This window comes from Bacteroides sp. 214 (genome assembly GCF_010501015.1).
Lineage (GTDB): Bacteria > Bacteroidota > Bacteroidia > Bacteroidales > Bacteroidaceae > Bacteroides.
Genome location: NZ_QVML01000002.1, coordinates 115,343 through 173,013, shown reverse-complemented (window position 1 = coordinate 173,013; position 57,671 = coordinate 115,343). Strand labels below are relative to the sequence as shown.

Genomic DNA, 57,671 nt, shown 5'->3' with positions numbered 1-57,671 from the left:
AGTATCCTCTTCGTCATTCAAATCGGAATCGAGATCATTGGGGTCGGCATTCGAGTCTTTTCCACCTTTCTTATTATCTTTCTCATCCTTGTCTTTATCTTTGCCAAACAGTTTCTTGAACGTATCGTTGTTCAGCGTATAGCTAAAAGAGTTGCTCCACCCTTGAAATCTACCGAATCGTCCATACGACCACTCCGTTTTCTTACCCACATACACTTCGCCTTTATTATTAAACTCATAAGCGTAGGTAGCAAAAACCGCATTCATACTGAATGTTTTTTTACCATATTTCAAGCGTAAGCGTAAATTCAGGTTACTCCAGTTCATGGAGTCGGCAGCTGCATTGTAAGAGATATTACCACCCAACTCATCAATAATACTTACCTTGCGGTAGGTAGAGTCCTTAAGGGACTTATATTTCATCTCTATATTATTGGCGACGTCAAAAGAGATGGATTGCCTTTTACCCTGACCGGGAGGAGAATATATCTGTCCGGCATAAGGAGAATATGTTTGTGTGCGAGGCATACCGTTGGCATCTATATATTCCACTGTTTCCCAATAGCCGTAATGAGAGGCACCAAAATCGGGTGCATTGCTAAGACTTATCTGTGGGGTAAAGACGTGGCGTATCATTACTTCGCGCTCTTTTGCCGCCTTGAATAATGGCTGATACATACCATACAATTTCGTATTTAAGCTAAGACTCATGTCATAATCATAAAGACGATAAAAGCCGTAGATAGTATCGGTAGGCATTAGTCTATTATCGGTCGCGCTCCACTCTTGCTCCACCTTATGCGTGAGCCATTTCTCGCGATAATTAAAAGAAGGGGTGATATTGAAATATTTAAATGCTGTAAAGGTAGCGCTGACGGGAATGCTATGGCTCATACCATTCTTCCAGTCTTTTACCAAGTTAGACTTAAACAGTTGATCATCCTTGGTCGTAATGCTGTTTCTCAACTGTCCGGTGTAACTAAGCGATATTTTCTCGTACCAACGCTCCTGCCCTACCGCTCGTTTTCGCTTAAAGGGGTAAAGGCGACTCAGTGAGATGTTCATATCAGGTAAAGTTACCGCAATGGAAGAGTCTCTCATAGATTGAGCAATGTTAAAAGTACTCGAAATAGTTAGTTTCTGTTCCGGAAAAGTTCGCGAATAGCTCACACTTGATGTCTTGGTATTTTGCGCCATCAAGTTAGGGTTATAAAGGTTGTTCACATTCTGCCGTTCGTAGCTACTGGTAGAGAAGTTTACTTGTGCCGAGAAGCTACTATTAGGGCTTGCTTTAGCATCTTGCCTATGCGACCACACCACCTTAAAGTCTTTAGAGACCAAATAATCATCCGCATTTTTATCACCGGTTTTCGTTACCTGGTAATTCATCTGAAACGCACCCGAGTATTTATATCTTTTTATATAGTTTGATTCTACCGCCAATGCCCACGAACCACGCGTATAGATATCGGCAAGTAGCTTCATATCTTTTTTATCATCTATGGCAAAATAGTACCCACCACCCGTCAAACCAAAACCGCGAGAGGAGTCATCCATATAGGTAGGCATAATAAATCCGGAAGAGTAACTACTATTAAACGGAAAGAAAAAGAATGGCACGGCAAAGGGAAGCGGTACATCTTCTACCACTAAATAAGCCGGACCAGTAACCACATTTTTCTTCGGGCGTACCTTAGCCCGTGTCATTTGCAGGTAAAAGTGTGGATGGTCGTGATGGTCGCACGTGGTGTAGCGTCCGTGCTGCATAAAAAGTTCGTCGTTTGTTCCTTTTTTAGCATTGTTACCCGTTACATAGCCTTCGCCTTGCTGGGTCACCACATTACTAATATATCCTCGTTTACTTTTGAAATTGTAACGCATGGTTTTGGTTTCGTAACCCGTATCACCATCTTTGAAGACAGGAGTACCCGTAACGTTTCCGATAGAATCTTGTACACCTCGCGCAAAAACCGTACTGCTATCCATATTCATAGAGATGATTTCAGAAGTCAGTTCTATCTTTTCGTAGTTCACCTTACCGCTACCATACAAATGCACATAACCACCAGCCGTAAAGACAATAGAGTCATTGGCCTCGTATTCTACAGGTGCATTCAAACCATCTTTCTTTTTGGAATCCGACACAGCTAATGAGTCTGGAATAGCAGGAAGAGGGATAGAATCATTGCTTAGCGAATCTGCAGGAGCCGTTGGGTTTAGCAATTCCCTTGGCGAATCAGAGAAAGATTCTCCTCTTCTTCGCCGCTGAGCCATAGCATCATCGGGAAAGATTAAAAAGAGTAACAGGAGTACGAGTGATATTATTGTTCTTGCTTTCAAGGACGAAAAATACTAATTATTACGCTACAAGTGGCAAAAGTACACATTATCCATTAAATACAGTTTCTATTCCGTGTTTTTAATTATTTTTTAGTGCCTTTACAGGAATAGTTCACACCACGAATCGAAGCGTAAAAGTCCTTCTTCGCCATGTTTAGCGATACTTTTTCGTGCCTTTTTCAGGCTTTTCTCCTTCTCGATATGTGTCTTAGAAAAGAACTTATCCGCAAAACAAATTACTTTTTCCTCCAAACTCACCGGGGTCATTTCTCTATGCGGAAGAGGTAATTCACGACTGATAATCTCTTGTAAAGACAAACCCGCTCCGGTATGTCGTTCGCAAACCAATGCATGTGCAGGATATCCTTCTTCGCGAACCAAATCGGCCCCAAGATAGCCATGTGCAATGTAAGGAGCTGTCCCGGTACAAAAGATATCGGGAGCATTCGTCAAAAACACGCCTATGTCATGAAGCATGGCTGCCTCATAAATAAATGTTTTGTCCATTTGCAGTTCGGGGTGAGCATCGGCTATAGCAAGAGCTTTCTCGGCTACAAGGCGACTATGTGTGATGAGAATATCGCGTACGGGACTACCTTCGGGATAGTATTTATTGATAAGAGCAAGCGGGTTCATTTGGTTTCTTCTTTCTTTCGTTTCTTCCATAACTGCCACGAATTTACCACATTTTGCCACAACACATAAAAGCCAGGTCCTATTGCCGAAAGCGGATTTAGATATGTTTGTGCCATCCATATTGCTAAAATCGTATTCTTCTGCCCCAGCGCTTGTCCGCCACTGACTCTGTCATTGTATACCGAGCCTATTGTTTTACCCAAAAAGAACTGCAAGCAACACAACACCAATGTACTTCCTGCCATAAGCAGTGCTGTGAGCATATCGGCATCATAATGAAGAAGTGTAGATAATATTTGTGACGAAATAATGGTTAACGCAAAAGCCCACAAATAAAACGCAAGATCGGGGTAGTAAGCCAACGCGCGTTGTGCTTTGAGCAGGTAGCGTTGTATAATCCAAGCGGTAATAATAGGACAAATCAACAACAAAAACACACGACTAAGAATGGCAAGAGATGCCTGCCAGAAGGTTATATCGGGTTTAGACTCTATCAATGGAAAGAATAACGGAACAGCAATTGCCACGCCTATATTAATCAATAAGGTGTAACAACTCACACTTGCTGCGCTACCACCAAGCTTAGCGGTAATTACCGCAGCCGAGGTTGCTGTGGGGCAAATAAAACAGATAACCAACCCTTGCGCCAATATTTTATTAACAGGAGCAAGCAACAGGTAGGCAGCCAGTGCGCCAACCATCTGTATCAATAACAACCAGAAATGTAGCGGACGAGGTTTCAGTTCCGACAAAGATAATTTGCAGAAAGTGAGCAACAACATCGCGAAAATGAGATAAGGCGTAAGAAATCCTAATCTCCCAAATAGCGGATAACCCAAAACGCCCATCAGCATAGCAACGGGAAGTGTCCAATTCTTCAAAAATGTAATCATGCCGGCAAAGATAAAAAGTTTCTGCTTGAGAGTTATGGATAAGTAGGTTTTTTGCACCTTTGCAGCGAATTTAGTATTAACCAATTTTATTAACAATGAACAAGAACAAGTTTACCGAACGTGGTGTGTACCGCTGGAAACAGTTCTCTCACAAACCCTATGCTGTGTTTTGCAGTCTGAAGAGGGAGTTCAATATCGGCGTATTGGCAGTAGCCACCGTATACTCAGCCGGTGTTGGAACAGCAACGGCGCAAGTCGATGCTCCCGCTCTGCAACAAAGCTATGAGTTGGAAGAGATTGAAGTTACCGGCACACGCGTTCCGCTGACCGAAAGCGAGTCGGCAAAAATGGTAACTGTACTTTCGCGCGCAGATATTCAGGCGGCGGCAGTGCAAAGTATTAACGACCTCCTGAAGTATGCTGTAGGAGTGGATGTGCGCCAGCGAGGCGAAATGGGCATCCAAACAGACATATCAGTACGCGGAGGAACATTCGATCAGCTCACCATTCTTCTCAACGGGGTAAACCTCACCAATCCCCAAACCGGTCATCACACCGCCGACTTTCCTGTTTCCATGGACGATATTGAACGTATCGAAGTGCTCGAAGGACCCGCAGCACGCGTATTCGGCACGTCAGCTTTTACGGGAGCCATCAATATTGTTACGCGCAATGACCGCCAAAGTCATGTGTCGGCACACGCTGCAGGAGGTAGTTACGGGTATTTTAACGGAGGAGCCAGAGTTAATTACACGCGAGGTGCGCTCAGCAACCAAGTTTCCGGGCAATTCGGGCGAAGCGATGGAGCTACCGAGAACAGCGATTTCCGTGTGGCGAGGAGCTACTATCAAGGTACATACACCTCGCAAGAGGTAGATGTAAGGTGGCAACTCGGCATTAGCAACCAAGCATTTGGAGCCAACACATTCTATTCGGCGGCTTTCCCCGATCAATACGAAGAACTTCGACGGTACTTTGTTTCGATACAGGCAGAGACTAAAGGGAAATTACACTTCACCCCCACTCTCTACTGGAACCGCACACACGATCATTACAAATTGCAACGTACTACCAACTACGGTGAAAATTATCACATGACCGATGTATATGGCGCTAACTTAAACGCCTACTTCAACACTTCATTGGGCAAAACCGCTTTTGGTGTTGAACTGCGCAACGAAGGTATTCTCAGTACGAATGTAGGCAAAATACTTTCCGAAGAAGAGTATGTAAAAGTGTCTGGTGAGGACGGCATCTACTTCAACAAGAAAGATAATCGCACCAACATCAGCTATTACGCGGAGCATAATATCTTGCTGTCTAAGGTTACTATCTCCATGGGGGTAATGGCAAATATGAATACCGCGCTGGATCACAAGTATCGGCTCTACCCCGGCATAGATATTTCTTACCGTCCTACTACCGGGTGGAAACTCTTTGCCTCGTGGAATAAAGCCTTGCGTATGCCAACATTCACCGATCTATATTATAAAAGCGACAACCTGTTAGGAAATATCGGGTTGAAGCCCGAAGAAACCGAAGCCATAAATCTTGGAGTACGCTTTCGAAAACCTTATATCGATGTCTATTTGGGTGGTTTTTATAATAAAGGAAAGAACATGATAGACTGGGTTAAGTATCATGCTGATGACGCATATCACACCGCCAACTTTGAATTAGACAACATGGGGCTCGAGTTTGCCACTACCCTTTATTTCAAACAGTTGTTTGGCGAGAACTGCTTCCTCGATAAACTGAATATTGGCTATGCCTATATACACCAAAAGCGGCACGACGACGTGGTAATCTATAAATCGAGCTACGCTTCGGAGTATCTCCGACACAAATTTGTGGCACGCTTGGAACATCGTGTATGGAAGAGACTACATGCCAGTTGGGCTTTTCGCTTTCAAGACCGCGTGGGTAGCTACGAGGAATACAAAGAGGCTGAAAAAACAGGCACACTGGTTGCCTATTCACCTTTTTGCCTGCTCGACGCCAAATTATTTTGGAATACCGAGAAATACAACCTCTTTGTGGAAGCAACCAACCTTTTTGATCGTACGTACCACGATCATGGCAACATTCCACAACCCGGTTTGTGGCTAAAGGCGGGTGTTAAGTATAGAATCAATTTATAAAAGATTAAGAAGAAAGGAAGTATGGCTGCCGGTTAGATATGTATAATAATATAACTAATCGACAGCCTATTTCGTTCTTACATTTTTATAGACTATTAACTCTTTGTTTTTCCCGAAAAGAAGAGATTCCTTTTTGTAATATCACACAAACCGCGATGCGAGAAATCGGGTCCTTTTTTCACACTATTTTTGCATCGGTGGTAACCATTTTTGACTTCGTGGTAACCACAAAGGATAAAAACGGTAACCACTCCAAGCATTAGTGGTTACCACGGGAGTAAGTCGTGTTTAACACGTTTAGAGAAAAAACTAAAAAAACGGAGGCGAAAAACACCTGGTTTCCCGCCTCCGTTTACATATACTATCCGTATATCTTTGCTATACTAAAGATAAGGTTTTTAGGCGAGATTTCCAAATCGGCATTAACTCTCTATAACGTAGATATTTGGGGAATTGTCAAAATAACCGCTGTTTTAGAGTATGGGATTTCCTTTCTTTAAAGACAAGATGAATAAAAACAGCTCAATCTATTTCTTGGTGATTCTAACACAAAAACCCTCAACTAATCTTACTCTTTCTCATAAAATTATGAAAACTTAAATGCAAATATTGAGTTTTCTGCAAAAAACGAATACCTTTGCGGAGTCAAAATATGAAGTTCCGCAAAAAACAAATATGGCCCTGTGTGTTTTTTCTCACATTGTTTCTGTCGACAGCTTTTATAGAAACGGCGTGGAGCAAGGATTTTGTTGTGGTTATCGACGCCGGACATGGTGGCAAAGACCCCGGAGCCGTGGGAAAATCTTCTAAGGAAAAAGATATTAACCTAAAGGTTGCCCTGAAGCTTGGAAATCTCATCAAGAAGAATTGCAAAGATGTAAAAGTGGTTTACACGCGCGAAAAAGACGTTTTCATAGCACTAAATCGTCGTGCCGAGATAGCAAATAACGCCAAAGCAGACCTTTTCATCTCAATACACACTAATGCCGTGCCCAAACCCAGACAGCCCAAAGGAGCCTCGACATGGACATTGGGGCTGGCACGATCAGAAGCAAATCTGGATGTGGCAAAACGCGAGAATGCGGTTATTTTATACGAAAGTGATTATAAAACACGTTATGCCGGCTTCGACCCAAAATCTTCCGAGTCGTATATTATATTTGAATTTATGCAAGACAAATATATGTCGCAAAGCGTACATCTGGCATCATTAATACAGAAACATTTCAAGAGTACCAGCAAACGTGTAGACCAAGGAGTGCACCAAGCAGAATTCCTTGTATTACGTGCTACTGCTATGCCAAGTGTATTGGTAGAGTTGGGATTTATTTCTACTATTGAGGAAGAGCGCTACCTAAGCACAGAGCAAGGCACTTCGAGCCTGGCAAGCAGTATATACCAGGCGTTCATGCAATATAAAAAGGAACACGACGCCCGGTTTGAAGAGACCAAAGAAGGTGTAAAAAATACGCCTCCGACAAAAACCGAGCAACAGCAAATTGAGAAGCCAAAGGAGGGTGGCACTATCTTTAAGATACAAATACTTACCTCGTCAACCGCGCTTAACGCTAATGACAAACGGTTTAAAGGATTAAAAGGAGTAGATAATTACAAAGAAGGAGGCATTTATAAATATACTTACGGTGCCTCTCCCGATTACAATGAAATTGTGCGTACTAAGAATAAAATAGCTGCCGATTTTAAGGATGCTTTCATCGTTGCCTTTAAGAATAACGAAAAGATTAACATCAGCACTGCAATACAAGAATTCAAAAAGAAAAACAAATAAAGAAAATATGAAATTAGCCAAATATTTCACCAAAGAAGTTAGAATAGGAATAGTAGCCATAGTTGCTTTAATCATTCTTTTTTATGGAATCAACTACCTGAAAGGGGTACAGATATTTACACCAAGTAGCTATTTTTATGTGAAGTACACAAACATCAGTGGGCTTACGAAATCTAGTCCGGTATTTGCCGATGGTTATAAAGTGGGCGTAGTACACGACATTGAGTACGATCTCAAGTCGCCCGGTAATGTTATTGTGGCCGTAGAAATAGACAAAGATATGCGTATTCCTAAAGGAAGTTCGGCCGAGATTGTTACAGACATGCTTGGCGGCGTAAAGATGAACTTGTTGTTGGTAAATAACCTACGCGAAAGTCATGCTGTAGGCGACACTATTCCAGGTACAATGAATAACGGAATAATGGAAACAGTAGCGGCTTTTGTTCCTAAAATTGAAACAATGCTTCCCAAACTGGACTCTATCCTTACAGGACTCAACACGTTAATCAGAAATGAGAACATCCCTGCAACACTGGAGTCTGTTAAAAACATCACTGCAAATTTAGAGATTACTACCTCCAGTTTTAACCATCTCCTACAAAAAGACATACCACAAATCACTGGTAAATTAAACACTATCAGCGACAATTTTGTTGAGATTAGCAGTACATTAAAAGAGATGGACTTAACCGGTATGTATACTAAGATTGACCAAACGTTGGCTAACGTCAAGCAATTTACCGAAAACTTGAATAATCCTGACAATACAATCGGATTACTATTAAACGACCCACAATTATACAATAACCTGAACAGTACAGCCACAAATGCTTCTATGCTTTTAGAGGATTTAAAAAATCATCCGAAAAGATACGTTCATTTTTCTCTTTTTGGAAGAAAAAAATAAGAAAAACTGAATCCAAAAAATAGAATACGTCTAAATAACAAAGCATCTATTGCTTCTCATTAAAAAACACTCCAAACCTGCTTCTTACTTTGTGATTAGCAGGTTTTATTTTATTTTATTAAGATTCCCTAGAATACTAAAAACCCAGTTAATCAACTGAATGTCAGAGCCATAAGAAAATCCAAGCAATGAGTACTGTGTTATACAACCTCTTTTTGTAAGTAGCTGAAACCGAACCGTTTATTTTGCCTGCATAAAAAGCAAGAAAAAATCCATTTGTTTTTTCAAAATAAGATTCTCAATTTTGCAGTACAAGAAATTCAGCTTAGTAGTTTAATTGTGTATTAAATATCCGTATGATAGAAACCGATCATGTCGGGCTTTGGAATCAGTGTCTTTGTGTTATCAAAGATAATGTTCCGGACACGACCTATAACACTTGGTTTGCTCCTATAGTTCCATTGAAATATAAGGACAACACCTTAACCTTACAAGTCCCAAGCCAATTCTTTTATGAGTTCATAGAAGAGAAATTTGTAGATTTGCTCCGTGCAACCCTACATAGAGTAATCGGCGAAGGAACCAAACTTATGTATACTGTAGTAGTAGATAAAGGTTCGGGAGGAAGCGGTACTACTACGCTTCCCAGCAACAACCATTCCACAGCAGTAACTTCCAAAAGCAGCACCACAGCAGTTGATCAACCACGTGTTCTTCAAGAATTGGATCCCCAATTACGTCCCGAATACACATTCGAGAACTTCATTGAAGGATACAGCAATAAGTTGCCGCGTAGCGTAGCTACTGCCGTAGCTGAACACCCGGCAAAAACAGCGTTTAATCCTCTATTTATATATGGTGCGTCAGGAGTGGGAAAAACCCACCTTGCCAATGCTATCGGTATAAAAATCAAAGAAAAATATGCCGAAAAAAGAGTTCTGTATGTTTCGGCACATCTTTTTCAAGTGCAATACACTGATTCGGTACGCAACAACAACACAAATGATTTCATCAATTTTTATCAAAGCATTGATGTATTGATTATTGATGACATACAAGAGTTTGCCGGAGTTACTAAAACTCAGAATACATTCTTTCATATCTTCAATCATTTGCACCAAAACGGCAAGCAACTGATTTTAACTTCCGACCGTTCGCCGGTTTTGCTGCAAGGCATGGAAGAACGATTGCTTACCCGCTTCAAATGGGGCATGGTTGCAGAGTTGGAAAAACCCTCTTTAGAACTGCGTAAAGACATTCTACGAAACAAAGCAAGTAAAGACGGTTTGCAATTTCCGGATGACGTAATAGACTTCATCGCAGAAAATGTAAACGAGAGTGTACGCGACTTAGAAGGAGTGGTTAATTCAATCATGGCTTACTCAGCAGTATATAATAAAGATGTAGATCTTGAATTGGCGCAACGAATTGTACGCAAAGTAGTACGTAGCGAAAATAAAGCCATCACCATTGATCAGATTATTACCGCTGTATGCAACCACTATATGATGGAGCCAACAGCTATTCATACCAAATCTCGCAAGAGAGAGATTGTGCAAGTTAGACAAGTAGCTATGTATCTAGCCAAAAAGCACACAGACTCTTCTTCTTCGAAAATCGGTCAGCAAATAGGTGGAAAAGACCATGCTACAGTGCTTCATGCATGCAAAATCGTTAAAGACCAATGCGAGGTAGACAAGGCTTTCAGAGCTGATATCGGAAGTATAGAAACCATGCTGAAGAGAAGAATTTGATTAAAAAGGAAGGAAATATAAAAAGAGGCTACCGCAAGCATTTGCAAAGTAGCCTCTTTTTCATTTTATATTATTATACAAAACTTACTTCATAAACCCCTGCTGACGAAGTACATTCATCAACTTTTCAGAAATAAGCTCATTGTCTTTCTTTGTATAGCGTATATCAGTAAATATTTGCGCTAATGTTTCTTTATTATTTATCCGCACAAACTCCAGATTTTCGGGCAATGACTCCTTTACCTTATAAATAGCATCAATATCATTGGGAGTATAATCGTGATAAAATTCTTCGTGAATCACACCAGCAAGAGGCAAACGATCAACTTGCTTAGGTTCTTCGGCGGGATAGCCTAAAGTGATGGTAGTTATAGGAAATACCAATTGAGGTAATTTCAATGTATCAATAATCATTTCGGAATTGTAGGTAGTAGTACCTATATAACAGATACCGAGCCCATTTTCTTCGGCTACAGTGCAAAAGGTTTGGGCAACAAGTAAAGTATCCATTGTTGCATTAAGAAATGACTGAAAGTTATCATAACCGGGAAGCGCATTCCGTTGTTCACACCACTTCGACACACGCCGAAAATCAGCACAAAAAGTAAGTACAACGGGAGCCGTCTTAATCATGGGTTGATTATAGTGAGCCGGCGAAAGAGCTTCTTTCATCTGTTGATCACGAGTTACTACTATGCTATACAGCTGAAGATTACCAAGCGTAGATGCCCTACAAGACATCTCAAGCAAATCATTTAATAAGTCAGCAGGAACATCATCCTGTTTGTACTTTCTGATAGAACGTCTATTTCGCAAAGATTCCATATTCTTTTTATTGCAAAATTAAAAGAAAGTAGGCACAACAAAAAGTATTTGCACAATTAATTAGCATAATCATTCGTAACTATACCACCAATACACCAACAGCCTTATTTATTTTTTTCACTTGATGTAACATTTAATACAATAAAAACACATAAAAAAGAGAAGTATATGAAAGTTTTTTATTCCAAAGTTCACCAAAACGGAAAACTTTTCACTCATATAAAATCAATAACACCCTAACACAAAGACACTTAGAAATAGCAAATGGAAAACTTTGCATATTGTTAATAAAATAGAAGCGATTAATTTTGCACAACCGAAAAACATTTATAGTTTTGCAAACTGAATACACAGTTCAAACTATTAAGCCTAAAGTTAACAATATTATTAATATTTCTAATGTTTAAATCACCGTGGGAAAACAAATTTACTCTTACGAAGAAGCCTTTGAAGAATCTTTACGATATTTTCAAGGAGATGAGTTGGCAGCAAGAGTTTGGGTCAACAAATATGCAGTAAAAGATTCATTCGGGAACATCTATGAGAAGTCGCCCGAAGACATGCATTGGAGAATAGCCAATGAAGTTGCTCGAATTGAAGCTAAATACCCCAATGCATTAAGTGCTAAAGAGTTATATGAGCTTTTAGACCACTTTAAATATATTGTACCACAAGGAAGCCCCATGACTGGAATTGGCAACAATTACCAAGTGGCATCTCTTTCAAACTGTTTTGTTATTGGCGTAGATGGCGAGGCAGACTCCTATGGTGCGATTATAAAAATAGACGAAGAGCAGGTTCAGTTAATGAAAAGACGTGGTGGCGTAGGTCATGACCTTTCGCATATCCGTCCCAAAGGCTCTCCTGTTAAGAACTCAGCACTTACTTCTACCGGACTTGTTCCTTTTATGGAACGTTACTCTAACTCTACCCGCGAAGTAGCGCAAGATGGTCGTCGTGGCGCATTAATGCTGAGTGTTTCCATCAAGCATCCCGACTCAGAAGCATTTATTGATGCAAAAATGACAGAAGGAAAAGTTACCGGTGCCAACGTTTCGGTAAAACTCGACGATGCCTTTATGCAAGCCGCTATTGATGGGAAACCATACAAACAACAATATCCAATAGACAGCGCCAATCCTACCACAAGTAAAGAAATTGACGCTTCGACGTTGTGGAAGAAAATCGTACACAATGCATGGAAATCAGCAGAACCAGGTGTATTATTTTGGGACACCATTATCAAAGAATCCGTTCCTGATTGCTACGCAGACTTAGGATATAAAACAGTATCCACCAACCCGTGTGGAGAAATTCCGTTATGCCCTTACGATTCATGTCGTTTGTTGGCTATCAACCTATACTCGTATGTAGTAAACCCATTCAAGAAAGACGCTTATTTCGACTTTGAACTGTTTAAGAAACATGTAGCCCTGGCACAACGCATCATGGACGACATTATTGATTTAGAGCTCGAAAAGATAGAACAAATCCTAGGAAAAGTATCACAAGACCCCGAAGAAACGGATGTAAAACGTACAGAACGCGAACTCTGGGGGAAAATATACAAGAAGAGCGCACAGGGAAGACGCACAGGCGTAGGTATTACCGCTGAGGGAGATATGTTAGCAGCATTAGGACTTCAATACGGAACCGAAAAGGCCACTGAATTCTCGGAGCAAGTACACAAAACAGTTGCTCTTTGCGCCTACCGATCATCTGTAGAGATGGCAAAAGAACGTGGCGCATTTGAAGTATACAATACAGAAAGAGAGCAAAACAACCCTTTCATCAATAGGTTGGCAGAAGCAGATCCGGAGTTATACGACCTGATGAAAAAGTATGGCCGTCGTAATATTGCCTGTCTAACGATTGCCCCAACAGGAACAACCAGTTTGATGACACAAACCACTTCAGGTATCGAGCCGGTATTCCTCCCTGTTTACAGAAGAAGAAGAAAAGTAAATCCAAATGACACACAAGTCCGCGTAGACTTTGTGGATGATACCGGCGATGCGTATGAAGAATACGTGGTATTTCACCACAAGTTCGTAACATGGATGGAAGCCAATGGATATGACCCTGCAAAGCAATATACCCCTGAAGAGATTGATGAGTTGGTAGCCAAGTCACCTTATCACAACGCAACATCCAATGATGTAGACTGGCTAATGAAAGTAAAAATGCAGGGAAGAATACAAAAATGGGTAGACCATTCCATTAGTGTAACAATCAATTTGCCACACGACGTAGACGAAGAACTCGTAAACACACTTTATGTAGAAGCATGGAAATCGGGGTGCAAGGGTTGTACAGTTTACCGTGATGGTTCTCGCTCGGGTGTGCTTATTTCCACAAAAAAAGAAAGTGAGGAATTGCCACCTTGCAAACCACCAACGGTAGTAGAAGTTCGTCCGCGTATTTTAGATGCCGACGTGGTTCGTTTTCAAAACAACCGCGAGAAATGGGTTGCATTCGTGGGGCTGCTCGACGGAAGACCTTACGAAATTTTCACCGGATTACAAGACGATGAAGAAGGCATTCTTTTACCTAAGAGTGTTGTAAACGGAAAAATCATTAAGAACGTTGATGAAAACGGCAACAAACGATACGACTTCCAGTTCCAAAATAAGCGCGGATACAAAACAACCATCGAAGGGCTATCCGAAAAGTTTAACAAAGAATACTGGAACTACGCCAAACTAATTTCGGGGGTATTACGATGGAGAATGCCAATCGAACAAGTTATCAAGTTAGTAAGCTCCTTGCAGTTGGATAGCGAAAGCATTAACACCTGGAAGAATGGTGTGGAACGAGCACTCAAAAAATATGTCCAAGATGGCACGGAAGCTTTAGGGAAAAAGTGTCCAAACTGCGGAAGCGAGTCGCTAGTATATCAGGAAGGTTGCTTAACCTGTAAGAACTGCGGTACTTCAAAATGTGGATAACACTTCACAGCTTACATGAGACTCTCATTTCACATTGAATACCATACCAATTGGGGAGAAGAGATCCGGTTATCCGGCTCTTCTCCCATGTTGGGTATGGGAAGTGATGAGGGAAGCGTTGCGTTATATACTACAGACGGAAGACACTGGAATGTAGAAGTAGAGTTAGAGTGCCCTACAAATGGATTTATCGAATATCACTATCTTGTTTTTCGGAACGGGCATTTGGTGCGCGAAGAATGGAAAGGCGTACCAAGAAAGTTAGAACTGCCTGTAGATTCACAGCAATCGTACATCATTTACGATAGTTGGCAAGACATTCCCAAACAATTACATTTTTATAGCTCAGCCTTTACAGAGTCACTACTAGCACATCACCATAGAAGTGCAACTGTAGAACACCACTCCAAAAACATTTTATTCAAAGTACAAGCGCCACGCATCAACAACAACTGCTGCTTGGCTATTTGTGGCAATCAAGAGCTACTTGGCAACTGGAATCCAGACAAAGCACTCCCCATGAGTGATGCCAACTTTCCCGAATGGCAAATAACACTCAATGCCAGCACGTTGAATTATCCGCTTGAGTACAAATTTGTTCTGTACAACCTTCAAGAGCAACGCGCTGAGATGTGGGAAAGCCAATCAAATCATATACTCGACGACCCTCATCTAAGGAAAGAAGAGACTTTGGTTCTTGCTACACAACAACTCTACTTCGATTTACCCGTATGGAAAGGGGCCGGTGTTGCTGTTCCTGTTTTTTCTCTCCGCTCGGAGAGCAGTTTTGGCATAGGCGACTTTGGCGATTTGAAACAGATGGTAGACTGGGCAATTATCACAAACCAGCAAATTGTGCAAATACTCCCTATCAACGATACTACAATAAATCATACATGGACAGACTCCTACCCTTACAATAGTATTTCTATTTATGCCTTTCACCCAATGTATATGGATATCGGGCAAATGGGCATATTGAAAGATAAGAAAAAGGCACAGGAGTTTGTTATTAAACAAAAGGAGCTAAACGCATTAACAACGGTAGACTACGAAGCTGTAGACAGAGTTAAATGGGAATACTTTCACCTCATTTATGCACAAGAAGGTGCAAAAGTCCTGGCTTCGGACGCATTTAACCTATTCTTCGAAGAAAATAAAGAATGGTTAGTACCGTATGCTTTTTTTTGCTATCTGCGTGACAAATATAACACTGCCAACTTTCAGGAATGGCCAGAACACGCAACCTATGATGCAAACCGGATAAAAGAATATAGCCGTCCGGATAAAACACATTACAAAGACATCGCGCTATATTTTTATATACAATTCAACCTACACCTGCAGCTAACCCAAGTTACCACTTATGCACGACAGCACAGTGTGGTGCTAAAAGGAGATATACCCATTGGTATCAGCCGCAACAGCGTAGAAGCATGGACAGAACCTCATTATTTTAACCTAGCCGGACAAGCTGGTGCTCCACCCGACGATTTCTCTGTCAACGGACAAAACTGGGGATTCCCCACTTACAACTGGGATGTAATGGAGAAGGATGGCTACAGTTGGTGGATGAAGCGTTTTAAGAAAATGGCAGAATACTTCGATGCTTACCGCATTGATCATATTTTAGGTTTTTTCCGCATTTGGGAAATACCGACCAATGCCGTTCATGGATTATTAGGGCAATTTACCCCTGCACTCCCTATGAGCAAGGAAGAAGTAGCAAGCTACGGCATCAATTTTGATGAAGAACGATTCCTTAATCCGCTTATTGACGATTCGTTTTTAGAGCAATTATTTGGTTCGCAGGCAACCTATGTAAAGGAACAATTCACTGAGCCAATAGGAGATACAGGAAAATATAGAATACGTTTTGAATTCAACACGCAACGAAAAATAGAAGCCTTCTTTGCAAATAACGACAACTTTTCGCTTTCGATACGCGATGGGTTATACCGTTTAATAAGCAATGTGCTTTTCTTGCGCGACCACAAAGATCCTGAGAAATTCCACCCTCGCATCAGCGCACAACTCGATTACCAATACAAGCAACTTACCACTGAGGAACAAGAAGCCTTTAACCATTTATACAATCATTTTTATTTCCATCGTCATAATGAGTTTTGGCATCAGCAAGCCATGAAAAAACTTCCAAAACTAACACAATCCACTCGCATGATGGTTTGTGGCGAAGACTTAGGAATGATTCCGGAAAGCGTTTCATGGGTTATGAATGACCTGCGTATATTAAGTTTGGAAATTCAGCGCATGCCAAAAGAGCCAAACTGCGAATTCGGAAACCTCAATAAATACCCATACCTATCTGTTTGTACAATATCCACACACGATATGTCAACACTAAGAGGCTGGTGGGAAGAAGATTATACAAAAACACAGCGCTACTTCAATACAGAGTTAGCACTACAAGGTATTGCACCTGTTACTGCTACTGCAGAAATTTGCCATCAGGTGGTACACAATCATTTAGAAAGCAATTCAATGCTCTGTATACTGGCATTGCAAGACTGGCTGTCCATCAACGCAGAGCTACGCAACCCCAATGCGCAAGCAGAGAGAATCAACATTCCTTCCAATCCAAAACACTATTGGCAATACCGCATGCACCTTACAATAGAAGAACTACTCAGGGCAAATAATCTAAACGATCAGATAAAAACTCTTATAAATCAGACGTCAAGAAATCCGCATAAATAACAGTTGCCTGTTGTAAAAATAAATATCACTTCCTCCCTTTGTTTTTATTTTTGAAACTTAGCCGTTATTTCTACTATTTATTTATCTTTGCAAATTAATTGTAAAGATTAAAACGTTTTAATGGAGAAAAAAGAACGTATTGACTTTGTCGATCTAACCAAAGGTATTTGTATTATTCTTGTAGTGATGGCTCATATTGGGGGACCGTTCGATAAAATGGACAGCCACAATATCATATCGTCATTCCGAATGCCGCTTTACTTCTTCATTTCGGGTATCTTTTTCAAATCTTATGAAGGTTTTTTAGGATTTTTCATTCGAAAGATAAATAAGCTCATTATTCCATTTGCTTTCTTCTACCTGGGCGCTTTCTTCGCTAAATACATTATTTGGAAAGTGTATCCGCCTGCATTCCAGTTGCCTGTGGAGTTTGCCGACTTATTAGTAGTCTTCAAAAAGCATGAGCTTATTGACTTTAACCCTCCTATATGGTTCTTGTTAGCACTTTTCAATTGCAACATAATATTTTATATTATCCATGGTATCTTTAGGCACCGAAATATTATATTGTTCTTTGGTGCCGTGGCGTTAATAGGGCTTGTCGGATTCTCTTTCGGAAAGATTCGCATTGAGCTTCCCCTATACATTGACGTTGCTATGACGGCTCTTCCTTTCTACTTTGGTGGTTTCTGGATACGTCGTTACAATTTCTTCTTACAGCCCCACCGTTTTGATAAATTAATCCCAATCATCGTTGCAATTACTCTGGTTGTCATGTATTTCTTTGCAACTAAACCCGGTATGCGTACGAATAGCTATGACGGCAATATCTTTGAGTTCTATGCAGCAGGTTTTGCAGGCATACTTATGATAATGATGATTGGAAAACAATTCAAATATGTACCTATCATTTCTTATTTAGGAAAGTATTCGGTTATTACATTAGGGGTGCATGCGTTTGTTCTTCACTTCTGTCGTAAAGTTGTGGGTGCATTTATTTATAACGAATGGGCATACACAATTGTACTTCTTCTTGTTGTTCTTGCTATTTCATTAGCAGCTACACCTATCATTAATAAGATAATGCCACAGTTCGTTGCACAAAAAGACCTTATTCCAACCAATCTTACGATAAAGAAAAAAGAAAATTCGGAATCAGATTCATCAGAAGGAGCTTCGTAGCCAAAGAGTTTTATGCAAATCACAGACAGCTATATCTATTTAGAAAACGTTTCGTTCTATGCATATCACGGTGTTGGCAAACAAGAACGGAAAGTTGGAAATACATTCTACATCACACTTCGACTAAAAACAGATTTCTCCAAGGCATGCTTGTCCGACGACGTAGCGGAAACCGTTAGCTATGCAGATGTACACAATGTACTTGCAGAGGAAATGACTATCCCATCCAACCTGTTAGAACATGTATGCAACCGTATTGCCGAACGCTTGTTCAATGACTTCCCGGCAATAGCAGAACTTTCTATCAAACTATCCAAAAAGAACCCACCTATGGGAGCAGATTTAGACGCTGCCTGTGTAGAGATGCACTGCAAAAGATAATCATCCTCTTTTGTCTTGTTCTTCAAATAATTTCCTACCTTTGTCTATATCAAAGAGTAGTCATCGTTATATAAAAAACAATACAATGCAAAAGCCACAAGTAATTATATCCTTAACATCTTTCCCCGCAGCTATACCATACGCAACACGCGCTATTCAGTCTCTGCTGGAAAGCTCTGTTCTTCCCGATAAAATTGTACTTTATCTCACTTATGCACAGTTTCCTGAAAGCAAAGTACCACAAGTGCTTTTAGAAATGGCAGAGAATAATAAAATATTTGAAATCAGGAATTACGATGACGAAATTCGTTCGTACAGGAAACTACTCCCTGCGCTTAAGGATTTCCCTGAAGCAGCTATCGTAACAGTCGATGATGACGTTTGGTATCATAAACACATGTTGCGCGACTTACTTACCTGGCACGAACAAATGCCTAATATGATTATTGCACACCGTGCTAAACACATTAAGGCAAACGCTCCATATCGCCAATGGGCAAAGTACAGATGGTATCACTTCCTTTTCAAGAAGCTACAACCTAGTTTTATGAATTTGTCAACAGGTGTGGGTGGTGTACTCTACCCTCCCCATGCATTAAGGACCGATATGATTGAAGAATTCAGAGCTTTGGTGCCAACCAATGACGATTTTGGATTCTGGGCAGCCGCTGTTATAAATGGCACAAAGATACTCCCTGTACCATTTGGTCCACATAATAAACCACGCGGACTCAAAAAGCCCAAAGAATTATCCTTGAAAACCACCAATTTCAAAAGTGGAGTGGATGTAAACAGAAAAGCATTCGAAGAAATAGTCGAGAAATACCCCGAAATAAAGAAGCGGATACAAAACTATGGTTGACGAATCGTGAGCCATAGGCTGACGAGGCATGAAACTATGGCTGACGGGGCGTGAGGCTATGGCTGACAACCGATGAAACTATGCCAAAAAAGGAAAGGGATTATTCTTCTATATCGTTAAGGTCGAATTCTTTGAAGTAGTCCAACCCACGTTGATTTAATGTGCGAGCTCTACCACGCGCACGTTTCCCTAAAAACTCTTCGTAAGATTTCACTGCGTAGTGATTGATGCGGATTACATCTTGCTGTGGTTCGCGATCGCGGAAATTCTTCGTTATGGGCATTCCATGTGAATCGGCAGCTTTGCCAGATATTCGAGCTGCCTCATGACAACCAATGAAATTAAACACACGCCGCGGATTAACAATACTCTTCACGTGTCTGTTTGAAATATGATTAGGAAGAGAATGACGCTTAAATCTCTCCATAACTGTACCTTCAACTTTTTCTTTAGCACCACCGCTCCCATAGAGTAGCCAGTTTATTTCTACCACAGGAAACTCCTCAAACCGTTTCAGGAACTCAGGTATTGTTTTGTCCTTCAATGGGAGGATGAACTCATCCAAATCTATAACTGCAATCCAACGCGCCTCCATGCGATAATGCTCCAAACAGTGATCATATGCAGGAAGTTGTTGCTTAGTACCCGGAAACAGATGATATGCCACCAAACCAGATTCAATATAAGGAGCTAATACCTCGCGCGTATTGTCCGTGCTTTCATTGTCGTAAATATAAAATTTCTCTACACCAAGTTTGCGATGATGTTCAATCCATTCAACCATGTAAGCCCCTTCATTTTTTGCAATGGCACAAACGGCTAAATAGTAGCGGATAGGGGTATCTTTTTCACGCTTTAAACGGTTGATTAGCTTAATAGCCGAGACAGGGCCATAGCGTAAAATGCCACGCCATCTATTGCGTGCCATCTTATTGGGTATGAGTCCGGCAATTGCTTCGGCTAACACTTTATTCATAATTCAAAGCTTGATTTTGTAGGTAGAATGCTCTGAAAAGCAGCTTGCAAATTCTGCATTACTTGCGCATAGTTACGAATATGCACATTATCGTTCAAGCAAACAAGTTTATACGTTTGATTCCGCACAGCTGCAATTGCCTGTTCCGATTTTATTACCAATGGAAACATTTTGGTATCATTATACGTGTTGTATGGCTCAAAATTCCCTTTGCAAATTTGCCAAGTACGAAACAACTCAGGAGTTAAGTCGGCAGTACAACGAAAGCGATGTGTAGAGGTTTCCAGTAATTCTTTTTCGGCTGATGCCCAAACATCCTCAAAAGTGCTTTTAAGATAGGGTTGTGCATTATGAGGTGTACGCAAGGTGATAAACTTAGGATACCACTTCAACAAATAATTTAATCGCGCCTTCTTCCCATAAATAGGATTATACCACTTATCATGAAAACGACTCATCACATCCTTCTTGTCGAAGTGTTTGTTGATAAGTCGTACATTGTTCTTTATTCTTTTTTCCCATTGCGAGAAACCGGTATTTTGTCGAAAAGCAGCAATATCGCAAGGCAACCCATTCCTAAAAAAGCGCTCCACAGGTACGTGATTGGTCATATAGAAATCATCGTTGAAGTAAACGAAATGTTCGGCAAGACCAGGTATTTTGTGGATATGCATTTCTATAGAACTCGAATTGAAATAGGGCAAAAACTGCTTGGGAATGAAATCTTCGTGATTTACCAAGTTTAGTTTTGGATTGCTGGCGTCAAGCCATTCGGGTTTCTGACCGCAGGTTACAAAATGAATTTTACGTACCCATGGTGCAAACTGCTCCACTCCCCTAAACCAATATTTCAGGAATCCGTAATCACGGAAACGTGCTTCCGAGAAAGAATTATTTGAATTGTCAATTTTAGGCGAATACTTGGAAAACTCTTTCTTCCAATTTGGGTCATCCATATCCACCCACGTTATAACAAAATCTATATCCATAATGCTATTTTGTAACAATTTGCTCACAGTTTTTGCGCACGTTTAAAGCGCCTATGCGTCCAAAGATAAAACTCCGGTTGCCTGCGAATGTTTTTTTCTAAGTAATTGTAATAGATTTCGGTCAATTTCATTTCGGGCAATGACGAAATATCGTCAGCCATTTTCACAAAAGTTGCTTTGTAATATCCTCTTTTCTCGCGCACAACATCAAGATAAAAAGCCTCCATCTTGTAGCGTTTTGTTATTTTTTCCGCACCAATCTGCACCGGAGTATAGTGATTCAGAAAATTAGCGAAATGTTTTGTTTCGCCTCTACGTGGCGATTGGTCAGCAATATACCCTGTAATGGTAGTTACCTTATTATCAACATGTTCCTTAACCCAGCGCAACGTATGATCCATCTCTACACTTACAGCACCCATACGATTGCGGTTGCGAAGAAAGAGCTTGTCGGAGAGCGGGCTACTAAGTTTACGATATATCTGCCCTGCCACTACATTTCCCTTCAGGTGCAAAGGGATAGAGCTTATCCATTCCCAGTTTCCGTAGTGGCCCAAATAAAGCGAAATGCTTTTCCCTTGTTGTAGCAAGTCGTTTATTTCATCCGTATTTTCGAAAGTCATTCGCTTGCACATCGTTTTTCTTGAGATAGAAGCCGATTTACAGACTTCAAATACATTATCAAGAAAGAAGCGGTAAAAATGTCTCTCTATCCGTGCTATTTCTTTTGCACTCTTTTCGGGGAAACAATCGACCAAGTTCTTGTGTGCTATTTTACGACGATACCTTATTAAATAATAGAAAGGATAAAATAAAACATCCGAGAGCACGTACATAACCCGCAAAGGTATGAGCGACCCAAGTACCCAAACAAACGATACGAAATGGTATTTTAGTTTATCCAATATTATTCTCAAATTAAAATTTTCTCAAAGCGCAACAAAATTAAAACTTTTTTCCGAGAGTATTGCTCTTTCTATGAAAGTAAGAGACGAAAAGCCTTGAAAAAGTTTTCTATTATAAGATACGTGAAGAATGCTTATAGCATTTTCGCAGACAGTCTATTGGCGGAGACTTACTCCGCCAATGGTTGTTTTATAAAACGAAGTGTGTTTTAACGCAAAACAGAGCCTTAGTTGGTTTTATTCTTATTTGCGAGCTTTCATTCGTTTCTTATTCACAGATTCAACTGCTTCCTGAACTACAGGCCTATTGTCAAAGCGCTTGGTGTAGCTTGAATAATCCGATTGAGATCTAACGTAAGTTGGGTCTAAGAACAACGGACTGGAAATAATATGATCGGCAGTAGAGCGATTACAACAGAAAACAATATTCTCTACACCAGCCAGACGGGTCAACGCTTTAACATCTGTATCGTGTGGTTGCAATGTCATGGGGTCGGTAAAGAAAAAAAGGTAATCAATTTCACCATCCACAATACGCGAACCTATTTGCTGGTCACCCCCAAGCGGACCAGACTTAAGAATCGTCATATCCCAGTTTACATCAGGATGTTTTTCCTGCAAAGCTTTAAGAACCAATGCTCCAGTAGTGCCGGTAGAGTAAAATTTGTGTCCCATCAACAGTTCTGAGTTCCACACAACCCATTCGATTAGGTCTTTCTTCATTGCGTCGTGCGCTACAAGCCCAATCTTTCTAACTAATTTGTCATCCATAATTTGTATTTATTAAAATCGCAATCGCGAGAAAAATTTCTTCCCCCTAACATAATATGCCCACAAGATAGAACTATTTATTTGTTCAGGAATCGTTTTCATAGTGGTTTTTGCTAGATTGTCTTGTCGGATTGACTGGAATTTCTCTTTATCTTCTTTGAATTTTTCACGGGCATTATATACAGCTTTCGCATTAGGAAATGCTCCACGAAGCACAAAAGAGAAGACTGCGAGGTAATCGAGCAGGCAACGAATACGCATAACAAACGCTAAATCCTCTTCGGGCAAATTCTTATACAACATTACAAGATTGTTACGAAAATTGAGATATGTTTTGTGCGGATTCTCTTTATTGAGTGTAGCGCCACCTACATGGTAGACTGTGCTTTGCGGAATACAAACAATATCATATCCACGAGCACGTAAACGCCAACAAAGGTCAATTTCTTCCATGTGCGCAAAGAAATAGACATCAAGTCCGCCGACTGTAAAATAACATTCCCGCCGAATAAATAAGGCTGCACCCGTAGCCCAGAACAGAGAAACAATTGTGTCGTACTGACCATGATCGACCTCGAGTGTATTCATGATTCTACCACGACAGAAAGGATAACCATATTTATCTATAAAGCCTCCCGAAGCACCAGCATACTCAAAATGGTGCTTGTTGTGCCAACTTCTTATCTTTGGTTGGCAAGCAGCAACACGTGGATTGGCATCCATATATGTAATCAAAGGAGCCAACCAACCTTCGGTAACTTCTACATCGGAGTTAAGCAACACTACATATTCTGCCTCTACTTGCTGTAAAGCAAGGTTATAGCCTTGGGCAAAGCCATAGTTTTTATCCAAAAGAATTAGCTTAACATCCCGAAATTCCGTTTGCAGCATTGCAACAGAATTGTCGGTAGAGCCATTATCCGCCACATAAACCGCCATGCCCTCGCCTGTAGAAGCTGTAAGTACGGAAGGCAGAAAGCGTTGAAGCATCTCGCATCCGTTCCAGTTTAAGATGACAATGGCTACTTTATGCATTATGTTAGTTTATTATTACACCACAAAGGGCTGTTTTTTCCTCATTAAGTTCGCCGAGGCAAACATTTACAATTTGATTATCGAGTACATGATTGTTTTCCAACTCCACACGGATATAGTTAGCAGTAAAACCATGCATAGGAGTTCCTGATTTAGATTTTTCGAGCAACACCGGCATTGTTTTTCCTATATAACGTTGATAAAACATTTGCGTTTTTTCGTCCGATAGAGCCAATAAACGTTGGCTGCGATCATGTTTCTGCTTAGGCGTAACGACATAATCTATTTTCAAAGCTTGTGTGCCCGGGCGTTCGGAATAACTAAAAACGTGAAGTTGTGTAACATCCAATGCAGCAATAAAGTTGTATGCATCTTCAAAAAAGTCTTCTGTTTCACCACGTGTACCCACAATTACATCTACACCTATAAATGCATCGGGTATCAATTCTTTGATACGCATAACTTTAGAAGCAAAAAGAGTTGTATCGTACTTACGTCGCATCAATTTCAGCACATCATCACTCCCCGATTGCAGTGGAATGTGGAAGTGCGGCATAAAACGTTTGGAAGATGCCACGAAGCTTATCACCTCATCAGTAAGCAAATTGGGTTCAATAGAAGATATCCGATAGCGTTCAATACCTTCTACTTCATCGAGTGCTTTTACTAAATCAAGAAAATTTTCGCCGGTACTCTTGCCAAAATCGCCAATATTAACACCGGTAAGTACAATCTCTTTGCCACCTTCGACAGCTACTTCACGGGCGTGATCCACCATACTTTCAATAGTACCGTTACGACTTCTTCCACGTGCAAAAGGAATAGTACAGTACGAACAGTAATAATCACAACCATCTTGCACCTTCAGAAAATAACGGGTACGGTCGCCCCGCGAACACGAAGGAACAAAGGATTGAATGTCTTTAGTAGCAGTTACATATGCCCCACCCTTATTGTCATCGCGCGAAAGAGTAGAAAGATATTGTAATATATCTTTCTTTTGCTCGGCACCAAGCACCAAATCAACTCCTTCAATCTGTGTAATAACATCAGGTTTAAGCTGTGCATAACACCCGGTCACCACAACAAAAGCGTTAGGATGCTGCTTTGTTAACTTATGAATGGCTTGGCGGCACTTTTTATCGGCAGTTTCGGTAACAGAACAAGTATTAATCACACAAATATCCGCCTGTTCACCTTTACGTGCATCTCTTACTCCCGCCTCCTTTAATGTTTTACCAATGGTAGAGGTTTCGGAAAAATTTAATTTACAGCCGAGCGTGTAGTAAACAGCTGTTTTATCTTGAAATATAGTAGTATCTATCATAAAGCGAGCGCTAATAAGGGCAAAGGTACGATATTATTTCCAAATGCTTACTTTATCAAATATTCTGTTTACATTTGCTTTGTTTTAAACTGATTGTGCAATGATAAAAGAGAACTTCATTAAACTCTACGAGAGTAGTTTTCGCGACAACTGGGACTTACCCTGTTATTCCGATTACGATGAAAACATCAACTACACCTACGGGCAAGTAGCCAGAGAGATAGCCAAACTGCATTTATTATTCAAACACTGCAGCCTACGCCGTGGCGATAAAATTGCTATTATTGGTAAGAACAACTCCAACTGGTGCATTGCCTACATGGCAACCATCACCTATGGCGGCATCGTTGTACCAATTCTGCAAGATTTCAATCCGAACGATGTACATCACATTATTTCACACTCCGAGTCGGTCTTTCTCTTTACCGCAGACAATATTTGGGACTACCTCGAAGAAGAAAGAATGCAAGGGGTTCGCGGAGTTTTCTCACTGACTGACTTCCGCTGTTTACATCAGCGCGATGGCGAAACCGTTCAGCTTTTCTTAAAGAAGATTGACGATGAGATGCAACAAGCCTACCCAAAAGGTTTCCGCAAAGAAGATATAGAATACACCACACTCTCTAATGATAAAGTAATGCTACTGAACTACACTTCGGGCACAACCGGGTTTAGTAAAGGTGTAATGCTTACAGGAAACAATCTTGCGGGAAACGTAACTTTTGGAATACGTACCGGTTTATTAAAGAAGCACGATAAAGTACTCTCTTTCTTGCCTCTGGCTCATGCGTATGGATGTGCATTCGATTTCCTCACAGCAACTGCCGTAGGTACACACGTGACCTTATTAGGTAAACTCCCCTCACCAAAGATTATCATGAAAGCTTTTGAAGAGGTAAAGCCTAATCTTATTATTACCGTACCACTGGTTATCGAAAAAATTTATAAAAACGTTATCCAGCCACTCATTAATAAAAGAGGTATGCGATGGGCACTCAATATCCCGCTGCTCGACGCGCAAATATATGGACAAATTCGCAAAAAGCTTGTTGATGCGATGGGTGGACGCTTTAAGGAAGTTATCATTGGAGGTGCTGCTATTAACCCCGAAGTAGAAGAATTTTTTCATAAAATAAAATTCCCATTTACCGTAGGTTACGGCATGACAGAATGCGCCCCACTTATTAGCTATGCCCCGTACGATGAGTTTATTCCAACATCATCGGGTAAAATACTTGATATTATGGAAGCGCGTGTTTACAAAAAACACCCCGAAGACAAGCTCGGCGAAATACAAGTACGTGGCGAAAACGTAATGGCAGGCTACTTCAAGAATGAAGAAGCCACAAAAGAGGTATTTACCGAAGATGGTTGGTTACGTACCGGTGACCTCGGCACTATAGACGAAAATGACAATCTATTTCTACGGGGGCGTAGCAAAACAATGATTCTTAGTTCGAGTGGACAAAACATTTTCCCCGAAGAGATAGAAACCAAGCTCAACAACTTGCCATTTATTTTGGAAAGTTTAGTGATAGAACGCAATAAAAAACTCGTTGCTTTAGTATACGCCGACTACGAAACACTCGATTCTCTTGGATTAGGCAAAGAAGGAGAAATCAAAACCATCATGGACGAAAATCTTAAAACTCTAAATGCAAGCGTAGCTACGTACGAAAAGGTTAGCCGTATTCAATTATACCCTACCGAATTTGAGAAAACGCCCAAACGAAGCATCAAACGTTTTCTATACAACAGCATCGCAGTAGACTAAAGTGCTTCGCAGCCAAAAGAGCATAAAAAGAAACGACCGATTCATAATGAACCGGTCGCTTCTATATTATATCTGTATACAGAATTACTCTGCAACTACTTCGAATAGTATCTCTACTGAAACTTCTTTGTGAAGTTTAACAATAGCTTTATAAGCACCAACTTCTTTTACAGCTTCTTTCACTACAATCAGCTTTCTATCCACTTCGTGACCTAATTTAGCTAGAGCTTCAGCTATTTGGATATTACCAACCGAACCAAAGATAGTGCCTGTAGAGCTAACTTTAGTAGGAATAGTAAGAGTTACACCTTCCAATTTAGCAGCAGCAGCTTCAGCATCCTTTTTGATTTTCTCCAATTTATGAGCACGTTGCTTCAAATCTTCAGCCAACATCTTCTTTGCAGAAGGAGAAGCAATTACGGCTTTTCCTGTAGGTATCAAGAAATTACGTCCGTAACCTGATTTTACAGTTACTATGTCGTTCTTATAACCTAAGTTTACTACGTCTTCTTTTAAAATAATTTCCATATTCTTATTGCCTCCTTCAATTATTTCATCATATCAGTTACATAAGGTAGCAACGCCAAGTGACGAGCTCTTTTCACAGCTTGCGCAATTCTACGTTGGAACTTCAATGAAGTACCAGTAATGCGACGAGGAAGGATTTTACCTTGCTCATTCAAGAATTTCTTCAAGAATTCAGGATCTTTGTAATCGATATACTTAATACCGCTCTTTTTGAAACGGCAATATTTCTTCTTCTTAACATCCACTGAAGGGGGAGTTAGGTATCTGATTTCTGATTGATTTTGTTGTGCCATGATTAGTTTTCCTCCTTTTTAATTGTTTTTAAACTTCTTCTCTTAGCAGCATACTCCGCAGCAAACTTGTCTTGCTTGAATGTTAGGAAACGGATTACGCGCTCATCGCGACGGAATTGGAGTTCCAACTTGTCAATTACATCTGCATTAGCATCGAACTCAATCAGTTGATAAAAACCGGTAGACTTCTTTTGAATTGGATAAGCCAATTTCTTCAAGCCCCAGTTCTCTTCATTCACAATCTCAGCGCCCTCTGCTTGAAGTACGCCTTTGAATTTTTCTACCGCTTCCTTCATCTGTGCATCAGACAAAACGGGAGTTAAAATGAAAACGGTTTCGTAATGATTCATACGTTTTTAATTAATTGTTTATTATTATTTTAATAATGCGAGTGCAAAAGTATAGTTTTTATTTGAAACAACAAAATAACCACAAAAATAAAACCTTGATTGTAAGCTATATGCAAAAATAGCCTATCTTTGTAGTTGCTTGAACAATTATTTATGATAGAACAATTCGACTTAGATATCAGATTAGTCTTTGCCATTCTAAACGGCAAAGTTTCGGCAGCTATCAACCGTAGCCTGTATCGCAACTTCCGCGCCAACGAGCAAAGCATAACCCCCGAACAGTGGACGGTACTGCTATCTCTTTGGAAAAAAGACGGGGTTACCCAGCAAGAACTCTGCACTGCCACTTTCAAAGATAAACCCAGCATGACCCGGCTTATTGACAACATGGAACGCCAACATTTAGTTGTGCGGATTTCGGACAAGCACGACAGGCGCACCAATCTTATCCATCTCACAAAGACAGGAAGGGATTTAGAAGAGAAAATCAGACCAATTGTTATTCAAACATTACGTGAGGCACTGAAGGACATTTCCGCCGAAGAATTACGTATCAGCCAAGAAGTTATGCTGAAAATATTTTCAAACATAACAGAATAAACAGCTAGCAACTCTCTAAATATAACGAATAAGACTTTTTTTGCATAAATAATTTCTTTCGTTAAACTTTTATTCTTTAATTTGTAGGTCAGAAAATAATAATCAATAAAAATAAATACCAATGAAAGCATTATTGAAGAATCTGGGAATTATCTTAATCTTAGCCGGGGCAATAATCCTAATTGCCAGCTCTTTCACAGGAAATGTAAATGACAATGTTATCTTAGGATCATCAATTGGCCTAATCGTTGTTGGCTTTATCACTTACATCATCCTAAATAAGAAGATTGTAGACTAAGTTATACCGGATTTAAAAAGAAAAGAAGAACCCTGAATGTTTTTTCATTCAGGGTTCTTCTTTTTAGCAGTATATACCACAAAAGATTATACTTCCGTATCAGGTGTAATCAATTTATAGCCCTTGCCATGAATATTGATAATTTCGATAGATGGATCGGCCTTCAAATGTTTACGAAGTTTAGTGATATACACATCCATGCTACGTGCATTGAAATAATTATCATCAATCCAAATCGTTTTCAGCGCAAAATCACGTTGAAGAATTTCGTTAGCGTGCGCACAAAGTAACGCTAACAACTCAGATTCTTTTGTTGTTAACTTAGTTTGAGTACCCTCTATAGACAAAATCTGCTTCTGCGTATCAAAAGTAAACTTACCTATTTTATACACACTGCTTTCTTTGCTCTTCTTTCCACGAACACGTCTCAAAATTGCCTCAATTCTGAAAGTCAACTCTTCCATGCTAAATGGCTTAGTTATATAATCATCGGCACCAATCTTGAATCCTTCCAAGATATCTTCTTTCAAAGTTTTAGCCGTAAGGAAGATAATTGGAATCTCAGCATTAATCGCACGCACTTCTTGCGCCAAGCTGAATCCATCTTTTTTAGGCATCATCACATCAAACACGCACAAGTCGTATTTATTTTTCAAGAAAGCTTTATAACCAGCTTCACCGTCGGGTTGCAAATCTGCATAATACCCTTTAGCCTGCAAATATTCTCTCAAAAGCATGCCAAGATTCTCATCATCTTCGCACAATAAAATACGCAATTTTTCTTCCATATTCTTATTTTTTTAATAAAGGTAATACAATAATAAATTTAGTTCCCACATTCAACTCACTCTCTACACGTATTGAGCCTTTGTGGTCTTCGATTATTTTTTTCACGTATGCAAGCCCCAAACCAAATCCTTTAACATCGTGCAGGTTACCGGTGTGCACTCGGTAGAATTTTTCAAAAATCTTCTTTAGATTCTCTTTCTTAATACCTACACCATTGTCTTGTATTGAAATCATCAGTTTGCCAGCCTCATTCCACGTCTTCACATCCAACAACAAATCTTCTTCAGGTTTTTTATACTTAACGGCATTATCCATCAAGTTAAAAACAACATTAGTAATGTGCATTTCGTCAGCAAATACATCTGCATTCTCAGCATCCAGAGTTGATGTTATTTTTCCATTATATCGCTCCACTTTCAAAGTAAAGGTATTGATAACACCCGCAATCATTTCATTTGCATCAATCTCCTTCATCTTCAATATCGCTTTCTGTCTATCAAACATAGACATTTGCAACACCTTCTCTACCTGAAATCTCAGGCGTTTTGTTTCATCATTAATTACACCCGAAATATGCTGAAACATTTGTGGCGACTTACCCACCGCAGGGTCTTTCAACATTTGCGCCGCCAATGAAATTGTTGATATCGGCGTTTTAAATTCGTGTGTCATATTGTTCACAAAGTCATTTTTCATCTCGGTCAGTTTCTTCTGTCTAAAGATGATATATATCGTAAAGATAAATGTTATCAGCAATACAAAAGTAAACATCAGCGAAGGTATCATAAAGCTAATAGAAGCAAAGATATAATTGCGTTTCGCAGGGAAATGCACATACACCTTACTCATCTTAGCCGGCGGATCGTTTTGAAACAATATCTGACTGTAGGAATTCTCACTTCCTTCTTCTTCATAGTCTGAACATCTATAAACTTCGCGCCCATCTTTATCAATAACCCTAAAATGATATTTCAAATCTATGCTATTATTAATAAAGGCAGACTGAAGGTATTGATCCAAATTACGAAAATTCACACGTTTCTCCAATGGCATATCACTTGCGCGACTAACCATCCTCAACACAACCTCGTCCATCAACGCCTTTTGGTACATATAGCGATTTTTAATCGCCTCTGTCAAAGATCTCGATGTTTGCGGTATAGCACTTGCCCCCGGCTTACGAATCAACGCTTTCGGTAGCGCAGAAACTTCTGTTGTTGTCATTTGTTGCTCAAACGAGAAAGCTCCGTCAGGCGTTTTAATGCCATAACGTTGTGTTTGCTGAATAGTAGTATGTGCGGCTTCTTGCTGAGCAACCACTCCTTTCATTTCAGTACCTTTCACATCTTCTTCCAGCCAACGTCTTGTTTCCTCATAAGCAACATCGTCAGAAACTTGAGAGAGACTACGCTGCACAGCATCAGTAAACTGTTCATTACGCATCTTTAGCATTTCTTCCATGTAACTTATCTGCAAAAGCAGCAGCCCCAGAAACGAGAGAGCCATTACAACACCTAATATCCAGATTGTTGACTTTTTCATACTACAAAATTAACAATCCCTAATTAACATTCATAGCCAATTAACCTGTTTTAACCGCAAAATCAATCAAATTAACAAATACAAAACACTCAACATATCAATAAAGCAATTTCAAGATATTTTCCAGCTATCATTTTCGTTAATTTAATGCAATATTAAAGCTCAAGAACAAATCATGTTATTTAAATCAATACAAACGCTTTAGTTATTTAACAAGGAATAACGACTCTTTGTTCAAGAAGAAGAGTAGCTTAATCTACAAAAAAAGACCGTCACCCTTTAAGAGCGACGGTCAGCATTAATGGTTTTATTGGTAAGGAATTAATCTTCGGCTTGTTTTGCTTCAAATTCTTTGATTAACTTATCTTGAACATCAGCAGGAACAAGCTCGTAGCTTGCAAATTTCATTATAAAAGAAGCACGTCCACCAGTAAGCGAGCTTAGCGCAGTAGAATAGGAAGACATTTCCTTCAAAGGTACCTTAGCAACCAGTTTCTCAAAACCTTTTTCACTACTCATACCCATAATCATGGCGCGACGTCCTTGCAAATCACCCATTACATCACCCATTCTATCTGATGGTACAAATACTTCTACATCATAAATTGGTTCAAGGATTTTAGGACCTGCATTCTTAAATGCATCGCTAAATGCGTTACGTCCGGCAAGCATAAATGATATTTCATTGGAATCTACCGGATGCATCTTTCCATCATACACTATCACACGCACATCGCGAGCATACGAACCTGTTAAAGGACCTTGCTCCATTCGAGCCATAACACCTTTCAGAATAGCAGGTAAGAAGCGTGTATCAATAGATCCACCTACAATACTATTGATAAATACCAGCTTGCCACCCCATTCCAATGGAATTTCTTCAGTACCCTTCACACTTATTTTAAATTCCTGACCATTGAACTTATAAGTTTCGGGCACAGGCATACCTTCTTTGTAGGGCTCTACAATCATATGAACCTCACCAAACTGACCTGCTCCACCCGATTGTTTCTTATGACGATAATCGGCACGGGCAGCTTTAGTAATGGTTTCACGATATGGGATACGTGGTTCTTCGTACGTTATTTGTAATTTTTCGTTTGTTTCTATACGCCATTTCAATGTACGCAAATGGAATTCTCCCTGTCCATGTACAATTGTTTGACGCAATTCTTTCGACTGTTCTACTACCCATGTCGGATCTTCTTCGTGCATACGGTTCAGGATACTCATCATCTTTTCCACATCCGACTCATTCACCGGTCTGATAGCCCTTGAATATTTGGAGTTTGGATATTTAATAAAGTCAAATTGATGATGAACCTCTTTACTATTCAGCGTATTGCCCGTCTTTACATCTTTCAGTTTAACAGCAGCACCAATATCACCTGCTTTTAGTTCTTCAACTTTAACACGGTTAGAACCCGCCACAGCATACATCTGAGCAATACGTTCTTTTGAGCCTCTATCAGCATTCACCAAGTCATCGCCTTCCTTAACAGTTCCGCTCATTACTTTAAAATAAGAAACTTCACCAATATGCGGTTCAACGCTGGTCTTAAAGAAATAAAGCGAAGTAGGCGCTTTTGCATCTGGAGCTACTTCTTTGCCCTCTTTATCGGTTACTTTCGGCATATCATCCACAAAAGGAACCACATTACCAAGAAATTCCATTAAGCGACGAACACCCATATCCTTTCCTGCGCATACGCAGAACACAGGGAACATGCCACGAGCAACAAGTCCTTTACGGATACCTTCGCGCATTTCATCTTCTGTCAATGAGTCTTGTTCAAAGAATTTTTCCATCAACGCCTCATCATTTTCGGCAGCTGCTTCAATCAGCGCTTTATTCATTTCAGTTGCTTTTTCAAGCTCCGAGGCAGGAATATCTTCAATTATAGGAGCACCACCTTCGGGTTTCCACGAGTACTTTTTCATTAACAACACATCAATAATGGAGTTAAAGTCTGGCCCTGTACTCAACGGGTATTGTATTGGAACAACTTTAGAACCATAAGCTTCTTTCAGTTGTTCTAAAACGTTTTCATAATCAGTTTTTTCGTTATCTAACTGGTTTATCAGAAAGATAACCGGCTTATTAAATTTTTCTGTATATCTGAAGTGATTTTGCGTACCCACTTCCACGCCATATTGACCATTAATCAAGACAATAGCCGTATCGGTAACATTTAATGCGGTAACAGCACCGCCCACAAAATCGTCCGACCCCGGACAATCTATTATATTTAACTTCTTATTATTCCATTCAACGTGCAACACGGTAGAGAAAACCGAGTAGCCATACTCTTGTTCAACCGGGAAATAGTCGCTTACCGTATTTTTGGCAGCAATTGTTCCGCGACGTTTTATAACTCCACTCTCGAATAGCATTGCTTCAACGAGAGTGGTTTTCCCAGAGCCAGAACTTCCCAATAAGGCGATGTTCTTAATTTCATTTGTTTGATATACTTTCATAACATCTAAGGATTTAAAAGTAAGTACTAAGTATGCAACTGCATACCCTTTTTTATTGTGATGCGCAAATTATAAATAAATTACAGCATAAACAATCTACGCAACCGTGTTTCAAAACAATGTTTTACAACACAAAGACATAAAACAGGTAAAAAGAGTAAAGGAGGACTCCCTGCCTCAACATTCGCCTCTTATTGCCAACTCAAATGAAATGTATATCTTTGAAAGAAAAAGATTGTTTCATGAAAAAAACAATTATTTCCACCTTATTATATATAACTGCAATTGTTATATCGGCACAAGAAACCCCCAAGCCTGTTATCGGCATTTCTTGTTCGCACCCTAACAACAGCTATTCCCAAGTATCGAGAACCTATACAGAGTCGGTACTAAAAGCAGGTGGTCTTCCTTTGCTTATCCCCATCATAGAGAGCGAGAAAGCCTTAGACGAGATTCTTTCATTAGTCGATGCATTAATACTTACCGGCGGCGAAGATATCCATCCACAATATTACAACGAAGCTCCCATTCCCGAGTTGGGAAAAGTAAACGAAGTACGCGATTTTTATGATTTAGCACTCATCCGTCTTGCCTCCGAACGCGGCATGCCCATGCTCGGAATTTGTCGTGGAGAACAACTGATTAACGTTGCCTTTGGTGGAACTTTATACCAAGACATCCCTTCGCAATGCGCTGATAGCACGGTAAATCACAGACAAAGCATCTCGTCCAAATATCCTACACACTACGTAAAATTACTATCCGAATCTGTCATAGCCACCATAACAGGCGAAACCGAGTTGGCAACCAACAGCTTTCACCATCAAGCAGTGAAGGATGTTGCTCCGGGATTTTCCATAACAGGCTGGGCGTGCGACAGTATCCCCGAAGTTATTGAGAATATTTCCGGGCGCCCTATCTGGGGTGTGCAATTCCATCCCGAAGGTCATGTTGCGGGTGGCGATACCATTATGATCCGCTTTTTTGATTTTATGATTGAACAAGCGTTGGAATACAAAAAAACAAAACAATAATGGCAGGTATCTATATTCACGTTCCTTTTTGCAAAACAAGATGCATCTATTGTGACTTCTACTCCTCGACCAACGAACAGCTAAGAGAAGCGTATGTACACGCTCTCTGCCAAGAGTTAACCGAAAGAGTTGGCTATTTGCAAGGCGAACCTATTGAAACCATTTATTTTGGCGGTGGCACACCCTCGCAACTAAGCATAAAAGAGATTGAACAAATACTTCAAACCATTGCTAGTATATATAATAAGGGGTCATGGAAAGAAGTAACTCTCGAGGCTAACCCCGACGACCTGTCCGATACGTTTCTTGAAGCATTGTCACACACTGCTATCAATCGCCTGAGCATCGGCATACAAACATTCGATGACAACCTATTGAAGTTGCTTAATCGCAGACACAACAGCATCCAAGCTATCGAAGCAATATCACGTGCCAAACAGTATGGATTCCACAATATCAGCATTGATTTAATCTATGGGTTACCTGGCGAAACGCTCGAAGTTTGGGAGCATGATTTAACACAAGCCATAGCCTTAAACCCCAATCACATCTCTGCCTACCACCTTACCTACGAAGAGGGCACAGCTATTCATGCCTTATTACGCAAGAAGCAAATAGCAGAAGTGAGCGAAGCAAACAGCCTTCAATTCTTCCAAACATTGATAACAAAACTTACAGCTGCCGGATATGAGCATTACGAAATTTCCAACTTTGCAAAACCAGAACAACATTCACGCCATAATTCCGCTTATTGGAGTGGAACGAAGTATCTAGGATGTGGACCGTCTGCCCACTCATTCGACGGAGAAAGCCGCGAATGGAACACCGCAGACATCGCTCTATACATAAAAGGAATAGAAGCAGGCAAACGTCCTTTTGAAAAAGAAATACTAAATATAGAGAATCGCTATAACGAGCTTATTATCACATCACTCCGTACGAATAAAGGGGTTTCGCTCAAACAACTGGAAATACAGTTTGGCGATGAGTTTCTGCAGCATTGTTTGAAAGCAGCACAACCATTTATCAACCGAGAAGAACTTTGTCATGTTGACGACTATTTGCGACTAACACCCAAAGGTATATTTATTTCGGACGGAATAATGGGAGAATTGTTGCGCGTTTAAGAAACTGTTTTGAATTTATCTCTTCCGACTAAACACATTAATGCGAACCATTTCTTAACGGCTTTACATTAGGCAGAAAAATGGCCACAAAACCAAGCAAAGGCATATAAGCACAGAATTTATAGACATATTCAATTCCATTATGATCGGCAATATTACCCAATACAGCTGCCGCAATTCCGGCAATACCAAATGCCAGTCCAAAAAAGAGTCCAGAAATCAGTCCAACTTTAGTTGGCAATAATTCCTGTGCATATACAAGAATTGCCGAGAAAGCAGAAGAAAGGACTAAGCCAATGAGTATGCTTAACACACATGTCCAGAACAGATTGGCATGGGGCATCAATAAAGAAAACGGAGCTGTACCCAAAATAGAAAACCAAATCACATATTTCCTTCCAAACCTATCCCCTATCGGACCTCCGAGCAATGTACCTACTGCCGAAGCAAACAAAAAAGCAAATAAGAAAAACTGAGATTGCTGAGTTGTTATACCAAATTTCTCGATCAAATAAAAGGTATAATAGTTGCTCAAACTCGCCGTATACACATATTTAGAAAATATAAGTATCAACAAGATTAATAACGAATAATAAACCTGTTTTTTCGTAAGGCGTACTCTATGAATCACCTCTCTCTTACCAGCAGGAGACTGAATTGTTTTAATTCTGGCTTTATACCATTTTACTATTGGTCGTTTAGTTAACATGGAAATAATAGCTACACCGGCAAATACTGCCATATAACGTTGACCGTATGGTGCTATAACCAGAGCTGCCAACAGAGGCCCTATCGCACCTCCCAAATTGCCTCCAACCTGAAATATAGATTGTGCAAGCCCATGTTTACCACCTGAGGCATAATGAGTCAGTCGGGAAGCTTCCGGATGGATAATGGACGACCCCAGACCAATAAAGGCAACCGAAATTATAACCAAATATAGAGAATTCGCAAAGGCAAGAATCAATAGCCCCGTCAGCGTAGATGCTGTACCGATTGTCAGATACCAAGGCGTAGGTCGTTTGTCAAAAAGCACGCCAAAAACCGGCTGAAAAACAGACGCACAAATCTGATAAATCAAAGCTATTATCCCTATTTGCCCAAATGAAAGAGCTAGATTGTCTTTTATTACCGGGTAGCTGGCAGACACCACAGATTGAAACATATCATTGAACATGTGTGCCAAACTAAGAGCAAACAAAATATTCAAGGTTGTTCGGGAAGATGAAGTCGTTGTATGATTCAAAACAGTATTATTTTTCATGCTGCAAAATTATTCTTAATTATTATATATACACCTATCGACGAAATTAATTTAGTACATATTTTTCAACCCAATGGCTTACAAACACTCCAAATGTAGTTTTACGAAACAGGTCTTCACATTCACATATCGCTGTAACAAGATGGTAGTGAGTGAGTTACTTGTGAAGACCCCCTCTTTTATCCTTCACAAGGTTTTCACAAGCAATTTTTCTCAAAAGGTTTTATCATGTTGAGAATAAATTCTCAACATGGTGAGTATTTGTTCTCAACAAGGCGAGTATTTATTCTCAACAAGGTGAGAATTTCCCAAAAAACCTTACTTTTGTCTTATCAAACAAAACAACGAATGACAACATCCCCAAGAGCAATAGCAGCCCTACTGTTAATCACTATTTTCTTCACTTCGTGTAGAACCAGCAAGTCTTTACAACAAGAAATCAGAGGTTCGCTATCTCATCTTTATTATGAGCTGTCAACACCGGAGTATCTGGGAGAAGTAAAGCACAACACTCACCTCTCCTTTATTGACAACTCCAACATGGATTATTATACCACAGTAAAGAAAAAAGGAGTAACGTTGGTACCGTTGCTATTCTTCAACTACATAGGACAATCATACAAGGTTCAATTAGGCGAAGGTTCGCTCACAAGCAACTATCGGGAATTCCTTTCGGACGCATTGCTTGCCGAGTGTAACAGCAGCACTTGTTTTAACTTACTGGAGGATTACGACGGACTGGCAGCAGACTCTTGCTATACGCTAAATGTACGTATCACACAGAACCGCACCAGTTCGGGTATTCGAATAAACGAAACAGCTTTTTTCAACCCATTCTTTTTAATAGACATGGCACTCCAAACCGACAATCATATCTTCAGCCCGTTTGGTGGAAGCAAAAGCCACCATGTAAAATCACCCACAACCAATCTGTCGTTGCACGTGGAATTGAGAAAAGATAACAAATGCCTTTTCAGCAAAGAGTATCAACTCAAACGAAAATACAGGTCGGGTAAAGACATACGAGATGCCGACATCGCTAACGGCACCTGTTTAGATGCCATGGCAGAAAACCTTTCATTGGCAACAAAAGAAGTGGTAGAAATTATCAGTCAGGAACTACACATGTTCTTTTTAGCCCAGTAACTCATTGACGCACCACCACAAGCGTTGCCCCAAACCCATACTCTTGGAATGAAGCATCCTGTGCCTTACACGCTGGATACTTGCGTTTCAACTCATCAAGTATAGATTTACGCAACACGCCATCGCCCTTACCGTGAATAAATACGATGCGTTGGTTTTGCTTGTTTTTATACTTATTCATTACTTCGCGAAACTTCTCCAACTGAAACTCCAGTATTTCGCCATTGCTCATACCACTGGCAGAATCCAACAGTTCACTAATATGCAAATCAACCTCTACGAGTTCGTTTACATTGCGAGGCTTTGCATTTTGATTGATACGTGGACGATCCACTTGCTTCTTTTGCAACAACGCATTTTGAATATCTTCGGCCGAAGCATAAACTTGCTTCATAGGAGCGTCATTGCGCACAATATCGTAACTCAACGAAGGTTCTTCAAAGTAAATTGAATCACGGAATGTATGAAGTTTATAAAATTTCACTGTATCAATGCGCAACTCCACATCGGCAGTTACTTTCTTGGCGAATGTTTTATCTGTTTTGAAGGTCATTAATTGAACAGCTACTCTCTCCAACTCGTTGAGTACATCTCTAGAAAATTCTTCAAGGAACTCTTTCATGTTGGGCTCGATTATTCCATGCGAACGAACTTTCCACGCCTTTCCTTCGACACTGAGATAGGTATAATAAATAAAATAGTTGCTATCATTCACCAAATAAGCATCAAAAGTAGTCTCATTGATTTTCTTTACATCTTGAGGAACATATGCTAACACTACATTAAGCGAATCGCCACCCTTTAGTTCAATCGGACGAGTAGTCAGTTCCGGTTTGACTATTTTTGTCGGTTCTTCCGTTTTTTGTGTACTAGCAGTAGTGATGGGTTTTCGTTCCATATTGTAATTATCTGTTTCAATAACTACGCAATTACGAATCAACATGGGGATTTCAAAACCGTCGGCATCTTCTACCAACACCAATTCTTTTCCTTTAAACCCTCTAACAATACCTCCTCCTACTTCATTTAAGAAGCGTACTTTATCACCTATCTTCATAAATATTTTAATCTATAACTAATCTTGTGTAACTTCACTTTCAACAAATATCGCTACTTTTGTCGGATTAAGGAGCAAATAATGAAAGAAAATCCCAAAGAGATTAAAATAAGCGAATACAATTATTCGCTACCCAATGAACGTATTGCGAAATTTCCATTGAAAGAACGCGACCAGTCTAAATTGTTAATATACCAGCACGGAGAAATCAGCGAGGACTGTTTTGCTTCATTGCCAAAATACTTACCGGAAGGAAGCCTAGTCGTATTCAACAACACTAAAGTTATCCAAGCACGATTACACTTCCGTAAAGAAACGGGAGCGTTAATAGAGGTATTTTGTCTGGAACCTATTCAACCACAAGACTATGCGCTGAACTTTCAGCAAACCGAACATGCGGCATGGCTTTGCATGATAGGCAATCTCAAGAAATGGAAAGAGGGGGCATTGTCCAAACAAATCATGGTAAAGGGATTTGAAATCACTCTTGTTGCCAAACGTGGAGAGAGTCATGGCACTAGTCATTGGGTCGATTTCTCCTGGAATAATAAAGAGATAACCTTTGCTGATATTCTTGAAGTTTTTGGAGAGTTACCTATTCCGCCGTATCTCAACCGAGACACAGAAGAGAGTGACAAGGAAACTTATCAAACGGTTTATTCTAAGATAAAGGGTTCTGTAGCCGCACCAACTGCAGGACTACATTTCACCAACAGGGTGTTCGATACATTAAAAGCAAAGCACATTGATTGCGAGGAGCTTACCCTACATGTAGGAGCCGGCACATTCAAGCCGGTAAAAAGCGAAACCATTAAGGAGCACGAAATGCATACAGAGTATATCTCTGTTTCAAAGGAGACGTTAAAGAGTCTGATTAAACACAATGCAGAAGTAATTGCCGTAGGTACAACCTCTGTACGAACGTTAGAGAGTTTGTATCACATAGGTGCGAAAATAGCCATGCACCCCAACTTAGAAGAACAGGAGTTGCACGTTAATCAATGGCAACCTTACGAAACTGGAAACGAGTTATCGCCAACCGGCGCCCTTACTCAGATTGTAGATTATCTAGACCGTCACAACATGGAAACACTGCACACGAGTACGCAGATTATTATTGCACCGGGCTATGATTATAAGATTGTAAAGGCAATAGTGACCAACTTCCATCAGCCGCAAAGTACGTTACTACTCTTAGTTTCGGCATTCATAAAAGGAGATTGGAAGAAGATTTACGACTATGCTCTTGCTAATAATTTTCGCTTTCTGAGCTATGGCGACTCTTCACTCTTAATTCCTTAACATCAAGATAAGAAAGAGATGGCGAGAAATTATTTTTTCGCCAAATCTGTTATAACATCCATTACCTGTTGCCCAATTTCTTCGGCAGCCTGCATGGTCGAAGCTTCGCTATACACACGAATGATTGGTTCGGTGTTGCTCTTACGCAAGTGCACCCACTTTTCCGGAAAATCTATCTTTACGCCATCAATGTCGTTGATTTCTTCTTTATTAAAGATTTCTTTTACTTTGGCAAGAATTGCATCCACATCAATGTCGGGTGTTAGATCTACCTTGTTCTTTGCAATAAAATAAGGAGGGTATGTAGCCCGCAGCTCACTTACTTTCATTCCTTCATGTGCTAAGTGACTCAAGAACAAAGCAATACCCACCAGTGCATCTCGTCCATAATGACTTTCGGGATAAATCACTCCGCCATTTCCTTCTCCACCTATCACAGCACCAACCTCCTTCATTTTGGTAGTTACATTAACTTCGCCTACTGCCGAAGCATAATACTCCATACCATATTTGCGGGTCACATCACGTAGCGCACGGGTAGAGCTTAGATTAGAGACAGTGTTTCCAGGGGTATGTTTTAACACATAATCGGCCACAGTAACCAAAGTGTATTCTTCGCCATACATGGTTCCGTCTTCGCAAATCATCGCTAAACGATCTACATCAGGGTCGACCACAAACGCAACATCGGCTTTTCCACTTTTCATCAGACTCATGATATCACCAAGATTCTTCTCTAATGGTTCGGGATTGTGCGCAAAGTTGCCCGTAGGTTCACAATATAACTTCTCTATATGTTTCACGCCTAACTGCTCCAACAGTTTAGGAAGGATGATACCCCCTACCGAATTTACCGCATCAATTGCTACACGGAAATTAGCTTTCTTTATGGCCTCAACATCTACTAATTTCAATGCGAGTACGCTATCTATATGTTTTTGATTGTAAGTAAGATCTTTACGATAAGAACCAATTGCATCTACATCAACGTATTCAAACTCTTCGGCTTCGGCTATGCGCAATACTTCTTTTCCTTCCGCATCGTTTAGAAATTCACCTTTCTCATTGAGCAACTTCAATGCATTCCACTGTTTTGGATTATGCGAAGCTGTAAGAATAATACCTCCGCAAGCGCCCTCCATTGTTACTGCCAGTTCGGTAGTTGGTGTAGACGCCAAGTCAATATCAACAACATCCCAACCCATTCCCATGAGAGTTCCAACTACAACGTTATTGACCATTTCACCCGAGATACGTGCATCTCTTCCTACTACAATTTTATTGCTTGTTGCTGTACAAGTTCTACGTATAAGGGTTGCGTATGCTGAAGTAAACTTTACAATATCCAGGGGATTTAAACCTTCACCTACCTGTCCGCCGATTGTTCCGCGAATACCCGAAATGGATTTTATCAGTGTCATTAAGCTGTTTTTTTGAAATTATCTAATCTGATATTTACGAATATCATAGAAAAAAGGCGTTACATAATATTGTGCATATTCATGGCCAACTTTATGCGGCACAATTAGTTTCACATGTGCGTTGTCTTTAATATACTTCAAAGGAATCAGCCAAGCCTCTGGCACAGCCGTAGACATGGTGTATCCTAAATAATAATAGTAGCTACTTACCAACCAAGTTTCAGAGAATTGTCCATAAATAGAAGTACCATATTCCGTATAGTAAAAAGCATCCACGTAATTAGCGAAGTCATAATTAGAAGCAAACGTTTCAGTACCAGTTTCTATATCAACTTCCGCATAACGAACCAATATTTCATCACGTGTTCTGATTGTATCTCCGTCACCTCTGTCTACTATTTGCATATAGACTCCGTTGGAGAAGAGAACATATTCATTCTCGGCCACATTGGTTACGGTGTCTTTTTCAAATTCTTCTTGGGAAATTTCCTTGATATTATTATCAGCAATATATTTACGAATCAGTTTTTTCTCGGCTGCTTGTTGCTCAGCATAAGTTACTCCATCGTTGCAAGATTGTGTTATCACCCCAAAAACTGTGATAAGAAGAAATAATGAAATAAGTTTTTTCATATATGGTTGTGTATATACTTAAAGTACAGTGCAAAATTATTTATTTCGTTGAAAGTTAGAAAGCTCACTATGAATTGTTCTATTCCTTTAACTTTTAGATTTATTCTTTTAACCTTTCCACTAAGGCTTGTATTTCTCCAATGCTTGTTCAAAGAGCCGTTTCGCCTCTTCTATTGTACCAAAAAATTCACCTCCCGAGGCATTCAAATGTCCTCCGCCATTAAAGAACTCCGCAGCAACTTTATTGCATGGAAACTTCCCTACGGAACGTAGCGAAACTTTTATTTGATCAATCTCTGTATCTTCGCGCAGGAAGCAAGTAAAAACCACTCCTTTTATAGAAAGAGGAATATTCACAAAACCTTCACTATCGCCTTTCGCATAGTCAAATCGCCGCTGTTCCTCTTTGGTAAGTGTTATCAATGCTGCATGATATTCAGGATATGTATGCATATTGGTAAGCATATATCCCATAAGCCTGAGACGTGCTTCAGAATAAGTATTGTACACCTTTCTGTAGATTTCGTCTTTATCAATGCCTTTACTTAACAATTCGCTGATGATGAAATAAATTTCCTGTTTATTGGAATTGAAAGTAAAACCACCCGTATCTGTCATCATGCCGGTATAAATGCACTCTGCGGTTTCTTTGTTAATATCTTCAAAGTAGCCCATACGGCAAATTAAACGGAACACAAGTTCGGAAGTTGAGGATATATTGGGGTGCGAAATGGTTATCTGACAAAAGTCATCCGGTTCTAAGTGATGGTCTATTAATATTTTCCGAGCAGGAGAAGCGGCTACAGCGTCGGCCATATTCCCTATGCGCGACAATACATTAAAATCCAAACAGCAAATAATGTCCGCTTCGGCCAATAACCTGTTAGCCGATTCCTTATGCCAATTGTAGAAAATAACACCGTGACTGCCAGGCATCCATTTCAAGAAGTCAGGAAACTCATTGGGAACAATAACACTCACACTCTTATCTTGTGATGCCAAAAAATGTTTCAGTCCAAGTGAAGAGCCTATTGCATCTCCATCTGGTGAAATATGAGAAACGATAACAATATTCTCTGCACGGTTAAACCATTTTTCAAAACGGTCTATATTTGCTTGTGCGATAACTTTTGTAAGCATAACCTTGTATTAAAAGTGGTGCAAAGATAAAGGAATATCTTTATAAACCAGCCTAAAGATAAACAATAGAGGTTCCATTAGCCAAAGAAAGCGTCTCAACTCCCAGTTGTTCACACTCTTCTTCAAACTTTGCTCTACGCCATTCGGCAAGGGATGCATCAAGTATAAGTTGCTTAACATTGAAAACACACAGCAATTCTTCAACCTTTCCAGTATAACCTTTACACAGATAGAGGTAATCTATATGTAACTTCCGGTCAGTTTCTTTGTAACGCCACCGATTATCGTAAACAAAACAGCATTTTTTCTTACCAAAAAGCAAAAAGTCATCTCTCCGCTGAAAAGAAGAATCATTGTAGTCTGCATGCACGAACGTTGGTTCGGCAAGTCGCAACCTATTTCTATATTTGGCCGTTTGCTTAAGAAAGGTCTTTGCATGCGAGTTCGTATCGGCAAGAGCCACCCACGACTCGCTACCGGGTAGTACACAATGAACAGCCGGACAGTTCCTTATATTATAGAATACAATACTTTTGCGAGGTTTGTTTTCAAGCGTATTCCAATAGCGGAAAGAGAGCAAACAGAAAGTACCCGCCATACATACCAAAAGCAACCGTGGCTGCTTGCTCTTTATATAGATTAAAAAGAGAAGAAGTAAAAAGTAAAAACCGAATATTTCCACACGAGAAAGCCAGATATTATCAATCGAAGCAATGGGCAGATTTTCCACCCACCGCACAATCGTAGCCAACCACCCAAGCAGTAGCAGATTTATCTTCGCTACAAGTAATTGAATCGTAAACAAAGGAGTTAATACCAGCATAAGCAATGCCACATACACAATTAAAGTAACCAGCGGAATAACCAATAAATTCGCCAATAAAAAATAAATAGAGAAATAGGAGAAATAAAAAGCCACAAGTGGCGCTGTAACCAGCTGAGCAGCAACAGACATAGATATTAAGTTCCAGCAATAGTCAAAGAAACGATTCTTAATTGTAAACCTACCATACAACAACGGATTTATCAGCACAATGCCTGCTACCGCCAAGAAAGAAAGTTGAAAGCCGACATCAAACAGCCAAGAAGGATTATATAATAACATCCCTACTGCAGCCATCAGTAATGAATTCATGGTGAGTGTTCGAGCTAAGCTTACCTTGGCAATTACAAACAACGTAAACATACTCACCGAACGAACTACCGATGGAGACAAGCCGGAAAGAAAGGCAAATACCCATAACAGAGCAACAGCAACACCTGCCCACAGCAACAACAGCAACCTATTCCTCTGCGGAAATAACCGCAACAACGCACTAAGCAACAGGAAAATAAAACCAACGTGTAGCCCCGATACCGCAAGCACATGACTGACTCCCGCTACAGAAAACGCTTCGCGTACATCGGCAGAAAGTTCTTCTTTATAACCCACCGTAAGTGCCGAAAGAATAGCTAGTTGCTCGCCCTCAAAGCCCAACGCGCGATAGATGTTCACCAGATTATCACGACACTCCTGCGCCCTTGAACGAAGAGTAGTTGAGGGTTGGTGGTTTATTATTTTCCATTTACCTGCAGAAATAAATCCTGTAGCACTTATTCCTTTGTGAAGTAGATAACGGGGGTAATCAAATTCTTCGGGATTATTATTCAATTCAGGGAGTGCCAGACGGGTACTTAGCAGCAACACATCGCCTGCCTTTATCTCATTCGCTGCCGAATCAAGAGAGAAATAGAGTAATACTTTACGATTTACAGAGGAAGGCTCCATAGAATCGTATACCTCCCGAACCGTTGCCCGGCAAAGCAAACTACGTTCTTTCCGTTCTGGCTTTTGTGTTATTATTGTTTTATAAACAACTTCTTCGGTTGGAAAAGTGTAATTTGCTTCATGTAGTTGTTGTTGTATTCCAATAAATCCATAAGCAAGAAAGAAGATGAATACCATCACGCCAAACAGCCATCGCTGTGCATATCGCTTAAAAAGCAAGTATCCAAACGGCAGCAGAAGAAACAAACAGATCAGCCACAAAGGAGAAAAATTCGAGCCACCACTGTGTACAAAGAAGAGATAATTACCACACGCAACACCAAGTGCAAGGGGCAACAAAATACGTAAGAAAGGATACTTGGCAAGTTGCCCAATGGTGTTGTTCACAAGCTCTAGCGGCTGAGACTTTTTAACTCAAGAATTTGTTGCGTAGGATTTTCGTTAGCAAAAATCGCATTGCCAGCCACCAACACATCAGCACCTGCGGCTACCAATCGTTTGCCCGTTTCAAGGTTTACACCACCATCCACTTCAATCAGTGCTTTGGAGCCGGTTACCTCTATCAATTCGCGCAATTCTTGAATTTTTGTAATAGAATGTTCTATGAATTTTTGCCCGCCAAAACCCGGATTAACACTCATAACAAGCACCATATAAACATCTTGAATAATATCTTTCAACAATGATACCGGAGTAGCAGGGTTAATGGTTACGGCAGGTTCCATTCCCGCGTCGCGTATTTGTTGTACTACACGATGCAGATGTGTACATGCTTCGTAATGCACATTCATCACATGCGCACCCAACGCCTTTACCTGAGGAATAAATTTTTCGGGATTTACAATCATCAAATGTACATCAAGCGGTTTCTCGGTCAACGAGGCTATTGATGTCATCACCGGAAAACCAAAAGAAATATTAGGAACAAAGACTCCATCCATCACATCAAGGTGTATCCAATCGGCAACACTATGATTAATCATACGTATATCGTCCGACAAATGCGCAAAATCAGCAGATAGTACGGAAGGAGCTATTAATGGAGCCATATTCTTTTATCTTTTAATATACTCCACAAAGGTATGAATTTCTTTTTATTAACTCAGCACAACTCCTTGCATTCCTGCAGGAAGTTCGGATTCCACATGATAGTTCCGCGCAAAAAGTTTCAAAAGCAATATAGTTCGCTCACTTGGAGCCATAGGAAACTTATGCTTTTCTGTTGCTTTACCAGAGATATTTGTGGATAGAGAAGTAGTAGTTCTTTTTTTCATAGGCATACTTATTTTATCAAATATACCTTATAAACGAATGTTTATGTTTTTTAGTATAGGCTACCCTCTTCCAGCTATTCGCTTTTGTGTTTTATTAACATCAATAATACTGCCTGTTAATCCATTAACACAACCCCACTCTTTTCGGCCATTCTGCGGAGGTTAATGATAGCATAACGCATACGCCCTAAAGAAGTATTAATGCTTACACCTGTTGCTTCGGCTATTTCCTTAAAACTTAAATCTTGATAAAAGCGCATCCATACCACCTCACGTTGTTCATCGGGCAAATAATCGATGAGTTTACGCACATCTCCTAATATTTGATCATTGATAATGCTATGCTCAATCGCTTTCTCGGCAAACACAATAGAGTTCAACAGTCCCATATCCGAAATATCTCCCGTAACTACATTGTTGTTTTTCTCTTGTCTGAAGTGATCGATTATCATATTGTGAGCGATGCGGCTAATCCATGCGGGAAACTTTCCATTTTCATTGTATTTCCCTTTTCGAATAGTTACAATAGCCTTCATGAAGGTCTCTTGAAAGATATCTTCTGCAAGGTCTGCATCCTGCACTAAATAATAGATGTAGGAATACAATTTATTTTTATGACGATTAAGGAGTATATCAAATGCCTTATTTTCCCCTTTTGCATAAAGTACTACCAACGCTTCGTCAGTCATACTTGTACATATTTCCATCATTTCTCTAATTATAGTATTGATTTAGAGTAATGGTATATCAATAGGCATTTGCTTTTAGTGAGTTAAACTTATTTCAGACTGCAAATATTAAAATTATTTTTGATTCTACCAAAAACAGCTAAACATTAAGAAGCTGTTTTGAATTTCCACAGAATAATTACTATAAGATGCTTTCATTTTTTCTTTAGCACTCTTTTTGTCTGTTTCCTCTCTTTTTTGCAGCTCAAACAGCCCGTTATTATTGATTTATATGTATAATAATATAACTATCCAACAGTCTATCAAAGTCTGATTTATTTATGGAGTATTAACTTTTAAGTTTCCGTAAAAAAGGTAGCATTTGCTTTGGTTATATCGCAAAAATGACAGTGCGAAGAATTCTATTTCCCGATGCAGTATTTTAAACTTTGTGGTTAACGCTAATAACGGTAGTGGTTAACACGGCAGGTGTCGGTGTTTAACACGACGAGTAAAAGTGTTAACCGTTTTTAGACTGTTTTGTAAAAAAAGAGAGGCGAAAAACCCCATTGTTTCCCGCCTCTACATGTATATACTATCTGTATATCTTTGCTATACTAAAGATAGCTTTTTTATGCGACATTTCCAAATCCGAATTAACATTCTACAACCCATCCACAAGGAGATTTGTGTGATATTTATACTTTTTTCAGCATTGCTACCTCAAGCTATTTTAAGGGTAAGTCTTCATGGAAGAGTTCTAAGAAATCCTCTAAAACGTTTAATAACGCAAATAAAATTAGTTAATTGTTATTTTTTTCGTAATGTAACTATATCTTTGCACAAGATGATTCCGAGAATATATATTCGATTAGTATTCATTTTACTATCAATTGTATTAACTTCATTTTCTTCTACAGTAAGGGGAAACAAAGCCGAAACGTTTTCTGATTATATTTTAATAATCAGCTCTTCTTGCTATGCTGATGACTGGAGTACTGCTATTGCCAAAGGAATACAGGCAGAAATCGCCAAACGGGATTCCAGCGTATTCACCCGCATTGAATATGCCGATTTAACATATAACGGTACAATTCTTTCGGGAAGATTCAGTTTGCAACGCACATTTATACTTATCAATCAAGCCCAAACAAATATTTTAACACCAACAAGTATTGCTATTATTGGTGAAGAGGCATGGATGATTTATCGTTTAATGACCTTCAGTGAGGTATGGAAAAAGATACCTGTAACAGTTTGCGGTGTGCGCCCTGAGATTATTGCAAACTACCCTGCTTATTTGAGCAATCAACAAATTACCGACAAATCACTGACACCTACCGTCAACACTAAAGGAGATTTCCCCGCTATGTTTATTCACGAATCGGGAGACGAGCAAACTACTTTAGAATTAATAAACGGTTTCTTTCCACAAACAAGCAATTTAGTCTATATCAATAAAAAAAGCTATCAAGACAACTATACGCTTTATATGCTCCGAAAGATTCTTCAGCACCATCCTGAAATAGCTCTAACAGTACTGGATGGCAAGAATATGAGCAACGAGGAAATAAAAGAAGCTTCCCTACAACAACCCGAACACTCGGTCATACTCACTCGGTCATATATAATTCCGCAAAACTGGGAGTTGCAAATACCGGTATTCACACTTACCGACCAACAACCTAAGTGTAAATATATAGTTGGTGGAAGCTACACCCGTATAGAGAATCTGGCTGCTGTAACTGCCAATGCAGCACTATTGAGTTCTTATAGTCCTGAAATGGCAAACACAATATCGCAAAAGGCAGTTAAAACTACCGAATTAAATAAAGAAGCTATCGACTATTTCGGAGTACAGCAACAAGCAGAAAAGATGCAAAATGTAGTCTACACCAACATTCCCCCAAGCCACTTTGTCAAGTACTTCAAAAACATAGCGGTGATACTGTCTCTTCTCTCTATCGCTTTGTTTTTTTATTTGTACAGAAAGAGGAAACACGCCCATACGCAGCACATACTCAAGTCTCTCGAAAGATACAAAGAACTATATAAAGAGTATCAGGTAATTTACGAAAACACCCCCATAGGCATTGCTTTACTTAATGATCGTGGCGATTTGCTACAATGCAACACAAACGCCAATCATTTCCTCTTTTCTATGAGTCGTAAGGGAGATACCGCATTCAACCTCTTTACCACGCCATACTTCGACCGTATTGTCAAGAAAAACGTCAAAAGACATCATCATGTCGATAAAATCATCAAATGCGGGCAACACTACTTGCGTACAATCTTCAGCCCCATACAAGATGAAGAAACAGGGCAAGATAACACCCTGATGTTTATCATTGACAACACGCAGATATGGGAAGCAAGGGAAGAGAAAGAAACCATTCACGAAATATTTAATTTCGCCATGGAGGCTTCCTCCATTGGGGTGGTTGAATACAACCTGCTTACAGGCGAAGGGTTAGGTACCGACGCCTGGTATTATAACCTGGGAGTAATTCCGGGAACACCTATTTTCAATTCCTTTATCAACGTATTGAAGGATGACCAAAAAGAAATTGAAGAGTTTTTGCAAAAAGCGAAAGCTAAAGAGAAAGAAATGTATGAAGGTAATCTCCGCATTATTGTTAATGGAAAGACGCATTGGATAAGAGTGCGAATAAAATTAACGGAGTATAACCCGGAAAAGAACCGCATTATTATAACAGAGGTCACCACCAACATTGACGAACAAAAGGAAAATGAACGCGAACTTTTCATTGCATTGCAAAAGGCACAGGAATCGGATAAAATGAAGAATGCCTTCATTGCTAAAGCAAGTACTGAAATACGCTTTCACACCAATGAAATCGTACAACTTTCTACAAAAATATTCGAAGTGCAGGATCAGGAAGAGCGTATGGAGTTACTCTCCTCGCTACAAGAGAATAATGAGAAACTCTTAGCATATATCTCGCAAATTATTGAATCATCTAAAGAAGAATCGGCAAGCAAATAGTACTATGAAACGACTACTACTCATCCTCTTTTGCATTATGCTGCTGACTGTTTCAATAACAGGCAACACTCCCGCACAGCCTGCCGAGTTCAACGGGAAGAGAGTTCTTGTTATAAACTCTTACAGCGAAGAGGTTTATTGGAGCAATGCGATTTCATCGGAGATAAAAGAACTGTTACAACACAAACACCCCGAATTAGATGTACATTTAGAACAATTGTACGCCAATACAGCTCCACTCAGAGGAGTACTCAACATGGCGCTCCGGCCTATATTGTGGAGTTTTTCCAAAGAGGAAACCCAGCAAGTCAGTGCCAACTACACAGTAAATAGTATGTTGCAGACGGACAGACGCCCACACGTTATCGTCATCGTTGGCGACGAAGGGTTACTTGCTTATCAAAACCTGCAACAGGAGTTGGGCGATTGGAAAGAAATCCCTCTTGTGCTTTGTGCAGTAAACGACTCTATTATAAAAGGAGATTGGAATCCCGAAGATAAAATTGATTTCAGTGAGCTTATTCCCATTGAAGAACGCCGAGCGAGAGAGTATATCACTAGCAGCCAACCTATAAATATGTTTGCCGACCAAGACGAACAACAAAAACAAGGGATTAAAACGATTGCTAACTATCAGATTACCGGTGTAAAGACATCACTTCCTATCGATAAAAATCTAAATTTCATCCATAGCTTGATGCCTAAACTAAAAAAGCTAACATGGGTTGATTCCTACTACTATGGAGCCGCCTATGCCGAACGGTCATTCCGTGAAAGAGTTAAGCAGCAGCTACCCGACATAAAGGTATCCTCAATGTTTAACAACACATGGAATACCGATTCAATCTATGATGAAATATTACTCCAAGCCGAAAACGAGGTGTACATTACTTATTCGTGGGAGATAGCTGGGCTTAGCAACCACCGCTCCGATCTATATCTGTCATCGCAGTTCCGCAAACATTCTTCTGTCCCACTCTTCTCGCTGCGTTCGCACAACAGCATTAACTCTTACTGGACAGGAGGCTGCTACGAAAACAACGAAGAATATTGTACTAAAACCGTGACACTTGTTGAAAGAGTCTTGCGGGGAGAAGCAGCCAATGACATCCCATTTGAACTTGCTGAAGGTGAAAAATATATGCTTAACAAAGAGTTAGTCAAACGCTACAAGCTAAGCGCGAACGCTAATAAATTGAATAACATACAATATTTCAACATTCCGCCTCCCTTTTTCAGAAAGTACGAGAAAGAGATCAGTGGTTTTTTCTTGGCTACCTGTGTTTTGATAGCATTTGGTATTTACATTTTCTTTACTTTTCGATTTCATAAAAAGAAAGAGGAAGAAGCCAGGCGATATAAACGGTTGCACAGTAAACTGCAAACAATATACAGCCACTCTATTATCGATTTTGCACTTTACGACGAAAAAGGTAATTGTCTTTACTGTATTGCTAAAGGCAAGCGACATACTAAAAACATAGAATGGAACAGTGTGTTCAGTTCCAACTTTTTTGAATCGCCACACCTGCCGGAAGATGCAAAAAAATCATTGCGAGAACAAAAAGAATTAAACCTCACCATACAACGCAATGACTTAAAAGAAGAAGATCGCATTTTTCAGTTAATTCTTTTCCCCCTAAAAGAAAAGGTACACGACTCGGCTTGTTATATTGCCATTGCTATCAGCATGTCACCTGTTTTGCGAGAGAAGAGTGCAAAAGAGCACTACGAAAGGTTGTCCCAGTTTGTTTCCGAATCCTCTAAAGTAGGAATAAGCTACTACGACATTGCAACAAAAATTGCTAATACCACACCCTCATATCTTATAAACTTAGATGAATGGGAAGAAGGAAAAACAGAACCCACATATAATAAAGTGCTTTCCGAAGACCAAGAGTTTCTATTCAAAAGCATTAAAGAGATACAAAAAGGCGAACGACAAAAAGCACACAAAGAAATACACATCATCGATGAAGAGGGCAACCAACACTGGGTAAACCAATATATTTATTCCCTTTGGCGGAATAGCAAAAAATACATGATTGGGCTTAACATGAACATCGATGAGCAAAAAAAGAATGAAGAACGCCTTAAACAAGCCAAGCTACAAGCAGAACAAGCCATCGTAGATACCGAAAAATTTATTCAGAATATCAATCACGAAATAAGGACACCACTCAATGCCATTGTAGGATTCTCCGAAATTATTTCGCTAGAGATTAACGATGAGGAGAATGCTGAATTTATCTCGCTTATTAAGCAAAACAACAAATTGCTTACTATGCTAATAGATAATATCATAGAACTTTCGGTTATCGACTCGGGCAATATTGAGAACCATCCGCAAGAGATTGCAATCAAACAATATGGTGAGGAGAGCGAACGTTTTATCCGTAACAATCTTTATGGTAAAAATATTGCCACTATAATAGAGATAGAGAACCCCGATGAAATTATCCTTATCGACCGGAAACACTTCTTTACAGTGGTGTTCAACCTGCTTTCCAATGCTATTAAATTTACAGAGACAGGTAGCATCACTATTGGCTACGAAAGAAGACCCGACGAACACTATTTTTATGTGCGAGACACAGGCTGCGGCATCTCACCCGAGAATATCAAATTCATCTTCCGTCGATTTGAAAAGCTCGACACCTTTATACAAGGAACCGGTTTAGGGCTTTCGTTGAGCAAACGTATTGTAAAGAGTTTGGGAGGTAAAATGGGGGTTGAATCAGAACTTGATAAAGGAAGTACATTCTGGTGGACGCTACCTTTGTAATATCGCCTGTTTATTTCAATATTAGATTTGTCTACCGTGCCGTAATATGAAAACAGCCCTGCTTTAACTCATATTTAATATAACAAAGCCCCTCTTTACGTACATCACGAAGCACTTCTGCCAGAACAAGTTTCAAGGTTTCCGTTTTTACATCTTCCATGGGTTTGCCTTTTTCTTCTAGTTTTAAGAACCGTTTCCAGCTGATATCGAACGTAGTTCCATAGCTGTGAGCCGAAGTCATCGTAGCATTGATGTTGGTCTTACGCAACTTTTTCACATCATCGTGGGTGCGCAGAACAGATGTCACAATGATTTTATTGGGATTGAGCCCTTTACAGGTAAGGGAGTCTAGAAAATTTTTACCTATTTTATCGAGCAACAAACTAGCACGCGGCACCAAAAAAGGAATAGAATGTGTAAGAGAATCTACAGAGTAGAACTTGCTTTCACCAATACAAGTAAGCTTCTTCTTCATTTGTTCGGCTTTATCGCGCGAAGCAACAGCAGCAACACCAATACTGCGAGCTGCAGTTAAATGCAAATCATTTTTATCGCCAAAGGTACGGGCATAACTAACTACACCACGAATATTACGTGGCTCATTCATCTTCATAGGAGCGTCGCCACAACTACAAAACATACAAATAATAAAAAATGCGAGAAATAGCTCTATTTTGGATAGATTCATCTTTATGTTGTCTTTCTTCTTAAATTCCGCACAAAGGTATTTTTTTTGTTCTTTTTGTAAAAGTACAGTGCAAATTAATTGTCGGATATGAGATAAGAATTAGAACGTTTGATTAAATTTGCACAACTTTTGGTTTTTTTAGACCCCAAAAGTGACTAAAAAACAGATTTGCATGATAGAAAGGCTAATTGTACTTGAGGAAATAGATCCTGTTGTTTTTTATGGAATCAACAATACGAACTTGCAACTCATTAAAGCTTTGTACCCAAAGCTGCGTATTGTAGCGCGCGGTAACGTTATTAAAGTGCTTGGGGATGAAAAAGAAATGACTGCTTTTGAGGAGCACATCGTAAAGTTAGAGAAACATTGCCACGAATACAATTCGCTTAAAGAAGATGTCATTGTTGACATCATCAAAGGAAATGCCCCACAAGCCGAAAAATCGGGCGATGTAATTGTATTCAGCACAACAGGAAAACCCATTATTCCTCGTAGTGAAAATCAGAAAAAGCTGGTAGAAGGCTTTGCGAAGAACGACATGATCTTTGCTGTAGGTCCTGCCGGTTCGGGAAAGACTTATACGGCAATAGCCCTTGCTGTGCGTGCATTGAAAAACAAAGAAATCAAAAAAATCATCCTCAGCCGCCCCGCAGTAGAAGCTGGCGAGAAGCTTGGCTTCCTACCTGGCGATATGAAAGAAAAGATAGACCCGTACTTGCAACCACTGTATGATGCACTGCAGGATATGATTCCCGCAGCTAAGCTGAAAGAGTACATGGAGCAAAATGTAATTCAGATTGCTCCGCTCGCCTTTATGCGTGGAAGGACACTGAATGATGCGGTGGTTATTCTCGACGAAGCACAAAATACCACTTCCCAGCAAATCAAGATGTTCCTTACCCGCATGGGTATAAATACCAAGATGATTGTAACGGGAGACATAACACAGATAGACCTCCCACCCTCGCAGACATCGGGCTTAGTACAGTCTATCCGTATACTGAAACATGTAAAAGGCATTGCTTTTATCGAGCTAAACAAGAAAGATATTGTGCGCCACAAACTAGTAGAACGCATTGTAGATGCCTACGAAAAGTTTGACAAAGAAATAAAAGCCGAGCGTGAGCAGCGCAAAGCTGAACAAGAAACTCTAAAAAATCAATCCACCCAAATACTTAAAACATTATAATATGAGTAAAGCATTAGTAAGAACAGACTTCAATTTCCCCGGTCAGAAGAATGTATATCACGGTAAAGTTCGTGATGTATATAGTATTGGAGAGGACTTGCTCGTTATGGTAGCAAGCGATCGTATATCTGCTTTTGATGTAGTATTACCCAAAGGCATCCCATACAAAGGACAAGTATTAAACCAAATTGCCGCCAAGTTCTTAGATGCTACCGCAGACATCGTTCCAAACTGGAAGATTGCGAGCCCCGACCCCATGGTAACCGTCGGTGTACGTTGCGAAGGCTTCCGTATTGAAATGATTATTCGCGGATACCTTACCGGAAGCGCATGGAGAGAGTATCAAGCAGGCAACCGTAATCTGTGTGGCGTAATTTTGCCTGACGGGATGAAAGAGAACCAAAAGTTCCCTACACCTATCATTACACCAACAACCAAAGCCGACGAAGGACACGATGAAAATATTTCCAAAGAAGAAATTCTCAAACAAGGCATCGTTAGCAAGGAAGATTACGAACAAATGGAGCAATACACCTACGCTCTATTCCAACGCGGTACAGAGATGGCTGCCGATAAAGGGCTTATTTTGGTGGATACCAAATACGAATTCGGTAAGAAGGATGGTAAGATATACCTTATAGATGAAATACATACCCCCGACTCTTCGCGTTATTTTTATGCCGACGGTTACGAAGAGAAGTTTGCTAAGGGTGAAGCACAAAAACAGCTCTCCAAAGAATTTGTGCGCCAATGGCTGATGGACAATGGCTTCATGGGTAAAGCTGGTCAGCAAGTACCCGAAATGACCGAAGCTTATGTAGAATCTGTTTCCGAAAGATACATTGAACTGTACGAGCATATTGTAGGCGAAAAATTTGTAAAAGCCAATAGTGAAGACATTCTTTCGCGCATCGAGAAAAACATCAACGATTTCTTGAAAACAAAATAAATGAATTACGCTCAAGAAAACATCAAACCATATGGTGATAACGGAAAGAAGACGGAACAAGTAGCGCAGATGTTTGATAACATTGCCTCTGTTTACGACCGCCTTAATCACACTCTTTCCTTGGGGATTGATCGCAGCTGGAGACGCCACGCAATAGCGTTTCTAAAGCCCTTTCAACCTCAAAGGATATTGGATATTGCGACAGGAACCGGCGATTTTGCTATCCTAGCTTGTCGTAAACTTAATCCGGTAGAAGTGATTGGTACCGACATTTCCGATGGAATGATGCAAGTGGGCAAAGAAAAAGTAGAAAAAGAAGGGCTATCCGGACGTGTTTCTTTTGCACATGAAGATAGCACAGCACTTTCTTTTAATGACGAAAGCTTTGATGCCGTAACAGTTGCATTCGGCATTCGTAACTTCGACAAATTAGATAAAGGATTGAGTGAGATGTATCGCGTACTGAAAAGAGGCGGACATCTAGTTATCTTAGAACTTACCGTTCCTGATAAATTTCCTATGAAACAACTCTTTTCCATTTATTCGAGTGTGGTAATTCCTGCAGTAGGGTGGCTTATTTCTAAAGATAAAAGCGCCTATACATACCTTCCCAATACGATTAAAGCATTTCCGCAAGGCGAGGTTATGCAAGAAGTTATTGGTAGAGCAGGTTTTGCCGAAGTGAGTTTCAAACGCCTTACATTTGGAATATGCACGCTTTATACAGCAACTAAATAATGAATATAGCTTTATGAAAAAGTATGGTTTAATTGGCTACCCCTTACGACACTCTTTCTCCATTGGTTATTTCAATGAAAAGTTTCGCGCAGAAAAAATAGATGCGCAATACATTAACTTTGAAATACCTCGTATCTCCGAGTTTACACGAATTGTGGTAGAGAATCCTAACCTATGCGGATTGAATGTTACTATTCCTTATAAGGAGCAAGTAATACCTTACCTTACAGAGTTGGATAAAGACACTGCAGCCATCGGTGCAGTTAATGTCATCAAGATTATCCGCACTAAAGGAAAAGTAAAGCTGGTGGGATACAATTCTGACATCATTGGTTTCATGCAATCCATTGAACCTCTGTTGAATCCACACCACAAAAAGGCTTTGATATTAGGAACAGGCGGAGCAGCCAAATCTGTGTTTCATGGACTAAAGAAATTGGGTGTAGA

At 40.0% G+C, this 57,671-nt stretch carries 48 protein-coding genes (2 of these 48 running past the window's edge); 22 read left to right on the top strand and 26 right to left on the bottom strand.

The features are described from left to right. From D0T50_RS02355 to D0T50_RS02345, 3 genes are all read right to left on the bottom strand, one after another. Positions 1-2,340: the 5' portion of a putative LPS assembly protein LptD gene (locus D0T50_RS02355; RefSeq protein WP_163221597.1), read on the bottom strand. It extends 426 nt beyond the left edge of the window; the window shows 2,340 of its 2,766 coding nt (coding positions 1-2,340); it begins with the start codon at positions 2,338-2,340; its stop codon lies beyond the left edge, outside the window. Positions 2,341-2,439: 99 nt separating this feature from the next. Next, complete coding sequence (locus D0T50_RS02350; RefSeq protein ID WP_163222192.1) at positions 2,440-2,976, bottom strand: HD domain-containing protein; 537 nt, start codon at positions 2,974-2,976, stop codon at positions 2,440-2,442. Further along, positions 2,973-3,869: a bile acid:sodium symporter family protein gene (locus tag D0T50_RS02345; RefSeq protein ID WP_163221594.1), complete on the bottom strand. Its 897-nt coding sequence runs from the start codon at positions 3,867-3,869 to the stop codon at positions 2,973-2,975. Before D0T50_RS02345 ends, D0T50_RS02350 begins: the two co-directional genes overlap by 4 nt. A 95-nt stretch (positions 3,870-3,964) precedes the next feature. Here D0T50_RS02345 and D0T50_RS02340 point away from each other — a divergent pair, with 95 nt between their 5' ends. The 4 genes from D0T50_RS02340 to dnaA all read left to right on the top strand — a co-directional run bounded on the left by D0T50_RS02340 (position 3,965) and on the right by dnaA (position 10,460). Then, complete coding sequence (locus D0T50_RS02340; protein ID WP_163221592.1) at positions 3,965-6,010, top strand: TonB-dependent siderophore receptor; 2,046 nt, start codon at positions 3,965-3,967, stop codon at positions 6,008-6,010. A gap of 652 nt (positions 6,011-6,662) precedes the next feature. Then, a complete protein-coding gene (locus tag D0T50_RS02335) occupies positions 6,663-7,799 on the top strand; it encodes an N-acetylmuramoyl-L-alanine amidase (RefSeq protein WP_163221590.1) in 1,137 nt (378 codons plus the stop codon). A gap of 7 nt (positions 7,800-7,806) precedes the next feature. Beyond that, positions 7,807-8,706 carry an MlaD family protein gene (locus D0T50_RS02330; RefSeq protein ID WP_163221588.1) on the top strand — a complete coding sequence of 300 codons (900 nt, stop codon included), beginning with the start codon at positions 7,807-7,809 and terminating at the stop codon, positions 8,704-8,706. A 356-nt stretch (positions 8,707-9,062) separates the two neighbouring features. After that, entirely contained in the window at positions 9,063-10,460 is a 1,398-nt protein-coding gene (gene dnaA / locus D0T50_RS02325; RefSeq protein ID WP_163221586.1) for a chromosomal replication initiator protein DnaA, read from the top strand. 84 nt (positions 10,461-10,544) lie between these two features. On the opposite strand, the gene D0T50_RS02320 is transcribed toward dnaA, so the two are convergent. Beyond that, positions 10,545-11,285, bottom strand: coding sequence for an NADPH-dependent oxidoreductase (locus D0T50_RS02320; RefSeq protein ID WP_163221584.1), 741 nt, complete (start codon positions 11,283-11,285; stop codon positions 10,545-10,547). Positions 11,286-11,698: 413 nt separating this feature from the next. On the opposite strand from D0T50_RS02320, the gene D0T50_RS02315 reads away from it, so the two are divergent. From D0T50_RS02315 to D0T50_RS02295, 5 genes are all read left to right on the top strand, one after another. Next, the gene (locus tag D0T50_RS02315; protein ID WP_163221581.1) at positions 11,699-14,233 is read left to right on the top strand and encodes an adenosylcobalamin-dependent ribonucleoside-diphosphate reductase; all 2,535 of its coding nucleotides are present in this window, start codon (positions 11,699-11,701) and stop codon (positions 14,231-14,233) included. A gap of 15 nt (positions 14,234-14,248) precedes the next feature. Then, entirely contained in the window at positions 14,249-16,951 is a 2,703-nt protein-coding gene (locus D0T50_RS02310) for a 4-alpha-glucanotransferase (protein ID WP_163221580.1), read from the top strand. A 120-nt stretch (positions 16,952-17,071) separates the two neighbouring features. Then, positions 17,072-18,133: an acyltransferase family protein gene (locus D0T50_RS02305; RefSeq protein WP_163221578.1), complete on the top strand. Its 1,062-nt coding sequence runs from the start codon at positions 17,072-17,074 to the stop codon at positions 18,131-18,133. A gap of 12 nt (positions 18,134-18,145) precedes the next feature. Continuing rightward, positions 18,146-18,514: a dihydroneopterin aldolase gene (gene folB / locus D0T50_RS02300; protein ID WP_163221576.1), complete on the top strand. Its 369-nt coding sequence runs from the start codon at positions 18,146-18,148 to the stop codon at positions 18,512-18,514. A gap of 85 nt (positions 18,515-18,599) precedes the next feature. Continuing rightward, positions 18,600-19,376: a glycosyltransferase gene (locus D0T50_RS02295; RefSeq protein WP_163221574.1), complete on the top strand. Its 777-nt coding sequence runs from the start codon at positions 18,600-18,602 to the stop codon at positions 19,374-19,376. Between the two features lie 100 nt (positions 19,377-19,476). Here D0T50_RS02295 and D0T50_RS02290 read toward each other — a convergent pair whose 3' ends face one another. The 6 genes from D0T50_RS02290 to mtaB form a co-directional block, all read right to left on the bottom strand. Then, entirely contained in the window at positions 19,477-20,352 is an 876-nt protein-coding gene (locus tag D0T50_RS02290) for a glycosyltransferase family 92 protein (protein ID WP_163221572.1), read from the bottom strand. Next, positions 20,349-21,341, bottom strand: coding sequence for a stealth family protein (locus D0T50_RS02285; RefSeq protein WP_163221570.1), 993 nt, complete (start codon positions 21,339-21,341; stop codon positions 20,349-20,351). The genes D0T50_RS02290 and D0T50_RS02285 overlap by 4 nt, the downstream gene beginning before the upstream one ends. Before the next feature lie 23 nt (positions 21,342-21,364). Beyond that, positions 21,365-22,258: a lysophospholipid acyltransferase family protein gene (locus D0T50_RS02280; RefSeq protein ID WP_239058186.1), complete on the bottom strand. Its 894-nt coding sequence runs from the start codon at positions 22,256-22,258 to the stop codon at positions 21,365-21,367. Between the two features lie 231 nt (positions 22,259-22,489). Continuing rightward, positions 22,490-23,017, bottom strand: coding sequence for a methylglyoxal synthase (locus D0T50_RS02275; RefSeq protein ID WP_163221568.1), 528 nt, complete (start codon positions 23,015-23,017; stop codon positions 22,490-22,492). 12 nt (positions 23,018-23,029) lie between these two features. Further along, complete coding sequence (locus D0T50_RS02270) at positions 23,030-24,052, bottom strand: glycosyltransferase family 2 protein (RefSeq protein WP_163221566.1); 1,023 nt, start codon at positions 24,050-24,052, stop codon at positions 23,030-23,032. 4 nt (positions 24,053-24,056) lie between these two features. Continuing rightward, positions 24,057-25,379: a tRNA (N(6)-L-threonylcarbamoyladenosine(37)-C(2))-methylthiotransferase MtaB gene (gene mtaB, locus D0T50_RS02265; RefSeq protein WP_163221564.1), complete on the bottom strand. Its 1,323-nt coding sequence runs from the start codon at positions 25,377-25,379 to the stop codon at positions 24,057-24,059. A gap of 100 nt (positions 25,380-25,479) precedes the next feature. Between mtaB and D0T50_RS02260 the strand changes: the two genes are divergently transcribed. Next, the gene (locus D0T50_RS02260) at positions 25,480-27,153 is read left to right on the top strand and encodes a long-chain fatty acid--CoA ligase (RefSeq protein ID WP_163221562.1); all 1,674 of its coding nucleotides are present in this window, start codon (positions 25,480-25,482) and stop codon (positions 27,151-27,153) included. Positions 27,154-27,237: 84 nt separating this feature from the next. Here D0T50_RS02260 and rplI read toward each other — a convergent pair whose 3' ends face one another. From rplI to rpsF, 3 genes are read right to left on the bottom strand one after another with little or no spacing between them, the layout of a single operon-like run. Beyond that, positions 27,238-27,681: a 50S ribosomal protein L9 gene (gene rplI, locus D0T50_RS02255; protein WP_163221560.1), complete on the bottom strand. Its 444-nt coding sequence runs from the start codon at positions 27,679-27,681 to the stop codon at positions 27,238-27,240. A gap of 20 nt (positions 27,682-27,701) precedes the next feature. Then, the gene (rpsR, locus tag D0T50_RS02250; protein ID WP_163213217.1) at positions 27,702-27,974 is read right to left on the bottom strand and encodes a 30S ribosomal protein S18; all 273 of its coding nucleotides are present in this window, start codon (positions 27,972-27,974) and stop codon (positions 27,702-27,704) included. 2 nt (positions 27,975-27,976) lie between these two features. Further along, entirely contained in the window at positions 27,977-28,324 is a 348-nt protein-coding gene (rpsF, locus tag D0T50_RS02245; RefSeq protein ID WP_163221558.1) for a 30S ribosomal protein S6, read from the bottom strand. A gap of 153 nt (positions 28,325-28,477) precedes the next feature. Here rpsF and D0T50_RS02240 point away from each other — a divergent pair, with 153 nt between their 5' ends. Together D0T50_RS02240 and D0T50_RS13605 are read left to right on the top strand one after the other, a co-directional pair. Beyond that, positions 28,478-28,924: a MarR family winged helix-turn-helix transcriptional regulator gene (locus tag D0T50_RS02240; protein WP_163221556.1), complete on the top strand. Its 447-nt coding sequence runs from the start codon at positions 28,478-28,480 to the stop codon at positions 28,922-28,924. Between the two features lie 121 nt (positions 28,925-29,045). After that, on the top strand, positions 29,046-29,222 hold the full coding sequence (locus tag D0T50_RS13605) for a hypothetical protein (RefSeq protein WP_203558165.1): 177 nt from the start codon (positions 29,046-29,048) through the stop codon (positions 29,220-29,222). A gap of 86 nt (positions 29,223-29,308) precedes the next feature. On the opposite strand, the gene D0T50_RS02235 is transcribed toward D0T50_RS13605, so the two are convergent. The 3 genes from D0T50_RS02235 to D0T50_RS02225 all read right to left on the bottom strand — a co-directional run bounded on the left by D0T50_RS02235 (position 29,309) and on the right by D0T50_RS02225 (position 34,031). Continuing rightward, positions 29,309-30,010, bottom strand: a complete 702-nt coding sequence (locus tag D0T50_RS02235; protein ID WP_163221554.1) for a response regulator transcription factor — start codon at positions 30,008-30,010, stop codon at positions 29,309-29,311. A 4-nt stretch (positions 30,011-30,014) separates the two neighbouring features. After that, complete coding sequence (locus tag D0T50_RS02230; RefSeq protein WP_163221552.1) at positions 30,015-31,553, bottom strand: sensor histidine kinase KdpD; 1,539 nt, start codon at positions 31,551-31,553, stop codon at positions 30,015-30,017. Positions 31,554-31,874: 321 nt separating this feature from the next. After that, positions 31,875-34,031 carry a translation factor GTPase family protein gene (locus D0T50_RS02225; RefSeq protein ID WP_163221550.1) on the bottom strand — a complete coding sequence of 719 codons (2,157 nt, stop codon included), beginning with the start codon at positions 34,029-34,031 and terminating at the stop codon, positions 31,875-31,877. Positions 34,032-34,273: 242 nt separating this feature from the next. Between D0T50_RS02225 and D0T50_RS02220 the strand changes: the two genes are divergently transcribed. Further along, the gene (locus D0T50_RS02220) at positions 34,274-35,065 is read left to right on the top strand and encodes a gamma-glutamyl-gamma-aminobutyrate hydrolase family protein (RefSeq protein ID WP_163221548.1); all 792 of its coding nucleotides are present in this window, start codon (positions 34,274-34,276) and stop codon (positions 35,063-35,065) included. Then, positions 35,065-36,192: a radical SAM family heme chaperone HemW gene (hemW, locus tag D0T50_RS02215; protein ID WP_163221546.1), complete on the top strand. Its 1,128-nt coding sequence runs from the start codon at positions 35,065-35,067 to the stop codon at positions 36,190-36,192. The genes D0T50_RS02220 and hemW overlap by 1 nt, the downstream gene beginning before the upstream one ends. A 37-nt stretch (positions 36,193-36,229) precedes the next feature. Here the strand turns inward: hemW and D0T50_RS02210 are convergent, their stop codons facing one another. Beyond that, entirely contained in the window at positions 36,230-37,456 is a 1,227-nt protein-coding gene (locus D0T50_RS02210; RefSeq protein WP_163221545.1) for an MFS transporter, read from the bottom strand. Positions 37,457-37,804: 348 nt separating this feature from the next. Between D0T50_RS02210 and D0T50_RS02205 the strand changes: the two genes are divergently transcribed. Continuing rightward, positions 37,805-38,602, top strand: a complete 798-nt coding sequence (locus tag D0T50_RS02205; protein ID WP_163221543.1) for a hypothetical protein — start codon at positions 37,805-37,807, stop codon at positions 38,600-38,602. 1 nt (position 38,603) lies between these two features. On the opposite strand, the gene D0T50_RS02200 is transcribed toward D0T50_RS02205, so the two are convergent. Further along, complete coding sequence (locus D0T50_RS02200; RefSeq protein ID WP_163221541.1) at positions 38,604-39,659, bottom strand: DUF2027 domain-containing protein; 1,056 nt, start codon at positions 39,657-39,659, stop codon at positions 38,604-38,606. Positions 39,660-39,740: 81 nt separating this feature from the next. On the opposite strand from D0T50_RS02200, the gene D0T50_RS02195 reads away from it, so the two are divergent. Continuing rightward, the gene (locus D0T50_RS02195) at positions 39,741-40,961 is read left to right on the top strand and encodes an S-adenosylmethionine:tRNA ribosyltransferase-isomerase (RefSeq protein WP_163221539.1); all 1,221 of its coding nucleotides are present in this window, start codon (positions 39,741-39,743) and stop codon (positions 40,959-40,961) included. Positions 40,962-40,990: 29 nt separating this feature from the next. Here the strand turns inward: D0T50_RS02195 and glmM are convergent, their stop codons facing one another. The 7 genes from glmM to D0T50_RS02160 all read right to left on the bottom strand — a co-directional run bounded on the left by glmM (position 40,991) and on the right by D0T50_RS02160 (position 47,904). Continuing rightward, positions 40,991-42,382, bottom strand: coding sequence for a phosphoglucosamine mutase (gene glmM, locus D0T50_RS02190; protein WP_163221537.1), 1,392 nt, complete (start codon positions 42,380-42,382; stop codon positions 40,991-40,993). Between the two features lie 18 nt (positions 42,383-42,400). Then, a complete protein-coding gene (locus tag D0T50_RS02185; RefSeq protein ID WP_163221535.1) occupies positions 42,401-43,015 on the bottom strand; it encodes a DUF4827 domain-containing protein in 615 nt (204 codons plus the stop codon). 120 nt (positions 43,016-43,135) lie between these two features. Then, positions 43,136-44,155, bottom strand: a complete 1,020-nt coding sequence (locus D0T50_RS02180; RefSeq protein WP_163221533.1) for a bifunctional oligoribonuclease/PAP phosphatase NrnA — start codon at positions 44,153-44,155, stop codon at positions 43,136-43,138. A gap of 52 nt (positions 44,156-44,207) precedes the next feature. Next, positions 44,208-46,310: a ComEC/Rec2 family competence protein gene (locus D0T50_RS02175; protein WP_163221531.1), complete on the bottom strand. Its 2,103-nt coding sequence runs from the start codon at positions 46,308-46,310 to the stop codon at positions 44,208-44,210. Between the two features lie 5 nt (positions 46,311-46,315). Further along, complete coding sequence (rpe, locus tag D0T50_RS02170) at positions 46,316-46,972, bottom strand: ribulose-phosphate 3-epimerase (protein ID WP_163221529.1); 657 nt, start codon at positions 46,970-46,972, stop codon at positions 46,316-46,318. 48 nt (positions 46,973-47,020) lie between these two features. Next, positions 47,021-47,197, bottom strand: coding sequence for a hypothetical protein (locus D0T50_RS02165; protein WP_163221527.1), 177 nt, complete (start codon positions 47,195-47,197; stop codon positions 47,021-47,023). Between the two features lie 116 nt (positions 47,198-47,313). Next, a complete protein-coding gene (locus tag D0T50_RS02160) occupies positions 47,314-47,904 on the bottom strand; it encodes an RNA polymerase sigma factor (protein WP_163222188.1) in 591 nt (196 codons plus the stop codon). Between the two features lie 808 nt (positions 47,905-48,712). On the opposite strand from D0T50_RS02160, the gene D0T50_RS02155 reads away from it, so the two are divergent. Both D0T50_RS02155 and D0T50_RS02150 read left to right on the top strand, forming a co-directional pair. Then, the gene (locus tag D0T50_RS02155; RefSeq protein WP_163221525.1) at positions 48,713-50,875 is read left to right on the top strand and encodes a hypothetical protein; all 2,163 of its coding nucleotides are present in this window, start codon (positions 48,713-48,715) and stop codon (positions 50,873-50,875) included. A 4-nt stretch (positions 50,876-50,879) separates the two neighbouring features. After that, positions 50,880-53,660, top strand: a complete 2,781-nt coding sequence (locus D0T50_RS02150; protein ID WP_163221523.1) for a HAMP domain-containing sensor histidine kinase — start codon at positions 50,880-50,882, stop codon at positions 53,658-53,660. Positions 53,661-53,691: 31 nt separating this feature from the next. On the opposite strand, the gene D0T50_RS02145 is transcribed toward D0T50_RS02150, so the two are convergent. Beyond that, the gene (locus tag D0T50_RS02145) at positions 53,692-54,348 is read right to left on the bottom strand and encodes a DUF5715 family protein (protein ID WP_163221522.1); all 657 of its coding nucleotides are present in this window, start codon (positions 54,346-54,348) and stop codon (positions 53,692-53,694) included. Between the two features lie 172 nt (positions 54,349-54,520). Here D0T50_RS02145 and D0T50_RS02140 point away from each other — a divergent pair, with 172 nt between their 5' ends. The 4 genes in view from D0T50_RS02140 to D0T50_RS02125 are tightly spaced (at most 13 nt apart) and all read left to right on the top strand, a layout consistent with a single transcriptional unit that may run on beyond the window. Continuing rightward, positions 54,521-55,537, top strand: coding sequence for a PhoH family protein (locus tag D0T50_RS02140; RefSeq protein ID WP_163221520.1), 1,017 nt, complete (start codon positions 54,521-54,523; stop codon positions 55,535-55,537). Between the two features lies 1 nt (position 55,538). Then, entirely contained in the window at positions 55,539-56,486 is a 948-nt protein-coding gene (locus D0T50_RS02135) for a phosphoribosylaminoimidazolesuccinocarboxamide synthase (RefSeq protein ID WP_163221518.1), read from the top strand. Then, complete coding sequence (ubiE, locus tag D0T50_RS02130) at positions 56,487-57,224, top strand: bifunctional demethylmenaquinone methyltransferase/2-methoxy-6-polyprenyl-1,4-benzoquinol methylase UbiE (protein ID WP_163221516.1); 738 nt, start codon at positions 56,487-56,489, stop codon at positions 57,222-57,224. A 13-nt stretch (positions 57,225-57,237) separates the two neighbouring features. Then, on the top strand, positions 57,238-57,671 hold the 5' portion of the coding sequence (locus D0T50_RS02125) for a shikimate dehydrogenase (RefSeq protein ID WP_163221514.1). 313 nt of this gene lie beyond the right edge of the window; only the first 434 of its 747 coding nucleotides appear in the window; its start codon is at positions 57,238-57,240; its stop codon lies beyond the right edge, outside the window.

Bases quoted from the DNA above. Each gene is read 5' to 3' on its own strand.
- rpsF (WP_163221558.1), bottom strand. From the start codon at position 28,324: ATGAATCATTACGAAACCGTTTTCATTTTAACTCCCGTTTTGTCTGAT.
- D0T50_RS02290 (WP_163221572.1), bottom strand. From the start codon at position 20,352: ATGAATAAAGTGTTAGCCGAAGCAATTGCCGGACTCATACCCAATAAG.
- D0T50_RS02350 (WP_163222192.1), bottom strand. From the start codon at position 2,976: ATGAACCCGCTTGCTCTTATCAATAAATACTATCCCGAAGGTAGTCCC.
- rpe (WP_163221529.1), bottom strand. From the start codon at position 46,972: ATGGCTCCATTAATAGCTCCTTCCGTACTATCTGCTGATTTTGCGCAT.
- rplI (WP_163221560.1), bottom strand. From the start codon at position 27,681: ATGGAAATTATTTTAAAAGAAGACGTAGTAAACTTAGGTTATAAGAAC.
- D0T50_RS02340 (WP_163221592.1), top strand. From the start codon at position 3,965: ATGAACAAGAACAAGTTTACCGAACGTGGTGTGTACCGCTGGAAACAG.
- D0T50_RS02220 (WP_163221548.1), top strand. From the start codon at position 34,274: ATGAAAAAAACAATTATTTCCACCTTATTATATATAACTGCAATTGTT.
- folB (WP_163221576.1), top strand. From the start codon at position 18,146: ATGCAAATCACAGACAGCTATATCTATTTAGAAAACGTTTCGTTCTAT.
- D0T50_RS02320 (WP_163221584.1), bottom strand. From the start codon at position 11,285: ATGGAATCTTTGCGAAATAGACGTTCTATCAGAAAGTACAAACAGGAT.
- D0T50_RS02275 (WP_163221568.1), bottom strand. From the start codon at position 23,017: ATGGATGACAAATTAGTTAGAAAGATTGGGCTTGTAGCGCACGACGCA.
- dnaA (WP_163221586.1), top strand. From the start codon at position 9,063: ATGATAGAAACCGATCATGTCGGGCTTTGGAATCAGTGTCTTTGTGTT.
- D0T50_RS02260 (WP_163221562.1), top strand. From the start codon at position 25,480: ATGATAAAAGAGAACTTCATTAAACTCTACGAGAGTAGTTTTCGCGAC.
- D0T50_RS02150 (WP_163221523.1), top strand. From the start codon at position 50,880: ATGAAACGACTACTACTCATCCTCTTTTGCATTATGCTGCTGACTGTT.
- D0T50_RS02270 (WP_163221566.1), bottom strand. From the start codon at position 24,052: ATGCATAAAGTAGCCATTGTCATCTTAAACTGGAACGGATGCGAGATG.
- D0T50_RS02200 (WP_163221541.1), bottom strand. From the start codon at position 39,659: ATGAAGATAGGTGATAAAGTACGCTTCTTAAATGAAGTAGGAGGAGGT.
- D0T50_RS02160 (WP_163222188.1), bottom strand. From the start codon at position 47,904: ATGGAAATATGTACAAGTATGACTGACGAAGCGTTGGTAGTACTTTAT.
- D0T50_RS02235 (WP_163221554.1), bottom strand. From the start codon at position 30,010: ATGGAAGAAAAATTGCGTATTTTATTGTGCGAAGATGATGAGAATCTT.
- D0T50_RS02145 (WP_163221522.1), bottom strand. From the start codon at position 54,348: ATGAATCTATCCAAAATAGAGCTATTTCTCGCATTTTTTATTATTTGT.
- D0T50_RS02335 (WP_163221590.1), top strand. From the start codon at position 6,663: ATGAAGTTCCGCAAAAAACAAATATGGCCCTGTGTGTTTTTTCTCACA.
- D0T50_RS02135 (WP_163221518.1), top strand. From the start codon at position 55,539: ATGAGTAAAGCATTAGTAAGAACAGACTTCAATTTCCCCGGTCAGAAG.
- ubiE (WP_163221516.1), top strand. From the start codon at position 56,487: ATGAATTACGCTCAAGAAAACATCAAACCATATGGTGATAACGGAAAG.
- D0T50_RS02310 (WP_163221580.1), top strand. From the start codon at position 14,249: ATGAGACTCTCATTTCACATTGAATACCATACCAATTGGGGAGAAGAG.
- D0T50_RS02210 (WP_163221545.1), bottom strand. From the start codon at position 37,456: ATGAAAAATAATACTGTTTTGAATCATACAACGACTTCATCTTCCCGA.
- D0T50_RS02305 (WP_163221578.1), top strand. From the start codon at position 17,072: ATGGAGAAAAAAGAACGTATTGACTTTGTCGATCTAACCAAAGGTATT.
- D0T50_RS02165 (WP_163221527.1), bottom strand. From the start codon at position 47,197: ATGAAAAAAAGAACTACTACTTCTCTATCCACAAATATCTCTGGTAAA.
- hemW (WP_163221546.1), top strand. From the start codon at position 35,065: ATGGCAGGTATCTATATTCACGTTCCTTTTTGCAAAACAAGATGCATC.
- D0T50_RS02330 (WP_163221588.1), top strand. From the start codon at position 7,807: ATGAAATTAGCCAAATATTTCACCAAAGAAGTTAGAATAGGAATAGTA.
- D0T50_RS02285 (WP_163221570.1), bottom strand. From the start codon at position 21,341: ATGGATATAGATTTTGTTATAACGTGGGTGGATATGGATGACCCAAAT.
- rpsR (WP_163213217.1), bottom strand. From the start codon at position 27,974: ATGGCACAACAAAATCAATCAGAAATCAGATACCTAACTCCCCCTTCA.
- glmM (WP_163221537.1), bottom strand. From the start codon at position 42,382: ATGACACTGATAAAATCCATTTCGGGTATTCGCGGAACAATCGGCGGA.
- D0T50_RS02155 (WP_163221525.1), top strand. From the start codon at position 48,713: ATGATTCCGAGAATATATATTCGATTAGTATTCATTTTACTATCAATT.
- D0T50_RS02225 (WP_163221550.1), bottom strand. From the start codon at position 34,031: ATGAAAGTATATCAAACAAATGAAATTAAGAACATCGCCTTATTGGGA.
- D0T50_RS02180 (WP_163221533.1), bottom strand. From the start codon at position 44,155: ATGCTTACAAAAGTTATCGCACAAGCAAATATAGACCGTTTTGAAAAA.
- D0T50_RS02185 (WP_163221535.1), bottom strand. From the start codon at position 43,015: ATGAAAAAACTTATTTCATTATTTCTTCTTATCACAGTTTTTGGGGTG.
- D0T50_RS02240 (WP_163221556.1), top strand. From the start codon at position 28,478: ATGATAGAACAATTCGACTTAGATATCAGATTAGTCTTTGCCATTCTA.
- D0T50_RS02140 (WP_163221520.1), top strand. From the start codon at position 54,521: ATGATAGAAAGGCTAATTGTACTTGAGGAAATAGATCCTGTTGTTTTT.
- D0T50_RS02195 (WP_163221539.1), top strand. From the start codon at position 39,741: ATGAAAGAAAATCCCAAAGAGATTAAAATAAGCGAATACAATTATTCG.
- D0T50_RS02230 (WP_163221552.1), bottom strand. From the start codon at position 31,553: ATGAAAAAGTCAACAATCTGGATATTAGGTGTTGTAATGGCTCTCTCG.
- D0T50_RS13605 (WP_203558165.1), top strand. From the start codon at position 29,046: ATGAAAGCATTATTGAAGAATCTGGGAATTATCTTAATCTTAGCCGGG.
- mtaB (WP_163221564.1), bottom strand. From the start codon at position 25,379: ATGATAGATACTACTATATTTCAAGATAAAACAGCTGTTTACTACACG.
- D0T50_RS02295 (WP_163221574.1), top strand. From the start codon at position 18,600: ATGCAAAAGCCACAAGTAATTATATCCTTAACATCTTTCCCCGCAGCT.
- D0T50_RS02205 (WP_163221543.1), top strand. From the start codon at position 37,805: ATGACAACATCCCCAAGAGCAATAGCAGCCCTACTGTTAATCACTATT.
- D0T50_RS02345 (WP_163221594.1), bottom strand. From the start codon at position 3,869: ATGATTACATTTTTGAAGAATTGGACACTTCCCGTTGCTATGCTGATG.